This is a genomic window from Amycolatopsis sp. NPDC005003 (assembly GCF_053600695.1).
Map to the genome: position 1 here is coordinate 1 of NZ_JBSGAI010000041.1, position 54,738 is coordinate 54,738.

Annotated in this window: 60 protein-coding genes and 1 riboswitch (1 of these 61 only partly in view); of the genes, 38 read left to right on the forward strand and 22 right to left on the reverse strand. The window is 72.1% G+C overall.

Going from position 1 to position 54,738, the window contains the following annotated elements; genetic code table 11:
• Window positions 1–78 precede the first annotated feature (78 nt).
• Genes ACWED2_RS36290 through ACWED2_RS36305 form a run of 4 tightly spaced genes read right to left on the reverse strand, consistent with a single transcriptional unit; the run spans window position 79 to window position 3,201 of the window.
• The gene (locus ACWED2_RS36290) at window positions 79–351 is read right to left on the reverse strand and encodes a DUF6295 family protein (protein WP_091311270.1); all 273 of its coding nucleotides are present in this window, start codon (window positions 349–351) and stop codon (window positions 79–81) included.
• 11 nt (window positions 352–362) lie between these two features.
• On the reverse strand, window positions 363–1,103 hold the full coding sequence (locus tag ACWED2_RS36295; protein WP_449695044.1) for a dienelactone hydrolase family protein: 741 nt from the start codon (window positions 1,101–1,103) through the stop codon (window positions 363–365).
• Window positions 1,100–2,770 carry an MFS transporter gene (locus tag ACWED2_RS36300; RefSeq protein WP_449695045.1) on the reverse strand — a complete coding sequence of 557 codons (1,671 nt, stop codon included), beginning with the start codon at window positions 2,768–2,770 and terminating at the stop codon, window positions 1,100–1,102. The genes ACWED2_RS36295 and ACWED2_RS36300 overlap by 4 nt, the downstream gene beginning before the upstream one ends.
• Window positions 2,767–3,201: a MarR family winged helix-turn-helix transcriptional regulator gene (locus ACWED2_RS36305; RefSeq protein ID WP_449695046.1), complete on the reverse strand. Its 435-nt coding sequence runs from the start codon at window positions 3,199–3,201 to the stop codon at window positions 2,767–2,769. Before ACWED2_RS36305 ends, ACWED2_RS36300 begins: the two co-directional genes overlap by 4 nt.
• 142 nt (window positions 3,202–3,343) lie before the next feature.
• On the opposite strand from ACWED2_RS36305, the gene ACWED2_RS36310 reads away from it, so the two are divergent.
• A complete protein-coding gene (locus ACWED2_RS36310; RefSeq protein ID WP_449695047.1) occupies window positions 3,344–3,640 on the forward strand; it encodes a hypothetical protein in 297 nt (98 codons plus the stop codon).
• 39 nt (window positions 3,641–3,679) lie between these two features.
• Here ACWED2_RS36310 and ACWED2_RS36315 read toward each other — a convergent pair whose 3' ends face one another.
• The 4 genes from ACWED2_RS36315 to mrf are packed head-to-tail and all read right to left on the reverse strand — an operon-like array spanning window position 3,680 to window position 6,385.
• Window positions 3,680–4,741: a GTP-binding protein gene (locus ACWED2_RS36315; RefSeq protein ID WP_449695048.1), complete on the reverse strand. Its 1,062-nt coding sequence runs from the start codon at window positions 4,739–4,741 to the stop codon at window positions 3,680–3,682.
• Entirely contained in the window at window positions 4,738–4,890 is a 153-nt protein-coding gene (gene rpmF, locus ACWED2_RS36320; protein ID WP_449695049.1) for a 50S ribosomal protein L32, read from the reverse strand. Before rpmF ends, ACWED2_RS36315 begins: the two co-directional genes overlap by 4 nt.
• Window positions 4,890–5,144: a type B 50S ribosomal protein L31 gene (locus tag ACWED2_RS36325; protein WP_436386055.1), complete on the reverse strand. Its 255-nt coding sequence runs from the start codon at window positions 5,142–5,144 to the stop codon at window positions 4,890–4,892. The genes rpmF and ACWED2_RS36325 overlap by 1 nt, the downstream gene beginning before the upstream one ends.
• Window positions 5,141–6,385 carry a ribosome hibernation factor-recruiting GTPase MRF gene (gene mrf, locus ACWED2_RS36330; RefSeq protein WP_449695050.1) on the reverse strand — a complete coding sequence of 415 codons (1,245 nt, stop codon included), beginning with the start codon at window positions 6,383–6,385 and terminating at the stop codon, window positions 5,141–5,143. Before mrf ends, ACWED2_RS36325 begins: the two co-directional genes overlap by 4 nt.
• 79 nt (window positions 6,386–6,464) lie before the next feature.
• On the opposite strand from mrf, the gene rpmB reads away from it, so the two are divergent.
• The 7 genes from rpmB (at window position 6,465) to cobA (ending at window position 11,711) form a co-directional block, all read left to right on the forward strand.
• Entirely contained in the window at window positions 6,465–6,701 is a 237-nt protein-coding gene (rpmB, locus tag ACWED2_RS36335; RefSeq protein WP_003091680.1) for a 50S ribosomal protein L28, read from the forward strand.
• Window positions 6,701–6,868, forward strand: coding sequence for a 50S ribosomal protein L33 (gene rpmG / locus ACWED2_RS36340; protein ID WP_003091682.1), 168 nt, complete (start codon window positions 6,701–6,703; stop codon window positions 6,866–6,868). Before rpmB ends, rpmG begins: the two co-directional genes overlap by 1 nt.
• Window positions 6,868–7,173, forward strand: a complete 306-nt coding sequence (rpsN, locus tag ACWED2_RS36345) for a 30S ribosomal protein S14 (RefSeq protein ID WP_449695051.1) — start codon at window positions 6,868–6,870, stop codon at window positions 7,171–7,173. Before rpmG ends, rpsN begins: the two co-directional genes overlap by 1 nt.
• Window positions 7,170–7,424 carry a 30S ribosomal protein S18 gene (gene rpsR / locus ACWED2_RS36350; RefSeq protein WP_449695052.1) on the forward strand — a complete coding sequence of 85 codons (255 nt, stop codon included), beginning with the start codon at window positions 7,170–7,172 and terminating at the stop codon, window positions 7,422–7,424. Before rpsN ends, rpsR begins: the two co-directional genes overlap by 4 nt.
• Window positions 7,425–7,513: 89 nt before the next feature.
• A complete protein-coding gene (locus ACWED2_RS36355) occupies window positions 7,514–8,575 on the forward strand; it encodes an AAA family ATPase (RefSeq protein ID WP_449695053.1) in 1,062 nt (353 codons plus the stop codon).
• The gene (locus ACWED2_RS36360; RefSeq protein ID WP_449695054.1) at window positions 8,572–10,443 is read left to right on the forward strand and encodes a vWA domain-containing protein; all 1,872 of its coding nucleotides are present in this window, start codon (window positions 8,572–8,574) and stop codon (window positions 10,441–10,443) included. Before ACWED2_RS36355 ends, ACWED2_RS36360 begins: the two co-directional genes overlap by 4 nt.
• Window positions 10,444–10,490: 47 nt before the next feature.
• Window positions 10,491–11,711, forward strand: coding sequence for a uroporphyrinogen-III C-methyltransferase (cobA, locus tag ACWED2_RS36365; protein WP_449695055.1), 1,221 nt, complete (start codon window positions 10,491–10,493; stop codon window positions 11,709–11,711).
• Between the two features lie 127 nt (window positions 11,712–11,838).
• Here cobA and ACWED2_RS36370 read toward each other — a convergent pair whose 3' ends face one another.
• Both ACWED2_RS36370 and ACWED2_RS36375 read right to left on the reverse strand, forming a co-directional pair.
• Window positions 11,839–12,348 (reverse strand): hypothetical protein, encoded by a 510-nt coding sequence (locus tag ACWED2_RS36370; RefSeq protein ID WP_449695056.1) that lies wholly within the window; start codon window positions 12,346–12,348, stop codon window positions 11,839–11,841.
• 1 nt (window position 12,349) lies between these two features.
• Window positions 12,350–13,225, reverse strand: coding sequence for an alpha/beta fold hydrolase (locus ACWED2_RS36375; RefSeq protein WP_449695057.1), 876 nt, complete (start codon window positions 13,223–13,225; stop codon window positions 12,350–12,352).
• A 137-nt stretch (window positions 13,226–13,362) separates the two neighbouring features.
• On the opposite strand from ACWED2_RS36375, the gene ACWED2_RS36380 reads away from it, so the two are divergent.
• Both ACWED2_RS36380 and ACWED2_RS36385 read left to right on the forward strand, forming a co-directional pair.
• A complete protein-coding gene (locus ACWED2_RS36380; RefSeq protein ID WP_449695058.1) occupies window positions 13,363–14,205 on the forward strand; it encodes a crotonase/enoyl-CoA hydratase family protein in 843 nt (280 codons plus the stop codon).
• A gap of 8 nt (window positions 14,206–14,213) precedes the next feature.
• Window positions 14,214–15,908, forward strand: coding sequence for an AMP-binding protein (locus ACWED2_RS36385; protein WP_449695059.1), 1,695 nt, complete (start codon window positions 14,214–14,216; stop codon window positions 15,906–15,908).
• A 9-nt stretch (window positions 15,909–15,917) separates the two neighbouring features.
• Here ACWED2_RS36385 and ACWED2_RS36390 read toward each other — a convergent pair whose 3' ends face one another.
• Together ACWED2_RS36390 and ACWED2_RS36395 are read right to left on the reverse strand one after the other, a co-directional pair.
• On the reverse strand, window positions 15,918–16,310 hold the full coding sequence (locus ACWED2_RS36390; RefSeq protein ID WP_449695060.1) for a hypothetical protein: 393 nt from the start codon (window positions 16,308–16,310) through the stop codon (window positions 15,918–15,920).
• Window positions 16,311–16,343: 33 nt separating this feature from the next.
• Window positions 16,344–16,847: a hypothetical protein gene (locus ACWED2_RS36395; RefSeq protein ID WP_449695061.1), complete on the reverse strand. Its 504-nt coding sequence runs from the start codon at window positions 16,845–16,847 to the stop codon at window positions 16,344–16,346.
• Between the two features lie 285 nt (window positions 16,848–17,132).
• Between ACWED2_RS36395 and ACWED2_RS36400 the strand changes: the two genes are divergently transcribed.
• The 8 genes from ACWED2_RS36400 to trxA all read left to right on the forward strand — a co-directional run bounded on the left by ACWED2_RS36400 (window position 17,133) and on the right by trxA (window position 21,800).
• Window positions 17,133–17,342: a hypothetical protein gene (locus ACWED2_RS36400; RefSeq protein WP_360266696.1), complete on the forward strand. Its 210-nt coding sequence runs from the start codon at window positions 17,133–17,135 to the stop codon at window positions 17,340–17,342.
• Between the two features lie 563 nt (window positions 17,343–17,905).
• Window positions 17,906–18,529, forward strand: coding sequence for a CDP-alcohol phosphatidyltransferase family protein (locus ACWED2_RS36405; protein ID WP_449695062.1), 624 nt, complete (start codon window positions 17,906–17,908; stop codon window positions 18,527–18,529).
• Window positions 18,530–18,618: 89 nt separating this feature from the next.
• Window positions 18,619–19,005, forward strand: a complete 387-nt coding sequence (gcvH, locus tag ACWED2_RS36410; protein ID WP_013226819.1) for a glycine cleavage system protein GcvH — start codon at window positions 18,619–18,621, stop codon at window positions 19,003–19,005.
• A 114-nt stretch (window positions 19,006–19,119) separates the two neighbouring features.
• Entirely contained in the window at window positions 19,120–19,584 is a 465-nt protein-coding gene (gene garA / locus ACWED2_RS36415) for a glycogen accumulation regulator GarA (protein WP_004559567.1), read from the forward strand.
• Window positions 19,581–20,327: a transcriptional regulator FtsR gene (gene ftsR / locus ACWED2_RS36420; RefSeq protein WP_449695063.1), complete on the forward strand. Its 747-nt coding sequence runs from the start codon at window positions 19,581–19,583 to the stop codon at window positions 20,325–20,327. The genes garA and ftsR overlap by 4 nt, the downstream gene beginning before the upstream one ends.
• Before the next feature lie 216 nt (window positions 20,328–20,543).
• Entirely contained in the window at window positions 20,544–21,017 is a 474-nt protein-coding gene (locus ACWED2_RS36425) for a bifunctional nuclease family protein (protein ID WP_004559569.1), read from the forward strand.
• A 41-nt stretch (window positions 21,018–21,058) separates the two neighbouring features.
• Window positions 21,059–21,454, forward strand: a complete 396-nt coding sequence (locus ACWED2_RS36430) for a MerR family transcriptional regulator (RefSeq protein ID WP_449695064.1) — start codon at window positions 21,059–21,061, stop codon at window positions 21,452–21,454.
• Between the two features lie 10 nt (window positions 21,455–21,464).
• The gene (gene trxA, locus ACWED2_RS36435) at window positions 21,465–21,800 is read left to right on the forward strand and encodes a thioredoxin (protein WP_449695065.1); all 336 of its coding nucleotides are present in this window, start codon (window positions 21,465–21,467) and stop codon (window positions 21,798–21,800) included.
• Here the strand turns inward: trxA and ACWED2_RS36440 are convergent.
• Window positions 21,781–22,413 (reverse strand): TetR/AcrR family transcriptional regulator, encoded by a 633-nt coding sequence (locus ACWED2_RS36440; protein ID WP_449695066.1) that lies wholly within the window; start codon window positions 22,411–22,413, stop codon window positions 21,781–21,783. The two genes, trxA and ACWED2_RS36440, sit on opposite strands and share 20 nt — an antisense overlap.
• 279 nt (window positions 22,414–22,692) lie before the next feature.
• Here ACWED2_RS36440 and ACWED2_RS36445 point away from each other — a divergent pair, with 279 nt between their 5' ends.
• From ACWED2_RS36445 to ACWED2_RS36460, 4 genes are all read left to right on the forward strand, one after another.
• Window positions 22,693–23,271, forward strand: coding sequence for a MerR family transcriptional regulator (locus ACWED2_RS36445; RefSeq protein WP_033260631.1), 579 nt, complete (start codon window positions 22,693–22,695; stop codon window positions 23,269–23,271).
• A gap of 42 nt (window positions 23,272–23,313) precedes the next feature.
• Window positions 23,314–23,412: riboswitch (glycine riboswitch) on the forward strand.
• Window positions 23,413–23,709: 297 nt separating this feature from the next.
• Window positions 23,710–26,586, forward strand: coding sequence for an aminomethyl-transferring glycine dehydrogenase (gcvP, locus tag ACWED2_RS36450; protein WP_449695067.1), 2,877 nt, complete (start codon window positions 23,710–23,712; stop codon window positions 26,584–26,586).
• A 60-nt stretch (window positions 26,587–26,646) separates the two neighbouring features.
• Window positions 26,647–27,582 carry an NAD-dependent epimerase/dehydratase family protein gene (locus tag ACWED2_RS36455; RefSeq protein ID WP_449695068.1) on the forward strand — a complete coding sequence of 312 codons (936 nt, stop codon included), beginning with the start codon at window positions 26,647–26,649 and terminating at the stop codon, window positions 27,580–27,582.
• Complete coding sequence (locus tag ACWED2_RS36460; protein WP_449695069.1) at window positions 27,579–29,753, forward strand: glycosyltransferase family 2 protein; 2,175 nt, start codon at window positions 27,579–27,581, stop codon at window positions 29,751–29,753. The genes ACWED2_RS36455 and ACWED2_RS36460 overlap by 4 nt, the downstream gene beginning before the upstream one ends.
• On the opposite strand, the gene ACWED2_RS36465 is transcribed toward ACWED2_RS36460, so the two are convergent.
• Complete coding sequence (locus ACWED2_RS36465; RefSeq protein WP_449695070.1) at window positions 29,683–30,180, reverse strand: GtrA family protein; 498 nt, start codon at window positions 30,178–30,180, stop codon at window positions 29,683–29,685. The genes ACWED2_RS36460 and ACWED2_RS36465 overlap by 71 nt on opposite strands.
• Before the next feature lie 139 nt (window positions 30,181–30,319).
• Here ACWED2_RS36465 and ACWED2_RS36470 point away from each other — a divergent pair, with 139 nt between their 5' ends.
• Complete coding sequence (locus ACWED2_RS36470) at window positions 30,320–31,474, forward strand: NAD-dependent epimerase/dehydratase family protein (RefSeq protein WP_449695071.1); 1,155 nt, start codon at window positions 30,320–30,322, stop codon at window positions 31,472–31,474.
• 37 nt (window positions 31,475–31,511) lie between these two features.
• Here ACWED2_RS36470 and ACWED2_RS36475 read toward each other — a convergent pair whose 3' ends face one another.
• The gene (locus tag ACWED2_RS36475) at window positions 31,512–31,871 is read right to left on the reverse strand and encodes a nuclear transport factor 2 family protein (protein ID WP_449695072.1); all 360 of its coding nucleotides are present in this window, start codon (window positions 31,869–31,871) and stop codon (window positions 31,512–31,514) included.
• Window positions 31,872–32,039: 168 nt separating this feature from the next.
• Between ACWED2_RS36475 and ACWED2_RS36480 the strand changes: the two genes are divergently transcribed.
• Entirely contained in the window at window positions 32,040–32,828 is a 789-nt protein-coding gene (locus ACWED2_RS36480) for a helix-turn-helix domain-containing protein (RefSeq protein WP_449695132.1), read from the forward strand.
• 40 nt (window positions 32,829–32,868) lie between these two features.
• On the forward strand, window positions 32,869–33,648 hold the full coding sequence (locus ACWED2_RS36485) for an aldo/keto reductase (protein WP_449695073.1): 780 nt from the start codon (window positions 32,869–32,871) through the stop codon (window positions 33,646–33,648).
• Here the strand turns inward: ACWED2_RS36485 and ACWED2_RS36490 are convergent.
• The 5 genes from ACWED2_RS36490 to ACWED2_RS36510 all read right to left on the reverse strand — a co-directional run bounded on the left by ACWED2_RS36490 (window position 33,645) and on the right by ACWED2_RS36510 (window position 39,786).
• Window positions 33,645–35,627, reverse strand: a complete 1,983-nt coding sequence (locus ACWED2_RS36490; RefSeq protein ID WP_449695074.1) for a hypothetical protein — start codon at window positions 35,625–35,627, stop codon at window positions 33,645–33,647. The genes ACWED2_RS36485 and ACWED2_RS36490 overlap by 4 nt on opposite strands.
• Window positions 35,628–35,743: 116 nt before the next feature.
• Window positions 35,744–36,619, reverse strand: coding sequence for a 3-methyladenine DNA glycosylase (locus ACWED2_RS36495; RefSeq protein ID WP_449695075.1), 876 nt, complete (start codon window positions 36,617–36,619; stop codon window positions 35,744–35,746).
• Window positions 36,616–37,659 (reverse strand): hemolysin family protein, encoded by a 1,044-nt coding sequence (locus ACWED2_RS36500; protein ID WP_449695076.1) that lies wholly within the window; start codon window positions 37,657–37,659, stop codon window positions 36,616–36,618. Before ACWED2_RS36500 ends, ACWED2_RS36495 begins: the two co-directional genes overlap by 4 nt.
• Window positions 37,656–39,005 carry a hemolysin family protein gene (locus tag ACWED2_RS36505; RefSeq protein WP_449695077.1) on the reverse strand — a complete coding sequence of 450 codons (1,350 nt, stop codon included), beginning with the start codon at window positions 39,003–39,005 and terminating at the stop codon, window positions 37,656–37,658. Before ACWED2_RS36505 ends, ACWED2_RS36500 begins: the two co-directional genes overlap by 4 nt.
• 199 nt (window positions 39,006–39,204) lie before the next feature.
• Window positions 39,205–39,786 (reverse strand): TetR/AcrR family transcriptional regulator, encoded by a 582-nt coding sequence (locus tag ACWED2_RS36510; protein ID WP_086848108.1) that lies wholly within the window; start codon window positions 39,784–39,786, stop codon window positions 39,205–39,207.
• A gap of 184 nt (window positions 39,787–39,970) precedes the next feature.
• Between ACWED2_RS36510 and ACWED2_RS36515 the strand changes: the two genes are divergently transcribed.
• From ACWED2_RS36515 to pip, 5 genes are all read left to right on the forward strand, one after another.
• On the forward strand, window positions 39,971–40,372 hold the full coding sequence (locus tag ACWED2_RS36515) for a hypothetical protein (protein ID WP_449695078.1): 402 nt from the start codon (window positions 39,971–39,973) through the stop codon (window positions 40,370–40,372).
• A 32-nt stretch (window positions 40,373–40,404) separates the two neighbouring features.
• Window positions 40,405–40,998 carry a DUF3558 domain-containing protein gene (locus ACWED2_RS36520; RefSeq protein ID WP_449695133.1) on the forward strand — a complete coding sequence of 198 codons (594 nt, stop codon included), beginning with the start codon at window positions 40,405–40,407 and terminating at the stop codon, window positions 40,996–40,998.
• Between the two features lie 3 nt (window positions 40,999–41,001).
• Entirely contained in the window at window positions 41,002–42,351 is a 1,350-nt protein-coding gene (locus ACWED2_RS36525) for a hypothetical protein (protein ID WP_449695079.1), read from the forward strand.
• A gap of 25 nt (window positions 42,352–42,376) precedes the next feature.
• Window positions 42,377–43,105 (forward strand): ESX secretion-associated protein EspG, encoded by a 729-nt coding sequence (locus tag ACWED2_RS36530; RefSeq protein ID WP_449695134.1) that lies wholly within the window; start codon window positions 42,377–42,379, stop codon window positions 43,103–43,105.
• Window positions 43,106–43,182: 77 nt separating this feature from the next.
• Entirely contained in the window at window positions 43,183–44,130 is a 948-nt protein-coding gene (gene pip / locus ACWED2_RS36535; RefSeq protein WP_449695080.1) for a prolyl aminopeptidase, read from the forward strand.
• On the opposite strand, the gene ACWED2_RS36540 is transcribed toward pip, so the two are convergent.
• Complete coding sequence (locus ACWED2_RS36540) at window positions 44,120–45,313, reverse strand: Glu/Leu/Phe/Val dehydrogenase dimerization domain-containing protein (protein WP_449695081.1); 1,194 nt, start codon at window positions 45,311–45,313, stop codon at window positions 44,120–44,122. The genes pip and ACWED2_RS36540 overlap by 11 nt on opposite strands.
• A gap of 119 nt (window positions 45,314–45,432) precedes the next feature.
• Between ACWED2_RS36540 and ACWED2_RS36545 the strand changes: the two genes are divergently transcribed.
• The 8 genes from ACWED2_RS36545 (at window position 45,433) to ACWED2_RS36580 (ending at window position 53,997) form a co-directional block, all read left to right on the forward strand.
• Window positions 45,433–46,359 carry a LysR substrate-binding domain-containing protein gene (locus ACWED2_RS36545; protein WP_449695082.1) on the forward strand — a complete coding sequence of 309 codons (927 nt, stop codon included), beginning with the start codon at window positions 45,433–45,435 and terminating at the stop codon, window positions 46,357–46,359.
• 122 nt (window positions 46,360–46,481) lie between these two features.
• Window positions 46,482–47,744 (forward strand): glutamate-cysteine ligase family protein, encoded by a 1,263-nt coding sequence (locus tag ACWED2_RS36550; RefSeq protein WP_449695083.1) that lies wholly within the window; start codon window positions 46,482–46,484, stop codon window positions 47,742–47,744.
• The gene (gene egtB, locus ACWED2_RS36555) at window positions 47,741–49,078 is read left to right on the forward strand and encodes an ergothioneine biosynthesis protein EgtB (RefSeq protein ID WP_449695084.1); all 1,338 of its coding nucleotides are present in this window, start codon (window positions 47,741–47,743) and stop codon (window positions 49,076–49,078) included. The genes ACWED2_RS36550 and egtB overlap by 4 nt, the downstream gene beginning before the upstream one ends.
• Window positions 49,079–49,082: 4 nt before the next feature.
• Window positions 49,083–49,901 (forward strand): ergothioneine biosynthesis protein EgtC, encoded by an 819-nt coding sequence (gene egtC, locus ACWED2_RS36560; RefSeq protein WP_449695085.1) that lies wholly within the window; start codon window positions 49,083–49,085, stop codon window positions 49,899–49,901.
• Window positions 49,898–50,875, forward strand: coding sequence for an L-histidine N(alpha)-methyltransferase (gene egtD / locus ACWED2_RS36565; protein ID WP_449695086.1), 978 nt, complete (start codon window positions 49,898–49,900; stop codon window positions 50,873–50,875). Before egtC ends, egtD begins: the two co-directional genes overlap by 4 nt.
• A 46-nt stretch (window positions 50,876–50,921) precedes the next feature.
• Window positions 50,922–51,344 carry a nitroreductase family deazaflavin-dependent oxidoreductase gene (locus ACWED2_RS36570; protein ID WP_449695135.1) on the forward strand — a complete coding sequence of 141 codons (423 nt, stop codon included), beginning with the start codon at window positions 50,922–50,924 and terminating at the stop codon, window positions 51,342–51,344.
• Between the two features lie 142 nt (window positions 51,345–51,486).
• A complete protein-coding gene (locus tag ACWED2_RS36575; protein WP_449695136.1) occupies window positions 51,487–53,082 on the forward strand; it encodes an alpha/beta hydrolase in 1,596 nt (531 codons plus the stop codon).
• A gap of 210 nt (window positions 53,083–53,292) precedes the next feature.
• Complete coding sequence (locus ACWED2_RS36580; RefSeq protein WP_449695087.1) at window positions 53,293–53,997, forward strand: MgtC/SapB family protein; 705 nt, start codon at window positions 53,293–53,295, stop codon at window positions 53,995–53,997.
• A 55-nt stretch (window positions 53,998–54,052) separates the two neighbouring features.
• Here ACWED2_RS36580 and acnA read toward each other — a convergent pair whose 3' ends face one another.
• Window positions 54,053–54,738, reverse strand: the end of a protein-coding gene (gene acnA / locus ACWED2_RS36585) for an aconitate hydratase AcnA (RefSeq protein WP_449695088.1). 2,125 nt of this gene lie beyond the right edge of the window; only the last 686 of its 2,811 coding nucleotides appear in the window; the start codon falls outside the window, past its right edge; it ends in the stop codon at window positions 54,053–54,055.

Consider the following 54,738-nt stretch of genomic DNA (forward strand, 5'->3'; position numbering starts at 1 on the left):
TGGTGTTTTGGGGGCGGCCCTCCACCCCCTGGGTGTGTTTACTAGGTGTCTCTAACCCGAATTACCACTCACGACCGCTTACTGGTTTCGCGAAGCCAGCCCGGCGGGCGCGGACTTGACGGCGGCGTGGATCGCGTCCGCCAGGGCGAGCGCGTCCTCCTCGGTCAGTTCGAGCGCGACGCGCGCGGACGCGCCCAGTGCCGGGTTCCGGAAGTCGATGTTCACCGTGTGCGCGTACGGCGCGTGCACCGGGTGGTCGACGTACACGGTGCCTTCGGTGAGCCGGAACCAGCCGCGGGCGCCCTTGCCGCTGCCTTCGAGCGCGAACTTCTCCGTCAGGTAAGTGCACATGGCGAGTCCTCTCAGGCGGTGAGCGTGCGGGCGTAGAAGTCGAGGATGCGTTCCCAGCCGTCCTTGGCGGCTTCGGGGCGGTAGCTCGGGCGGTCGACGGCGAAGAACGCGTGGCCGGCGTCGGCGTAGGTGTGGAACTCGTGTTCCTTGCCGTGCTTCTCCAGCTCCGCCGCCAGCACGGCCACCTCGTCCGGCCCGGGGAACTGGTCGTCGGCGCCGAAGATGCCGAGCAGCGGGCAGGACAGCTGCGGGGCCAGGCCGAGCAGCGGCTTCATCTGCTTCATGGTTTCCGGCGGATCGTTGACGACGAACGCGCCGTAGCAGTCCACCGCCGCGTCGAGGTCCAGGGAACAGGCCGACAGGAACGCGTGCCGCCCGCCCGAGCAGTGCCCGATGACGCCGACGCGGCCGTTCGCGTTCTCCAGCGCGCGCAGGTAGTCCGCCGCGCCCGAGACGTCACCCACCAGGCGGTCGTCGGGGACGCCGCCCGCCGCGCGGACCGTCGCCGCCGCGTCGTCCGGGTCCGCGCCCGGTGCTTCGCGCGTGTACAGGTTGGGGCAGAGCGCGTTGTAGCCCTCGACGGCGAAGCGGCGGACCATTTCCTTGGTCGCCGCGTCGTAGCCGGGCAGGTGGTGGATCACCACGACGCCGCCGCGCGGGGTCGCGTCGGTGGGTTTGGCCAGGTAGGCCTCGAGCTCGTCCCCGCCGTGGCCGGAGATGGTGACCGTCCCGGCGACGATCTCGTCCTTCATCGGTTCTCCTTCACTTCTTCGGGGGTGTGGAGGTAGCGCGCGCCGCGCGAAGCGGACGCGATCGCGGCGACGACGGCCATCGCCGCGGCCGCGGTGAACACGACCACCAGGCCGTGGTGGAACGGTGCGGACACCAGCTGCGGGAAGAACGAACCGCCGGTGAGCGTGGCCCGGTCGGCCGGCGCCAGCCCGGCCAGCACGTCCGGGCCGAGCAGGTGCCCGACCGGGTTGCTGCCGAGGAACGCGGCGAACAGCGTGCTGACCGGCGGGAGCTGCGCGACGCCGTCGGCCACCGGTGCCGGGACGCCGTGGGCCTGCAGGCCGCCGGTCAAGGCCTGCGGCAGCGACGTGGCCAGCCCGGCGATCATCAGCGAGAAGAACACGCCGATCGACAGCGACGTCCCGGAGTTCTGGAAGGTCGCCCGCATGCCGGAGGCGACGCCGCGCTGCTCGGTCGGCACGCTGCTCATGATCGCCGAGGTGTTGGGCGCGGCGAACATGCCCTGGCCGATGCCGCTCAGCACGAGCAGGGCGGCGAACGCCGGGTACGGGAAGTCCACCGGCAGCGTCAGCAGCCCGAGGAACGCGGCCGCGACCAGGAGCAGGCCGCCGGTGGCCAGCGGCCGGGCCCCGAACCGGTCGGACAGGTACCCGGACACCGGCCCGGCGATGAGGAACCCGACGGTCAGCGGCAGCAGGTGGATGCCCGCCCACAAGGGCGTCTGCTCGTAGTCGTAGCCGTGCAGGGGCAGCCAGATGCCCTGCAGCCAGATGATGAGCATGAACTGCATGCCACCACGCGCGACCGAAGTCAGCAACGCGGCGATGTTGCCGGCGGCGAACGCCCGGATCCTGAACAGGCCGAGCTGGAACATCGGCGTGGCGACCCGGGTCTCGATCACGCCGAACAGCACGAGCAGCAGCACGCCGGCGCCGATCCCGCCGAGCACCCAGGGGTTGCCCCAGCCGGTGGCCGCGCCGCCGTACGGCTGGATGCCGTAGGTGATCGCGGCGAGGACCAGCGCGGTCCCGGCGGCGAAGGTGACGTTGCCGCCCCAGTCGACCTTCGCGCGCCGCGGCGTGCCGACCTCGCGGAGGCTGCGGATCGACCAGATCGTGCCGAGCAGGCCGAACGGGACGCTCACCCAGAACACCGCGCGCCAGTCGATCTCGGCCAGCAGCCCGCCGACGACCAGGCCGAGGAACTGCCCGGCCAGCGCGGTGATCTGGTTGACGCCCAGCGCCATCCCGCGCTGCCGCGCCGGGAAGGCGTCGGTGAGGATGGCCGCGGAGTTCGCCGTCAGCATCGACCCGCCGACGGCCTGGACGACCCGCCAGCCGATCAGCCAGAGCGCGCCGCCGGCGGCGTGGAACGGGTCGAACGAGAGGGCGACCGACGCGGCGCTGAACACGACGAAGCCGAGGTTGTACATCTTGACCCGGCCGAACATGTCGCCGAGCCGCCCGAGCGTCACCACCAGCACGGCCTGCACCAGCAGGTAGCCGAGGATCATCCAGAGCAGGTAACCGATGTTGCCGGGGGCGAGCGGGTCGAGCCCGATGCCGCGGAAGATGGCCGGCAGCGAGATGATGACGATCGAGCCGTCGAGCGCGGACATCAGCACGCCGAGCGTGGTGTTCGACAGCGCGACCCACTTGTAGCTCACAGCTCGTCCGCCAGCCGCTCGATCAGCGGGATGGCCGCGATCAGCTCGCGCCGCTCGGCTTCGGTGAACTTCCCGGCCAGCGCATCGGCCATCAGCTGCGTCGTCTGCGAGCGCCGGTCGGTGAGCAGCTCGACCCCGGCTTCGGTGACCGACATCAGCACCTTGCGGCCGTCGGAGTCGTCCTTGCGCCGCTCGACGAGCCCGCGCTCGACCAGCCCGGCCAGCGTCACGCCCATGGCCTGCGGTTTGACGCGCTCGAGGGCGGCCAGGCAGCCCGGGGTGGCCGGGCCGTCGCGGTCGAGCCGGGACAGCACCGAGCGTTCGGGCAGGGTCGGTTCCCCGGCGACGTAGCCCTGGCGCAGCCGCCGGACCAGCCGGCCGAGCGCGACGCGCAGGTCGGCGCTCGCCTGGAGGAGCTCCTCGTCCGTCACGATCGTCAACCTAGACTGATAAACCTGGATTGATCAACTCGGACGGGGGTGCCGCTATCGGGTGAGCCGGGAGCTTTCGCCCGTACCGGTGCGGGGTCCCGGTGTTAGCGTCCGAAGTGGACACGCCGGGAAGGGGCAGCCGATGACCATGCCGCACGTCGTGCACGCCGGCCACGACCACGTCCACCGCGAGGGCTGCGGCCATGCGGCGGTCCCGCACGGCGACCACGTCGACTACGTGCACGAGGGGCACCTGCACCGCGCCCACGACGGCCACTTCGACGAGTGCGAGATCGCCGGTCACGTGCCGCACACGGGCCACGACCACACCCACGGCGACGGTTGCGGCCACGTGGCGGTGCCGCACGGCGAGCACGTCGACTACCTGCACGACGGCCACCGCCACGCCGTCCACGAGGACCACTACGACGACCACTGACCGGCCGTGGGCGGGAGCACCCGCCGCACGACCGGTCGCCTACGCGAGATGCACGTGAACCTGCTCCCACTCCGGGAAGGGGTCCGGCCCGGTCGCGTCGCCGAGGCAGCCCCGCAGCGCTTCGAGGAGTGCCTCCCCGGCGAGGTCGACACCGATGAACACCAGCTCCTGCCGGGGCGACTCCGCCACGCCCTGAGGCTCGAAGCGGGCCACCGTGCCCGCCTGCGACCACAGCCCGGTCACCCCGGGCCGGGACGCCAGCGCGAAGAAGCCCTTGGAGCGCAGCACCGTCCCGAATTCGCCGGAATCCAGCCGCCGGGCGACGAAATCCCACAGCCGGGCCGGGTCGAACGGCCGCGAAGCGCGGAACACGACACTGGAGATGCCGTACTCCTCGGTCTCCGGGACGTGGTCGCCGTTCAGCTCGGCCACCCAGCCCGGCGCCTCCTGAGCCCGCGCAGCGTCGTACCGGCCGGTCCCGAAGACCCGTTCCAGCGGCACCTTCCCGAAGCTACCCGTGACGACGTCGGCGGCCGGGTTGAGCCGCCGCAGCGTCGCCACGAGCCGCTCGACCTCGGCGGGAGGGGCCAGGTCCGTCTTGTTCAGCAGCAGGACGTCGGCGAACTCGATCTGGTCCACCAGCAGGTCGCTGACCGTCCGCTCGTCGTCTTCGTACTGGTCGAGCCGGCGCTCCACCAGTGAGTCGCCGGCCGCCAGCTCGCGGGCGAAGTTCGCCGCGTCCACCACGGTCACCATCGTGTCGAGGTGGGCGACGGCGTCCAGGAACGTGAACGTCGCCGCCACCGGCATCGGCTCGGAGATGCCGCTCGACTCGATGAGCACGTGGTCGAAGCGGTCCTCCGCGCACAGCGCCGCGACTTCCTCCAGGAGGTCCTCCCGCAGGGTGCAGCAGATGCACCCGTTGGTCAGCTCTACCAGGCGCTCCTGCGAGCGGACCAGCGCGGCGTCGATGTTGACCTCGCTCATGTCGTTGACGACCACCGCGACCCGCAGGCCCGCCCGGTTGGCGAGGATGTGGTTGAGCAGCGTCGTCTTGCCCGCGCCGAGGAAGCCGGACAGCACCGTGACGGGAACGCTCACTGCGCGTGGAAGTGCTTGATCAGCCGCCGGGGGACCAGCTGGACCTTGCCGTCCACCTTGATCGGCACCAGGTCGGGCACGGCCGCCTTCCACCGCGACCGCCGGGAGCGGGTGTTGCTGCGGGACATCCGGCGCTTGGGGACGGCCATCAGCGGGTGCCTCGCTTCCCGTAGCGGCGGTGGAACTTCTCGACCTGGCCGGCGCTGTCCATGATCCGCTGGGTGCCGGTCCAGAACGGGTGCGACCACGAGCTGATGTCGACCATGACCAGCGGGTAGGTCCGGCCGTCGGACCACTCGATCGTCTTGTCGGAGGTGATGGTGGAACGGGTGAGGAAGGCGTCGCCGGTGGACGAGTCCTTGAACACCACGGGGTGGTAGTCGGGGTGGATTCCGGTCTTCATCGGTCTTCCTTTCGGTTTGCCGCGGAGTGCCGCGCCGGGTCGGGTTCGGTGTCCTCGCACGGCTCCTCGTGCCAGTCGCCGAACGGGTCGGGGTAGTGCGCCCACGCTTCGGTTCCGGCCGCGAGTTCCTCGTCGGTCAGTAGAGCGCCGCGCAGGGCCGCGTCGATCTCGTCGGGCGTTGTCTGGTCCGTCACGATGACGAGTTCCTGCGCGCGGTCGCCGTGCACCGGGTCCCAGCGCAGGGACGCCAGCGTGCGGCGCTCAGGGGAGACGTCCGTCCACTCCGGACCGTCCGGCGACGCGAGCCACGGCCCGGCGTGACCCAGGCCCAGCCCGCCGCCCGCCGACTCGATCCAGAACGCGACGTCGGGCTGGCTGGCCACCCACGCGCGCCCGCGGGTGCGGACGACGCCGTCGAGCAGCACGTCGAGCGCGTCGTGCAGGCGCGCGGGGTGGAATGGCCGCCGCGCGGTGAAGGTGAGCAGGGCGATGCCGCAGTCGTCGTGCAACGGCGGCTCGCCGCGCAGTAACGCGCCGTGCATGTCGGTGACCTCGCCGCGCCGGGCATCCTTCGGCACCGCGTCGAGCACGCTGTGACCGTCGGTCCGGGCCAGCTCCACCCGCGGGATCGACGGCGCCACCCGGTCGAGCACCGCGGACGCCTTCGCGGCGCTCCAGGCGTCGGTGGCCGCGCCGGCCAGCACCAGGACGTCGGCGAACTCCACCTGGGAGAGCGCGACCTGGGCCACCGTCCGCTCGTCCTCGGGGCTGCCCTGCAGGTTGCGGTCGGCCAGCTCGTCGTCGCCGGTCGCGTCGGCGAGCCAGGTCGCGCAGTCGACGACGGTGAACACGGCCCGCACGTCGACGTCGTCGCTCACCGGGTGCTCGCCGACCAGGACGTTCCGGACCGCCCAGCTCACCGGCTCGGGCTCCATGGCCTCGTCGAGCCGGACGACGATCCGGGTCACGTCCGGGCGCCGGGCCAGCCGCCGCAGCAGCGGCAGGAGGTCCTCCCGCAGGGTGCAGGACACGCAGCCGTGCGCCAGCTCGAGCACGGTGAGGTCGTCGCGCTCGCCGAGCTTCAGCCGGCGGCGGACGACGCCGGAGTGGATCTCGCGCAGGTCGTGGTGGACGACGGCGGTGCCGGGCTCGGCCACGCGCAGCAGCTCGGCGAGCGTGGCGTTCGGCCCGGCGGCCAGACCGCTCACCAGGACGAGCGGGACGCGGGGGTGGTGGGTCACAGGGGCTCCAGGAATGCGGACGGGGTGCGGTGCGCTACAGTAACTGAAAACGAAAACCACTATCAACTCGGGAGGGCCCTTGTCCGCCGTGTGCCAGGTCACCGGCCGCAAGCCGGGCTACGGCAAGCAGGTCTCGCACTCCCACCGCCGCACCTCGCGGCGCTGGGAACCGAACCTGCAGAACCGTCGCTACTTCGTGCCCAGTGAGGGCCGCTGGGTGCGGCTGCGCGTGTCCGCCAAGGGCATGAAGACGATCGACAAGCGCGGCATCGAGGCCGTCGTCGCCGAGCTGAAGGCGAAGGGGGTGAAGCTGTAATGGCGAAGAGCACCGACGTCCGGCCGATCATCAAGCTGCGGTCCACCGCGGGCACCGGCTACACGTACGTCACCAAGAAGAACCGCCGCAACGACCCGGACCGGATGGTCCTGCGCAAGTACGACCCGGTCGCGCGCAAGCACGTCGAGTTCAAGGAAGAGCGCTGATGGCCAAGAAGTCGAAGATCGCGAAGAACGAGCAGCGGAAGGTGATCGCCGCCCGGTTCGTCGAACGCCGTCGCGCGCTCAAGGCCGTCATCGCCTCGCCGGCGTCGTCCTCGGCGGAGAAGGCGGACGCGGTCGTCGCGCTGCAGAAGCTGCCGCGCGACGCGAGCCCGACGCGGATCCGCAACCGGGACGTCGCGGACGGCCGTCCCCGCGGCTACCTGCGCAAGTTCGGGTTGTCGCGGGTGAAGATGCGGCAGGCGGCGCACAACGGTGAGCTGCCCGGCGTCGCGAAGTCGAGCTGGTGAGCCGGATGCCGAAACCGAACCGCAACCGTCCCGCCAAGCGCAAGGTGAACCTGTTGCACGCCAACAAGATCACCCACGTCGACTGGAAGGACGCCGACCTGCTGCGGAAGTTCATCTCCGACCGCGGCAAGATCCGGGCCCGCCGGGTCACCGGATTGACACCGCAGCAACAGAAACAGGTCGCCACGGCGATCAAGAACGCGCGCGAGATGGCGTTGTTGCCCTACCCCTCCGCGGGCCGCGCGCAGTAATTCGGGTGCGCGAAGCCGGGCGGCGCGCGACCATGGGCGGACGAAAGGGGGCGTCGCACGGGATGTCCTGACACACAGGAGGTCCACGCTTGCACGCCCAGCTCACGGTCACGCCCGCCCGGCTGCCCGAGCTCCTGCTCACCACCGCCGTCGTGCGGCCGGTGTTCCTCTGGGGCGCGCCCGGGATCGGGAAGTCCTCGCTGGTGCGCGACTTCGCGGCGTCGCTGGGTCTCGACTGCGTTTCGCTGCTGGGCACCCAGCTCGCGCCCGAAGACCTGATCGGCGTCCCGCAGATCACGGACGGCCGCAGCCGGTTCTGCCCGCCCGAGCAGATCGCCCGCGACGAGCCGTACTGCCTGTTCCTCGACGAGCTGAACGCCGCCGCGCCCGACGTCCAGAAGGCGTTCTACTCGCTCATCCTCGACCGCCGCATCGGCTCCTACGAGCTGCCGCCCGGCTCGGTCGTGATCGGCGCCGGCAACCGCGCCACCGACCAGGCCCTGGCCCGGCCGATGGCCTCGGCCCTGGTCAACCGCCTGGTGCACGTCCACCTGCGGGCCGCGCCGGGCGACTGGCTCGCCTGGGCCGCCGGGAACGGCATCCACCCGTGGGTGATCGAGTACCTGACCCAGCGCCCGGACCACCTGTGGAGCCCGCCGCCGAAGACCGAGGAGCCGTTCTCGACGCCGCGGTCCTGGCACATGCTCTCGGATCTCCTGCACTCCGCGGGCGACCCGGCCGACGACGAGACGGTCGCGCTGCTGGCGTACGCGACCCTCACCCCGGCGCACGCGGGCGCCTTCCGCGCATACCTCAAGGTCGCCCGGCACGCCTTCGACCTCGAGGCGATCCTCAAGGGCGACGCGCGCTGGCCCGCCGAACCGGCCGACCGCGACCTACTGTACTTCCTCGCCGAGACGTTCCGCGCGCGGCTGGTCAAGGACCTGCCCGCGGACAAGCGGCACGCGTCGGCGGCCGTGCGCCAGTTCGCCTTCCGCGCCAAGAGCCTGCTCGTCGAGCTGGCCGAAATCTCGCTGGAGATGGCGCAGCTGGTCATCGCCGACGACGAAGCCGGGAACCCGCGGCTGCCGTCGTGGTTCCTGGTCGAAGCCGCCCGCGACCTGCCGCGGCTGGTGGCCGCGCGCGCATGAGCAACGCCCGCGCGGAAGCCAAGCGCCGCGAGCGCCGGAACAAGGCGATCGAAGACGGCTGGGCCGCGGTGCGCGCCAACACCGTCCTGGACCACCTCGCTCGCGGTGCGAGCCTCAGCACGGAGAGCGCCGGCAGTGGCTGGGCCGTGGTCACCGACCGCGGGGTGATCAGGCCGAACCGGGCCCGGGACGCCGGGGCGGGCGAGTGGGCCTGGGTGTTCGCGCACCTGCTGCTGCACCTCGGCCTCGGCCACCTCGACGAGGACCGGCTCACCGAGGCCGAGGCGGTCACGCCGGGCCGGGCCGTCGACCCGGTCTACGCCGCCGCGTGCTGCGTCGCCGTGCACCGGTTCGCCGAGGCCGTCCACGTCGGAACGCCGGTGCTGGACCTGCCCGAACTCCCCGGCACCGACGAGTTCGCCCTGACCCGCGCCTGGCGGGAGACGGGCGTTCCGGCGCCCTTCGCCGACCTGGGCACCGGCCGCCCGTGCCTGGCGCTCGGCGAGCCGATGTCCCGCTGGCAGCTGCAGTACCACGGGAAGCCGACGCCCTGGACCGAACGGTTCGCCCGCGGGCTGATCGCTTCGGCCACCGAAGCGATGGAACGCGCCGCCGACGCGCGTGGCCGGACCCGCCATCGGCGGGCACTGGGGGAGTGGGACCGGGCCCTGTCGTGGTTCGTGTCGTCGTTCCCGCTGCTCGGCGCGGTGGCCGCCGGGTTCACCCTGGTCGTCGACGCCGAGGTGGTCCGCGCCTGGGACATCGCCCTGGCGGCGGTCGATGCCGAGCACGGCGAGATCTACGTCAACCCGAGCGCGGCGCTGACCGCCGAGGAGTGGCGGTTCGTGCTGGCCCACGAGATGCTGCACGCGGCGCTGCGGCACGACCGCCGCGCCCTGGGCCGCGACCCGTACCTGTGGAACGTGGCCTGCGACTACGTGATCAACGGCTGGCTCGTCTCGATGGGCGTCGGCGAGCTGCCCCACGGCAGCCTCCACGACCAGCAGCTCACCGGGATGTCGGCCGAGTCGGTGTACGACACGCTGACGACGGACATCCGCCGCGCCCGCAAGCTGGTGACCCTGGGCTCGCGCGAGGCCGGGGACGTGCTGGGCGACTGGCTGTCCGAACCGGAGGCGGTGCGGCGGCGTTCGTCCCGGCGGGCCGCGCGGCCGGCGCCGTGGGACGACCGCACCCGGGGTGTCGACCTCGACGAGTTCTACCGCCGGGCGCTCACCCAGGGGCTCGAGTACCACCACGCCCAGGGCCGCGGGTTGCTGCCGGCCGGGCTGGAACAGGAGATCCGGGCCCTGGACCACCCGCCGCTGCCCTGGGACGCGCAACTGGCCCGCTGGTTCGACGAGCACGTCCGGGTGGAGCTGCCGGTGCGCAGCTACGCGCGGGCGTCGCGCCGCCAGTCGTCGACCCCGGACATCCCGCGCCCGGGCCGCGTCCGCCCGGAACGCCTCGATCGGCGCGTCACCTTCGGCGTGGTGCTGGACACCTCCGGGTCGATGAACGCGGAGCTGCTCGGCAAGGCGCTGGGCGCGATCGCGTCGTACGCGCTGGCCCGGGACGTCCCGGCGGCGCGCGTGGTGTTCTGCGACGCCGTCGCCTACGACGCCGGCTACCTCGCGGTGGAGGACATCGCGGGCCGGGTCAAGGTGCGGGGGCGCGGCGGGACGACCCTGCAGCCCGGCGTCGACCTGCTGCAGCGGGCGGCCGACTTCCCGGCCGACGGGCCGATCCTGATCATCACCGACGCCTGGTGCGACCACGTGCGCCCGCGCCGCGAGCACGCGTACCTGGTGCCGCGGGGCGCGCGGCTGCCGTTCGTGGCGCGCGGGCCGGTGTTCCGGGTGGCGTGACCCACGCTGGGCTGGCGCCGGGGTGAACCGCCAATAAACTCCCGCCCATGGACGACCCGCACTACCTCTCCGGCCTCCAGCTGACCGGCCGCCGCGTCGTGATGATCGGCGGCGGCACGGTCGCGCAACGCAGGCTGCCCCGGCTGATCAGCGCGGGGGCCCGCGTCGAACTGGTGTCGCCGCACACGACACCGTCCGTGCAGGGGATGGTGGACGCGGGCGAGCTCGTCTGGCACGAACGCCGCTACGAGCCCGGTGACCTGCGCGCTGCCTGGTACGCGCTGGCCTGCACGAACGACCCTGCGGTGAACGCCGCCGTCTGCGAGGAGGCCGAGCGGGAGCGGGTGTTCTGCGTCCGCGCCGACGAGGGCGAGTCGGGTTCGGCGGTGACGCCGGCGTCGGGGCGGCACGGCGGCCTGCTGTTCGGCGTGCTCTCCGGCGGCGAGCCGCTGCGTTCGGCGGCGGTCCGCGACTCGATGCTCGACGGCCTGCACAACGGCACGATCGAGGACGGCCGGCGCCCGCACCCCGAGGGCACGCTGCCCGGGGTGGCGCTGGTCGGCGGCGGCCCGGGCGACCCGGAGCTGATCACGGTCCGCGGCCGTCGCCTGCTCGCGCGCGCGGACGTCGTCGTGGCGGACCGGCTGGCGCCCCGGGAGCTGCTCGACGAGCTCGCGCCCGAGGTGGAGGTCGTCGACGCGGCGAAGATCCCGTACGGCCGCGCGGCCAGCCAGGACGTCATCAACAGCACGCTGATCGAGCGCGCCAAGGAGGGCAAGTTCGTCGTCCGCCTCAAGGGCGGCGACCCGTACCTGTTCGGCCGCGGCTTCGAGGAGGTGCTGGCCTGCGCCGAGGCGGGCGTCCCGGTCACGATGGTCCCGGGCATCACGAGCGCGTTCGCGGTGCCGGCGGTGGCGGACGTCCCGGTCACCCATCGCGGCGTGGCGCACGAGGTGGTGGTGGTCTCCGGCCACGTCGCCCCCGGCGACGACCGCTCCCTGGTCGACTGGGAGCTCCTGGCCAGGATGCGCGGCACGATCGTGCTGATGATGGGCGTCGAGCGGCTCCCGCAGTTCGCGAAGGCGTTGTTGGACGGCGGCCGCCCGGCCGACACCCCGGTGGCGATCATCGAGGACGGCACCATGCGCACCCAGCGCTCCCTGAGGTCCACTTTGGACACGGTGGTCACCGACGCGGCCGCCTCCGGAGTCCGCCCACCGGCAGTGATCGTGATCGGCCCGGTCGCCGGCCTCGCTCCCGTGTCCTAAGGGGAATCTCGCGTGATCCGGCGGGCATCACACGTGATCAGCGGGGCATCATCGTGATGCCCCTCCAGTCACGCGAGATGCCCGCTCAGTCACGCGTGATACCCCTTGAAGCACGTGTGATGCCCGCTCAAGCACGGCGGGCGGCGGCGAGGATGGCGTCGGCGACCTCGGGCAACGGGCGGGTGGCGTCGATGATCGTGGCGCCGGGGTGGCGGTAGGCGTTGTCGGCGAGGGCCGCGGCCAGCTCCTCCGGGTGCTTGCCGAACGAGTTGGTGGTGCGGGTCAGGAGCCGGTGGCGGAGGGTGTCTTCGTCGATCACCAGGCTGATCACCAGGTCGAAGAGATCCGCCACGTCGGCGGAGTTCTCGGGGCAGCCGCAGAAGAACGCGATCCGGCCCGACGCCCGGGCCGCCAGGGCCTCGACCTTCGCCCGGTCGATCCGCCACCCGAAGCGGTCGAGCCAGCCCGGCGGCACCGGATCCGGGGGATCGGTGACCACCTGGCCGGTCGTCCGGTCGGCCCAGTGGTGGTAACCCTCGTTGTCCGCGTCGACCGCGAGTTCGCCCCGGTCCTTCAGGACCGCGCAGACCGCCGACTTGCCGGACCCCGCGTTGCCCGTCACCCACACCAGGGGCATGTCAGTTCTCGTAGCAGCTCGCGGCGAAATCCCGGATCGCGTCCGACAGCCTCGTCGGGTCGAACCGGAGCTCGACCGGGCTGCGGGCCTGGACGAACTCCGCGTCCGGCATGTCGACCGCCAGGGTGTCCGCGTCGCCGAACGGGTGGATCGGGTCACCCTGGTGGCCGATCACCAGCGCGCGCGTCGTGATCTTGCGGCGCACCGACTTCGGCGGCGCGATCCGGCCGAACAGCACCCCGTGCAGCAGGGCCGCCATCGGGGCCGGGCGCTGGGACAGCGTGTCCGTGACGACGTCGACCCACTGGTTGCCGTGCGGGACCACCGACGCCGCCAGCGCCACGGCCTGCACCGTGAACGGCAGGAACCGGGCCGCCATCAGCAGTGGCGCGAAGGTGACGAGCCCGGCGACGATCGCGTTGTCCAGCACCGGCATCTCGACGATCAGCCCCCGCGCCCGCGAAGGCGCCTGCACCGCCACTTCGAGCGAGACGTTCGCGCCCAGTGACGTCCCGCCGATCACGGCGGAGTCCACCTCGAGGTGGTCCAGCAGGGCCAGCGTCTGCCCGGCGAACGAGGGCATCGAGTACAGCCACGACTCGGTCGGCCGGTCGGAGTCGCCGTGGCCGAGCAGGTCGAGGGTGATCACGCGGAAGCCCGCGCGGGCCAGCCGCCGCGCGAGCGGCGCGTGCATCCGGCGGGTCAGCATGATGCCGTGGGTGAGGACGACGACCTTGTCGCCGCTGCCGAACTCGGTGTACCAGAGCCGGTGCCCCTCGTGGTCGAACGAGCCGGTCAGCTCGATCGGGCGGGAGGCCCGCCGGACCGGGGCGGGCGGGGGACCGGACTCGATCGCGGTCGCGCTGGCCGGGCTCATGTCCCACCGTCCTCCCCGGGTCGTGGTGTGAGTCTCTTTCAGGAAAGCATCCTCCGACCAGGTTGGCACAGTGACAGAGGGGGCAATTGACAAGGTGCCAATGGCGGGTCGCCGCGGGCATGGGTCAAGATGACCCCATGACCGCTACTGCTGACAGTCTGCCCGACCTGGTGTCCCTCAAGGTCGACGTCGACGGCCCTGTGGCCGAAGTGACGCTCCTCGGCCCGTCGAAGGGCAACGCGATGGGCCCGGACTTCTGGCGCGAGCTGCCCCTGGTGTTCCGCGCGCTGGACACCGACCCTCGGGTCAGGGCCGTGGTGCTGACCGGCAGCGGCAAGCACTTCTCCTACGGCCTCGACCTGCCCGCGATGATGGGCGACTGGGCGCCGATGCTGGGCGGCGACAGCCTGGCGGGCCCGCGCACGGCGTTCCTCGACCAGGTCCGGTCGCTGCAGGCGGCGGTCAGCTCGATCGCGGAATGCCGCAAACCGGTCGTCGCGGCCGTCTCCGGCTGGTGCATCGGCGGCGGGGTCGACGTCGTCGCGGCCGCGGACGTCCGCCTGGCCAGCGCGGACGCCAAGTTCAGCGTCCGCGAGGTGCGCGTCGCGATCGTCGCCGACCTCGGCAGCCTGCAGCGGCTCGCCTCGATCATCGGCGAAGGGCACCTGCGGGAGCTCGCCCTGACCGGCAAGGACGTCGACGCCGCCCGCGCGGAGAAGATCGGCCTGGTCAACGACGTCTACCCGGACCAGGACACCCTGCTGAAAGCCGCCCGCGAACTCGCCGGGGAGATCGCTGCGAACCCGCCGCTGGTGGTGCAGGGTACGAAGCAGGTACTGGCGGCGAACACCGAGCGCCAGGTCGCCGACGGTCTCCGGTACGTCGCGGCGTGGAACTCGGCGTTCCTGCCCAGCAAGGACCTCGGCGAGGCGGTCCAGGCGTTCATGGAGCGCCGCCCGCCCGAGTTCAAGGGCGAATAGGAGGCACCGTGAACGTCCACCACGCGTTCCGCGTCGCGCGGGACTACCTGCAGACCCACCGCGAGGACTACGACACGGCGTACCGCGACTTCGCCTGGCCGGAGTTCGACGAGTTCAACTGGGCGATCGACTGGTTCGACGTCGTGGCGCACGACCCGGACAACGCCGGGCGGTACGCGCTGTGGATCGTCGAGGAAGACGGCAGTGAGAACCGCTGGACCTACCCTGAGATGTCCGGCCGGTCCAACCAGGTCGCGAACTGGCTGCGCGCGCTCGGCGTCCGCCGCGGCGACCGGCTGATCCTCATGCTGGGCAACCAGGGTGAGCTGTGGGAGACGATCCTCGCCGCGATCAAGCTCGGCGCGGTGATCATCCCGGCCTCGACGCTGCTCGGCCCGGCCGACCTGACCGACCGCGTGGAGCGCGGCGCGGCCAAGCACGTCGTCGTCCGCTCGGCCGACGCGCCGAAGTTCGACGGCATCGAGGGCGGCTACACCCGGATCGCCGTGGGCGAGCCGGTCGAGGGCTGGCACCCGTACTCGGCCGCGTTCGCCGAGTCGCCGGAGTTCACCCCGGACGGCCCGACGAAGGCCGCCGACCCGCTGCTGCTCTACTTCACCTCCGGCACGACAGCGAAGCCGAAGCTGGTGCAGCACACGCACGTCTCGTACCCGGTGGGGCACCTGTCCACGATGTACTGGATCGGGCTGCAGCCCGGCGACGTCCACCTGAACATCTCCTCGCCGGGCTGGGCGAAGCACGCCTGGAGCAACTTCTTCGCCCCGTGGAACGCCGAGGCGACGGTGTTCCTCTACAACTACAGCCGGTTCGACGCGGGCGCGCTGATGGCGCAGATGGACCGGTGCGGGGTGACCAGCTTCTGCGCCCCGCCGACGGTGTGGCGGATGCTCATCCAGGCCGACCTGACGGCCCTGCGCACCCCGCCGCGCAAGGTGGTGGGGGCAGGCGAGCCGCTCAACCCCGAGGTGATCGACCAGGTCGAGAAGGCGTGGGGCGTCACCATCCGCGACGGCTTCGGCCAGACCGAAAGCAGCGTCCAGATCGCCAACACGCCCGGGCAGGACGTCGTGCCCGGCTCGATGGGCCGCCCGCTGCCCGGCTTCGTGGTGGCGCTGGTCGACCCGGTCAGCGGCGAGCGTGCGTCGGAGGGCGAGATCTGCCTGGACCTCGCGCACCGCCCGGTGGGCCTGATGACCGGCTACGCGGACGACGACGAGCGCACGTCGGCGGCCTTCGCCGGCGGCTTCTACCACACCGGTGACGTCGGTTCGATCGACGAGCGCGGCTACATCACCTACGTCGGGCGCACCGACGACGTGTTCAAGGCGTCGGACTACCGGATCTCGCCGTTCGAGCTGGAGAGCGTCCTCATCGAGCACGAAGCCGTGGCGGAAGCGGCGGTCGTCCCGGCCCCCGACCCGATCCGGCTCGCGGTGCCCAAGGCGTACGTCGTGCTGACGGCGGGCTTCTCGCCGGACGCGGAGACCGCGCGGTCGATCCTCGCCTACTGCCGCGAGCACCTGGCGCCGTACAAGCGGATCCGGCGGCTGGAGTTCGCGGAGCTGCCCAAGACGATCTCGGGCAAGATCCGCCGCGTCGAGTTGCGGGGCCGCGAGAGCGACCCGGCTCGGGGAGCGGGGACCGAGTACCGCGAGGAGGACTTCCCGGACCTCAAGTCCTGACGGACGCGGTCAGCGGCGGGTGCCCTCGACCTGGCGGCCGTCCTCGGTCGAGCACGCCGTCACGGGGTCGTTCGGGCCGCTGCCGCACGTCCACTCGTCGAGGACCACCGGGCCGGGGCCGTCCGCGGAGGCGGCGTCCGCCGGGGTCAGCTTCGCGAAGTAGTCCTTCAGCAGCTTCGTCGCCGCTGCGCAGTCCACCTTGCCGTGGGCCACGACGGCCGTCTTCGCGCCGCCGGTGCCCGCGACTTCGCCGCAGGGCACGCCCGGGGCCGTCGACTCCGCCGCCGCCACCGCGGCCGGGACGGTGGTGGACGGCGCCGCGGGCGCCGGAGTACCGCCGCCACAGCCGGCCAGTGCGGCGGACGCGGCGACGAGCAGCAAGGGGGAGGCGAGTGTCTTCATGGGCCCTTCAGGAGCGCGCGGGATCGGAACGGTCTACTCGGACGGCACGACGGCGGCGAAGACTGTCTGCTCGCCCTTGGTGCAGGTGGTGCCGCCCTGGGCGGCGGGCGGCCCGGACGTGCACAGCCAGCCGTCGACGGTCTCGTTCACCGCGTCGTTCGAGCCGGCGCCCTGGCGCCCGGCGATCTTGCGGTGGAAGTCGCCGACCAGCTTCGTCGCCGAGACGCAGCTGACCCCGGTGGAGCCGCTGTCGAAGACGTAGAGCGTCAGCCCGCTGGCGGCGGTGACGGTGCCGCACGACCCGGGCACCGACGGCGGCGGCCCGGACGGCTTGGTCACCGGCGCCGGCGCAGGCTCGCTGCCGCCGGGGGTCGGAGGCGGCGGCGGGGTGCCGGTCGGCGTCGTCGCCGAGGCCGGGGCGGTCGAAGACGGCGGGGCCGGGGGAGCCTGCGCGGCGGGGTCGCCGGAGCAGGCGGCCAGCGCGGACAGGGCGAGGCAGGCCACGAGCCACGTCCTCGTGGTGGTCGGGTGGGGCACCGCGATCCTTCCTCGCCGGGTCGTCCTGGTCCTGCGGGCGACGTGCCCACGGGTGTGCCGGAGATTACAACAGCGGGCCGCCGGCCCGGTCCGGTGGCTGCCGAAATGGTGTCCACAATGGACGATTAACATTCCGTTCACGCTCCGAAACCTCCCGCTGTCATCAAGAATCGATCGGTCTAATTCGCGCCGCGACGGTTAACAAACCGGCCGCGCGCGCCGAAGATCTTGGTGGAGGCCGACGAGCTTCCCGTCCCCGACACCCGCACCGAATCCGTGAGAGCGATGAACGCCGACGCTGTGACCAGTACCGAAGACCCGTCCAGTCCGCCGACCGTCCCGAGCACCGTGGTCTGGTGCGGCGGGCGCCCGTACGTCCTCGAGGGACGGGCGGGCCGCGCCCGCTGGATGGGCACCGACTACCGCGGCCGCCCCGAGTCGCTGAGCAGCGCCGAGCTGCAGCGACGCGGGTGGAGCCACCGCCGCGCGAGCTGACGTGCGCGACGAGCCGGGCCGTGAGGGCGGCCCGGCCTTCGCCGCCGGCCTGCGGGGGAGTGCCTCGAGGCACCCGGGCAGGCCGGCCGGCGCGAGGTTGCCTTGCGGCGGGGTGTGGCCAGGATCCGTGATCCGGCGGCCGGGGCAGCCTCGCGCCACCCGGGCGCAGGTGGCCGCTCCGGCAGCCGGCGCGACCCGGAGGCGCGTGACCCCTGACCTGCGCAATCCGACTCTCGCGAGCGCGACTTACGCCATCCCGGCTCGCGCACTCCGACCCGGCCAGCCGGTTCGTCGGCGGGGGTCTTCTCGCGGCTGGGCATGGCCGTGATCTGCGGTCCGGAGCCCGAGCCGGCGCCGCGCCACCCGGACGCAGCGGCCCCGGCAGGCGCCGGCCGCGACCCCGCCGCCCCGACCCGCGCCACCTCAGCCCTGGCCGAGCCCGCCCGCGGCCGCGAGGTCGTCTCGCGGCGAGCCGTGGCCACGATCCACGCTCCGGCCGCCACCACCTCGGCCCGCGCCGCACCACCGGGCGGGCCGGCGCCGCTCCGCTGTTTAATGGCCCCGTGAGCACAGCCGCCCCCGAACCCGCCGCTCAGGCGGGTCCCGCCGCCGAGCCGTCGCTGCTGCGGCAGGCCCTGAACGTCCCCAACATCCTGTCGCTGCTGCGGCTGGCCGGCGTGCCCGTCTTCCTCTGGCTGCTGCTCGGCCCCGAAGAGGACGGCTGGGCGCTCGCCCTGCTCGTCTTCAGCGCACTGACCGACTGGCTCGACGGCAAGCTCGCCCGCTGGCTCAACCAGATGTCCCGGCTCGGGCAGCTGCTCGACCCCGCCGCCGACCGGCTCTACATCCTCGCCACCCTCGTCGCCTTCCTCGTCCGCGGCATCATCCCGTGGTGGGTCGTCGTCCCGCTCGTGCTGCGGGAGGCCGTGCTCGGCGTCTGCGTGGTCACCCTCCGGCGGCGCGGCTTCGCGCCGCCCGAGGTCACCTACCTCGGGAAGGGGGCCACCTTCGTCCTGATGTACGCCTTCCCGTTCCTGCTGCTCGCGCAGGGCGGCTCGGACGTCGCCGCGGTCGCTCGGCCGATCGGGTACGCCTTCACCATCTGGGGCGCCGTCCTCTACGTCTGGTCCGGTGTCCTCTACGTCGTCCAGGCCCGCAACGCGCTGCGAGGCGATACCACTCAGTGAGCTTTCGCCGGGTCGTGGCGGGCGGCTGCGCCGTGTGGGTGTAAGACTTCGCCCAACACTTCCAGTGAGGGCATGAAAGGGGACCGGCGGTGTCCGCTCCTGAAGAGCTTCGCTACACCGAGGAACACGAGTGGGTCGCCACCCGCGGCGAGGACACCCTCGTGCGCGTCGGCATCACCGAGTACGCGCAGGACCAGCTCGGCGACGTCGTCTTCGTCGACCTGCCCGACGTCGGCAGGCAGGTGAGCGCGGGCGACGTCTTCGGCGAGGTCGAGTCGACCAAGAGCGTCTCCGAGCTGTTCGCGCCGGTCGACGGGGAGGTCGTGGCCGTCAACGACGCCGTCGCCGACTCGCCGGAACTCATCAACAGCGACCCCTACGGCGAGGGCTGGCTGATCGAGATCCGGCTCGACGACCCGGCGGGCCTGGAAGCCCTGCTCGAAGCCGAGGCGTACGACGCGCTGACCAAGGGCTGAAGCCCGCTCCGCCGGTTCGGGGAGCCGGGGCTCGGAGAATCGATCAGGCACGGTACGTTGGCAGCTACACGTTCTTGAGTACTGGCAACACAGCATGTGTGGAGGAGAGCTCAGGTGAGCACGAACGACGGGCCCGGCGGCGTTCCCCCGGAGCAGTCTCCGGAGCGGACCTCTGTCTTCCGGGCCGACTTCCTGGCCGAAGCCGAAGGTCGCGAGCCCGCCCCGGAAGCCCCGGTCCAGGGTGTCGACGCGCTGCCCCCGGGTTCGGCGCTGCTGGTCGTGAAGCGCGGGCCGAACGCGGGTTCGCGGTTCCTGCTCGACCGCGACACCACCAGCGCCGGGCGGCACCCGGACAGCGACATCTTCCTCGACGACGTCACGGTCTCCCGCCGGCACGCCGAGTTCCGGCGTGAGGGTGGCGAGTTCGTCGTCATCGACGTCGGCAGCCTCAACGGTACCTACGTCAACCGCGAGCCGGTCGACCAGGCCGTGCTCGCCGGCGGCGACGAGGTGCAGATCGGGAAGTTCCGCCTGGTCTTCCTGACCGGCCCGGGGCACGGGGGCCAGGGGGCGCAGTGACGGCGGCCGGACGGCCACAGAACCACGGACTGAGCATCGGGGCGGTACTCGCGCAGCTGCGCGGGGACTTCCCCGATGTCACCATCTCCAAGATCCGGTTCCTGGAAGCGGAAGGCCTGGTGCAGCCGGGCCGCACGCCTTCGGGCTACCGGCAGTTCGCCGCGGCGGACGTGGAGCGACTGAGGTTCGTCCTGGCCGCCCAGCGGGATCACTACCTCCCGTTGAAGGTCATCAAGGAGCAGCTGGACGCGGCGGACTCGGGTGCCGGGCCCGCCGCGGCCCTGCCCCGCCCGCCGCGCCGGCTGGTGCCGATCGACGCACCGGCGGAGAACGTCGGCCTGCCCGTGGCGGACGACTTCAGCCCGGGCAAGGAACTGCGCCTGACCCAGGAGGAGCTCCTGGAGCAGGCCGGCATCGACGCGCCGGCCCTGGCCGAGCTGCAGCAGTACGGCCTGGTCCGGCCCGGTCCCGCCGGGTTCTTCGACCCGGACGCGGTGCTGGTCGCGCGCACGGTGAAGGCGATGACCGAATTCGGGATCGAACCGAGACACCTGCGTGCTTTCCGCGCCGCGGCCGACCGCGAGGTCGGCCTGCTGGAGCAGATCGTGACGCCGGTGTACCGGCACCGCGACCCGGAGGCCAAGTCCCGGGCCGACGAGGTGGTGCGGGAGCTCGCGGCACTGTCCGTGACCCTGCACACGCTCCTCGTCAAGGCCGGAATCCGCGGCGTCGCCGGGTGTTGATCGATAACGGGGCAGTGAGATCCTCTTTGCGGTCCCATGTCAATGACTGAATGTTCGGCACCGCATGCCGTACCGTGAAGGCACGGGTTTGCGGCAGGCGAACCGAGAGAGTCCGGACAGCGAGCACAGCGCACGGATGACGGGTAGCGTCGGGAGTATGGGCGTGAAGCCGGTTCAGCGCTGCAGCCCGTGCGCACGAGAGGGAGGCGAAGCCCGATGAGCGAAATGCGCGTCGTCGGTGTGCGGGTCGAGCTGCCCGCGAATCAGCCGATCTTGTTGCTGCGGGAGACCGAGGGCGAACGGTACCTGCCGATCTGGATCGGCTCGGTCGAAGCCACCGCCATCGCCTTGGAGCAGCAGGGGGTCCGCCCCGCCCGCCCGCTCACGCATGACCTGCTGAAAGAGGTCATCGGAGCGCTCGGCCGGGAGCTCGAACAGGTCGTCATCACCGACCTGAAGGAGGGCACGTTCTTCGCGGAGCTCGTGTTCGACGGCGACATCCGGGTGTCCGCCCGGCCGAGCGACTCGGTCGCGCTGGCCCTGCGGATCGGGGTCCCCATCCACGCCGTGGATTCGGTGCTGGAGGAGGCGGGCCTCATCATCCCGGACGAGCAGGAAGACGAGGTCGAGAAGTTCCGCGAGTTCCTCGACTCCGTGTCGCCCGAAGACTTCCGCGGTGCCGATACGTGAGACCTTGCGTTGACGTGGACGTCAACGTCTAGCGTCGAGGCATGCGGATCGGAGAACTGGCGCAGCGCACGGGTACCACCACCCGTGCGCTGCGGTTTTACGAGGACCAGGGCCTTCTTCGGGCCCGCCGCTCGGCCAACGGCTACCGCGAATACGGCGAGGACGACCTCCAGCTGGTCAAGGAGATCCAGACCCTCCAGACGGTCGGCCTGACCCTCGAGGAGACGCGCCCGTTCGTCGAGTGCCTGCGCAGCGGCCACGAGACCGGTGACTCCTGCGCGAGTTCGATCGAGGTCTACCGGCGCAAGCTCGAAGAAGCCGACGCCCTTCTGGCGCGGCTCGGCGGGATCCGCGGCGAGCTGGCCGCGAAACTCGCCGCCGCGCTGGCCCGGCAGGCGCCCGATCCGTGCGTCGTGCCCGAATCCCCGCGCCTCTGAAGGAGTCCCCTTGTCCGAAGTTGCTGAAGTCACCGACGCGACCTTCACCGAAGTCCTCGGCAGCGACGTCCCCGTGCTCGTCGAGTTCTGGGCCACCTGGTGCGGCCCGTGCCGGATGGTCGGCCCGGTGCTCGCGCAGCTGGCCGCCGAGCGGGACGGCGAACTCGCCGTCCGCAAGATCAACGCCGACGAAAACCCCGGGACCACCCGCGCCTACCAGGTCATGTCGCTGCCGACGATGATCCTCTTCCGCGGCGGCGAGCCGGTCGAGACGATCGTCGGCGCGTTCCCGAAGGCCCGCATCGAAGAGCGGCTCGACCGGGTGCTCACGGCGCCGTCGCTTTGACGAAGGTGTCGGCGACCTCGCGTCCGTACCGCTCCAGGTCCAGCGACGGGTCGGCCGCGTAGGCCGCGGCGACCCCGTCGATGGCCTGGGCGATCGACATCGCCATCACCTCGGGCGTGAACTCGCCGAACACCCCCTCGGACTGGCCCTGCCTGAGCTGCCGGGCCAGTCCGTGCACGCGCAGGTCGTCGACCAGCACCTTCGTCATCACCCAGCCGTCGGCGTCGTCCGCGTTGGAGGCCAGCTCCGACAGCGCCCGGACGCACTCGGGGTACGCGCGCAGGAACGCGATGGACGTCTCGATGTGCGCCCGCAGGTAGCCGGGCCGGTCGGCCGGGTCGAGGCCGCCGCCGGTGCGTTCGGTGAGGAACTCGCCCTTCGTCTCGACGACCGTGCTGAGCACGGCCTGCATCAGGCCGGCCTTGTTCGTGAAGTGGTACGAGATCAGCCGGGTGCTGCTGAGCCCGGCGCGCTCCTTGATCCTGGCGAAGGTGGTGCGGCGGTAGCCGACGTCGGCCAGGACGCCGATGGTCGCGCCGATGATCTGCGCCCGGCGGGCGGCCTCGGTGACGCTGAGGCCGAGCTCGGCCATGAGGTCGGTGTTTACTTGCATGAGTAAAAAGTTACTCGGCTGAGTAAAACCGGTCAAAGGGTTTGGGCTCACGCCGTAGGGGGTACGGCGAACGGCTCAAAGGCTCAGCCGACCGTCGAGGCTTGCCGCGCGTCGCGTTGACCGGCACTGTCCGGGCGCTTACCGTCGAAGAAGAGAAATTGCCACGGTGTGATTAACGGTCTGGGGCCGGACCGTGGCGATTGATCTCCGGTGGGTCCCGCTCCTGGGACCGTCCGGCTGTCATTCGCCGGCCGCCAGGTCGGGCGAGGGGAGGCTTGCGTGGTCGAGGCTGGTTCCGAGAAGCAGCCTGTCGAGGTCGCGACCGGGGAGCAGGGGGAACTGTTCCCCGACAACTCGCTGCCCGACGAGCTGGTGGGCTACCGGGGTCCGGCGGCGTGCCAGATCGCCGGCATCACCTACCGCCAGCTCGACTACTGGGCCCGGACCAAGCTGGTCGCGCCCAGCATCCGCACCGCGCACGGCTCCGGCTCGCAGCGGCTGTACTCCTTCAAGGACATCCTGGTCCTGAAGGTCGTCAAGCGGCTCCTGGACACCGGCGTCTCGCTCCAGAACATCCGGGTCGCCGTCGACCACCTGCGCGTCCGCGGCGTCCGCGACCTTGCCCGGGTGACGCTGTTTTCCGACGGCACCACGGTCTACGAATGCACCTCGCCGGAGGAGATCGTCGATCTGCTCCAGGGCGGCCAGGGCGTCTTCGGCATCGCGGTCAGCGGCGCGATGCAGGAAATCAGCGGCACCATCCACGAGTTCCCGGCCGAACGCGCCGACGGCGGCATCGTCGAGACGCACGAACCGGACGAACTCACCCAGCGCCGCAACGCCCGCAAGACCGGTTGATCATCGCTCCGCGTGAGCGGGTAAGGTACTGCCTGCGGTCGACGAATCCGCGCGGGAGAGTCCGAGCCACACCTTGAGCTCGGCGCCGAAGGAGCAAGTCCTCCCCGGAACCTCTCAGGCACCCTGGACCGCGCGGACGAGACGCCTCTGGAAAGCGGGTCGTCAGGACACACCCTGATGGCCCCGCCGACGGTGCAAGCCCGGCTCAACCTGCGGGCGAAACTCTCAGGCGCCCCTCGGGGTCAGACAGAGCGGGGAGGTTCCTTCGGGTTTCGGCGAATTCCGCTCGCGGAGAGCGCTCGCCGGAACCCTCCGGAGTGTCTTGTGGGGGTGCAACCCCCACACCCCGCCCGGTGGGCTCCGCCCCCGGACCCCCGTCGTGGTCACCTTCCGCTCTAAGGTCGGGTTAGTACGCGCCGCCGGTCGGAGGAGGCCATCGTGGAAACTACGCTTGCCTCGCTGGAACAGGGCATTCCCTTCGCCGACCGGCACATCGGGCCCGGGCCGGACGACCTCCGCCACATCCTCGATGTCATCGGCGTCGCCTCACTCGACGAACTCGCCGAACGGGCCGTGCCCGGCTCACTGCGGGACTCCGCCGAACCGCTCGAACTGCCGCCCGCCGCCTCCGAAGCTCAAGCCCTCGCCGAACTTCGCGAGCTGGCCGGGCGGAACCGGCCGATGGCGCAGATGATCGGGCTCGGCTACCACGACACCGTCACCCCGCCCGTCATCCGGCGGGGCGTCCTCGAAAACCCGGCCTGGTACACCGCCTACACGCCCTACCAGCCCGAGATCTCCCAAGGGCGGCTCGAAGCGCTGCTCAACTTCCAGACCATGGTCGCGGACCTGACCGGGCTCCCGGTCGCCAACGCGTCCCTCCTCGACGAGGCCACCGCGGCCGCCGAGGCGATGACGCTCGTCCGCCGGGCCGGGCGGGCGACCTCCCATCGGTTCGTCGTCGACGAAGACACCCTGCCGCAGACCCTCGCCGTGCTCCGCACCCGAGCCGAACCGCTCGGGATCGAACTCGTCGTCGAGGACCTCTCCCAAGGGCTGACCGGGCTCGGGCTCGGCGGCGACTTCTTCGGCGTGCTCCTGTCCTACCCCGGCGCGTCCGGTGCGGTCCGCGAGCCCGACCTCACCATCGCCGAAGCCAAGAAGCACGGTGCGGCCGTCATCGTCGCCGCCGACCCGCTCGCCCTCACCCTCCTGCGGCCCCCAGGCGAACTCGGCGCCGACGTCGCCATCGGGTCGACGCAGCGGTTCGGCGTCCCGCTCGGCTTCGGCGGCCCGCACGCCGCCTACCTGGCGGTCCGGACGGGCCTCGAGCGGCAGCTGCCCGGCCGGCTGGTCGGCGTCTCGAAGGACGCCGATGGCACACCCGCGTACCGGCTCGCCCTCCAGACGCGCGAACAGCACATCCGCCGCGAGAAGGCGACGTCGAACATCTGCACCGCGCAGGTGCTCCTGGCCGTGATGGCGTCGATGTACGCGGTCTACCACGGGCCCGAAGGGCTGCGGTCGATCGCGCTGCGCACCCACCGGATGGCGACGGTGCTCGCGGCAGGGCTCTGCGAAGGAGGCGTCGAGGTCGTCCACGGCGAGTTCTTCGACACCGTCGTCGCGGCCGTGCCGGGCCGGGCGGACGCGGTCGTCGCGGCGGCCCGCGACCTCGGCGTGAACCTGCGCCGGATCGACGAAGACCACGTCGGCATCGCCTGCGACGAGACCACCACCCGCGAGCGGCTTTCCTGCGTGTGGAAGGCCTTCGGCGTCTCCGTGTCCGATGTGGACGGCCTTGACGCGGACACCGCGGACGCCCTCCCGGCCCCGCTGCGGCGGACGAGCGCGTACCTCACGCACCCGGTGTTCCACGCGCACCGCTCGGAAACGGCGATGCTGCGGTACCTCCGGCGGCTGGCGGACAAGGACGTGGCGCTCGACCGCAGCATGATCCCGCTCGGCTCGTGCACCATGAAGCTCAACGCCACCGCCGAAATGGAGCCGGTCACCTGGCCGGAATTCGCCGGCCTGCACCCGTTCGCGCCGGCCGAAGACGCCGCCGGGCTCCTGGAAGTGGCCGCCGACCTGAGCGCCTGGCTCGCCCGGATCACCGGCTACGACACGGTTTCCCTGCAACCCAACGCCGGCAGCCAGGGCGAGTTCGCCGGCCTGCTCGCCATCCGCGCCTACCACCGCTCCCGCGGCGAGCACGCGCGCGACGTCTGCCTGATCCCGGCCAGCGCGCACGGCACGAACGCGGCCAGCGCGGTGATGGCGGGCATGCGCGTGGTCGTCGTCCGCTGCGACGACACCGGCAACATCGACCTCCCGCACCTGCGGTCCACAGTGGACGAGCACCGGGCCGACCTCGCCGCGATCATGCTCACCTACCCGTCGACGCACGGCGTCTACGAAGACACCGTCGGCGAGGTGTGCGCGGCGGTGCACGACGCGGGCGGCCAGGTGTACGTCGACGGTGCCAACCTCAACGCGCTGATCGGGGTCGCCCAGTACGGCCGCTTCGGCGCCGACGTCTCGCACCTCAACCTGCACAAGACGTTCTGCATCCCGCACGGCGGCGGCGGGCCCGGCGTCGGCCCGATCGGAGTCCGCGCGCACCTCGCGCCGTTCCTCCCGAACCACCCGCTGCAGCCGGCGGCCGGCCCGGCCACCGGCGTCGGCCCGGTCAGCGCGGCACCGTGGGGCAGCGCGTCGATCCTGCCGATTTCGTGGGCGTACACCCGGATGATGGGCGCCGAGGGCCTCCGCCGGGCGACGCTCATCGCGGTGGCAAACGCCAACTACGTCGCCCGCCGCCTCGCCGCCCACTACCCGGTGCTGTACGCCGGCCGCGAGGGCCTGGTGGCGCACGAATGCATCCTCGACCTGCGGCCGCTGACGAAGGCCACCGGCGTCACGGTCGACGACGTCGCGAAACGGCTGGCGGACTACGGCCTGCACGCGCCCACGATGTCGTTCCCGGTCGCGGGCACGCTGATGGTGGAGCCGACGGAAAGCGAAGACCTCGCCGAACTCGACCGCTTCTGCGCGGCGATGATCGCGATCCGCGGCGAGATCGACCGCGTCGCGGCGGGGGAGTGGCCCCTCGAAGGCTCACCGCTGCGGCAGGCACCGCACACCGCCCGATGCGTCACCGGAGAGTGGAACCGGCCGTACAGCCGCGAGACCGCGGTGTTCCCGGCCGGGACGTCCGCACCGAAGATCTGGCCCCCGGTCCGGCGGATCGACGGCGCGGCGGGCGACCGGAACCTGGTCTGTTCCTGCCCGCCACCGGAGGCCTTCGCCTGAGCCCGGTCGCCGGGAGAGCCGTCGCGCGGGCTCACAGGAACGCGGGGTAGGTTGACGCGCATGGTGAGCAGGCTCGGTCCGGATCGGACGTCCGTGGTCGTGACCGGCGGCAGCGGCTTCATCGGCCGGGCCGTCGTGCGCGCCTTCCGCGACCGGGGTGTCCCCGTCACGGTCGTGGACCGGGTGGCCTTTCCCGAAGAGCTCGACGGCGTGCGCGTGGTGACCGGCGACCTCCGCGAGGCGGCCGTGCGCGAGCAGGCCGTCACCGGCGAGACCGCGGCGATCGTGCACCTGGCCGCGCTGACGTCGGTGCTGAGGTCGGTCGAGCTGCCCGAGGACACCTTCGCCGACAACGTCCTGGTCACCCAGGAACTCCTCGAGCTCGCGCGGCGCCACGAGGTGCCGGCGTTCCTCCTCGCCTCGACCAACGCGGTGATCGGCAACGTCGGCTCCGCGACCATCACCCCGGACCTGCCGCTGCGCCCGCTCACGCCGTACGGCGCCACCAAGGCGGCGTGCGAAATGCTGCTGTCGGGCTACGCCGGGGCGTACGGCATGACGACGTGTGCGTTGCGGTTCACCAACGTCTACGGACCCGGAATGTCCCACAAGGACAGTTTCGTGCCGCGGATGATGCGGGCCGCGCTGACCGGCGGCGGCGTCAAGATCTACGGCGACGGCCGCCAGCGCCGGGATCTCGTCCACGTCGACGACGTCGTGCGGGCAGTCCTGCTGGCCCTCGACAGCGGCTACTCCGGCCGCGCGATCGTCGGCGCCGGGCGCTCGGTGTCCGTGCTGGAGATGGTCGACGCCGTGCGCGAGGTGACCGGCGCCGAGCTGCCGGTCGAGCACGTCGGCGCCCCGGCCGGGGAGATGCCCGCGGTCGTCGTCGACGTCTCGGCGAGCGCGGACACCATCGGCTACCGGCCGGAGGTCTCGCTCACCGACGGCTTGGCCACGGCCTGGAAGTACTTCTCCGGCCTCGCGAACCGGTGAGGGCTTTTCTCAAGCGGCACTGGCTGCTCCTCCTGCTCCTCGTCCCGGCGATCACGCTCCGGGTGCTGACCTGGCTGGCCTACCGGCCCGCGCTGCTGTTCATCGATTCCTTCCGGTACATCGACAACCTGCATGCCCTGCGCGCCGACCAGCTCGACCCGATCGGCTACGACCTGGTGCTGCGGCCGCTGCTGGCCGTCGGCGGCCTCGCCTGGGTCGCCGCGGTGCAGCACGTCGGCGGTGTGCTGATCGCGATCGGCGTCTACGCGTTGGTCCTGCGCCTCGGCGGCCGCCCTTGGGTGGGCGCGTTCGCCGCCGCCCCGGTGCTGCTCGATGCCTACCAGCTGCAGATCGAGCAGAACATCATGTCCGAGGTGACGTTCGAGGCGGTGCTCCTCGGGCTTCTCTGGCTGCTGCTGGGGTGGGGCACTCCCGGCTGGAAGCGGGCCGGCGCCGCGGGCCTGCTGCTGGGCTTCGGCGTGCTGACCCGGCTGATCGGGATCTCGCTGGCGTTGCCGCTGCTGGTCTTCCTCGTCACCGCCGGGGGAGCGTGGCGGCGGTGGGCGGGCTGGCGCCGGGTCGGCGTCGGCCTCCTGGGCCTGCTCGCCGTGCTCGTGCCGTATGCGGCGCGGGTGCACTCGGAGACCGGCAAGTGGGGCCTGACCGGGCCGTCCGGGAACATGCTCTACGGCCGCACGGCCGCCGTCGCCGACTGCCCGGACCTCCACCTCGCTCCGGAGCTGCAGGTGTTCTGCCCGGCCGAGCCCCGCGAGAAACGGCTGGTCGACAACTACACCCACGCCGACCTCGACCCGAACTGGCCGGGTCCGCTGCCGCCCGGCGCGGACAAGGCCGCCCTGGCCCACCAGTTCGCGATCGACGTCCTGAAGGAGCAGCCCGGCGACGTCGCCGAAGCGATCCTCGACGACTTCGCCAAGAGCTTCGCCTGGGCGCGCGAGCAGGACCCGACCGACGTCCCCCTGGACCGGTGGCAGTTCCAGCTGAGCTACCCGCAGTGGGCCGACCAGTCCCTGATCGACCTGGTCACGCTGCAGAACGACGGTGTCGTCGCGAGCGTCGACCAGCCCCTGGCGAAGATCCTCCGCGACTACCAGCTCGACGGCGGCTACGTCTCGGGCGGAGTGCTCGGCATCGGCGCGCTCCTGGGCCTGTTGACGGTCTTCCGGCGCAAGAAGCCCCTCGATCGGGCCCAGGCGGGGGCGCTGTTCGCGGCGTCGAGCGGGCTCGTCCTGCTGTTCGCCTCGGCGGTGTTCCAGTTCTCCTGGCGCTATCAGCTCCCGGCGTTGGTGCTGCTGCCGGTCGCCGGGGCCCTCGGCTTCACCACGCTGACGTCGGCGAGCCGGAAGCGGCTCGCCGCGTTCCCCGACGACGTCGACTCCGGCGCCCTCGACGACTTCCGCGGCCGCCACCCGGACCTGGAACTGGCGCCGCTGACCGTCGTCATCGCCGCCTACAACGAAGCCGGCGGCATCGGCGAAGTGCTGGAGAAGATGCCGGACGAGTGCCTCGGCATGCCCGTCGACGTCCTCGTCGTCGTCGACGGCGGGACCGACGACACGGCCGCGATCGCCGAGGCACACGGCGCGTACGTGTGCGTCGCGCCCCGCAACCGCGGCCAGGGCGCGGCGCTGCGGCTGGGCTACCACCTCGCGGCGGAATCCGGCGCCGAGTACGTCGTGACGACCGATGCCGACGGCCAGTACGACAACAGCGAGCTCGAGGCGCTGGTCCGCCCGGTCGTCGACGGCACCGCGGATTTCGTCACCGGGTCGCGGCGGCTCGGGCACGAGGAGGCCGACAGCCGCGTCCGGTGGCTGGGCGTGCGGGTGTTCGCGGTGCTGGCGTCGGTGCTCACGGCGCGGCGGATCACCGACACCTCGTTCGGCTTCCGGGCGATGCGGGCGGAGCTGGCCTGCGCGGTTCCGCTGCGCGAACCGCAGTACCAGTCCTCGGAGCTGCTGCTCGGCGTCACCGCCCGTGGTGCCCGGGTGGCCGAGCTGCCGATGAGCATGCGGCTGCGCAAGGCGGGCAAGAGCAAGAAGGGCGGCAGCCTCGTCTACGGCGCCAACTACGCCCGGGTCATGACCGGGACGTGGTGGCGGGGGTACGTGCTGCGCCGCGGCCGAACACGAACCGGTCGAGCAGCGTGAACTTGACGGCGAACACCAGCGCGTAACTGGCCACGTACGCGCCGTCGACGAGCACGACCCACCAGAAGTGCGGCAGGTCGAGGGGCATCAGCAGCGAGCCCGCGAGGGTCGTCAGGCCGATCGAAGCGAGCCCGCCGAGCCCGATGACGACCAGGTAGGGCAGCAGTTCCCGGCGGACGCGCGGGCGCCCGGTGCGGCCCCAGACCCAGCGCCGCGTGACCAGGAAGTTCAGCACCGCGCCGGCCGCCCAGGCCAGCGTGCTCGCCAGTGCCGCGGCGCCGCCGGTGGCGAGCGCGGCGAGCAGCACGACCTGGCTGAGGACCGTGGCCGCGACCGACGTCGTCGCGGCGCGCGCCAGGCGGGCCCAGCCGCGGCGGCGGGTCTTCTCCGCCGTGCGGGGCCGCACGGCGTTGGTTACGGTCGTCATGCCCCCATCCTCCCCGCGGGCCGGCCGCGCCGCCGTCCGACCCCCTCACGCATAGGAGATTCACAGGTCATTGACAGGTCCTCATCAGCACGTGATCTATAGCGTTCGTGTGGCGTAAACGAGCAGGAAAGGCGGCACAATGCGGGTGCTGGTTCTCGGCGGTGACGGATATCTGGGCTGGCCGACCGCGCTGCACTTATCGGACAAAGGCCACGAGGTGGCCGTTCTCGACAATTTCGCGCGACGCGGGTACGACGCCGAACTCGGTGTCGATAGCCTGGTCCCGATCGAATCCCTCGCCGACCGCATCGCGACCTGGCGCGAGGTCTCCGGTCGCACGATCACCAGCTACGAAGGCGATCTGCTCGACGCCGAGTTCCTGTTCGAAGCGGTGCGCGGCTTCGCGCCGGACGCCGTCGTGCACTACGCCGAGCAACGGTCGGCGCCGTATTCCATGATCGACCGCGAACACGCGGTGTACACGCAGCACAACAATGTGATCGGGAACCTGAACCTGCTCTACGCGATCGCGGAGATCGATCCGGCGATCCACCTGGTCAAACTGGGCACGATGGGCGAATACGGCACGCCGAACATCGACATCGAAGAAGGCTGGCTGGAACTCGAGCACAACGGCCGCTCCGACCGGGTGCTGTTCCCGAAACGGCCGGGTTCGTTCTACCACCTGACGAAGGTCCACGATTCCCACAACATCGAATTCACCTGCCGCGCGTGGGGCCTGCGCGCGACGGACCTCAACCAGGGCGTGGTGTACGGCCAGCAGACCCCGCAGACGGCGCTGGACCCGCGGCTGGCGACCCGCTTCGACTACGACGCCGTGTTCGGCACGGTGCTCAACCGGTTCGTCATCCAGGCGGTGCTGGGCCAGCCGCTGACGGTGTACGGCAAGGGCGCGCAGACCCGCGGCCTGATCGACATCCGCGACACCGTGGAGTGCATCCGCCTGGCCGTCGAGCACCCCGCCGAGCCGGGCGAGTTCCGGGTGTTCAACCAGATGACGGAGAGCATGTCGGTGGCGGACATCGCCGAGCTGGTGGCCGACCGGTTCCCCGGCCCCGTGCAGATCGAGCAGCTGGAGAACCCCCGCACCGAGGCGCCGGAGCACTACTACAACGTCAAGCACACCGGGCTGGTCGGGCTGGGCCTGAAGCCGCACCTGCTGTCGGACACGCTGATCGAGTCGATGTTCGACATCGTGGGCGCCAACAAGCACCGGGTGAACCCGGAGAAGCTGCGCCCGACCGTCCGCTGGCGGGGCGCACTCAAGGCCTAGCGGCCGTGGGGGCTCCCGGGTGGGAGCCCCCACGGGGTCAGCCGGGCAGCTTGTCGAGGAAGCCGTGCACCTCGGCGATCTTGCCGTCCGCGAGTTCGACGACGTCGAAGCCGATGGCGACCGGCTCGGCACCCGGCGTGCCGAGGTGCCACTGGAAGCGGGCCAGGTCGTGGTGGGCATCGGGGTCGGCGGGCAGGCTGAAGGTGAGCCCGCCGAACTGCTGCTGCGCCCCGGCGACGAACCCGTCGATCCCGTCGTGCCCGCGGACGGCGCCGAGGGGGTCGGTGTAGCCGGCGTTCTCGGTGAAGACGTCGGCGATGAGTGCGCGGCGCTTGTCGCCGTCGATCTCGTTCCAGACGGCGATGTACTGCTCGACAAGCGTGCGGACGTCGGTCACGGGTGGATCCTTTCGTTGGGGGACAACGGTTTTCGCTGTCCTGCGCTGGGACCCACTCTGGCGGCGCGGCGGCGGCTCGTCGATTACCCGGCAGGTAATGCCGGGGCATTACCTCCGAAGTAATGGCAGCGGCTCGCCGCTGCCCGTAGCGTCGCTCGGGTGACGACCATGGTGCGGGCGCGGCCCGTCGGGGAACTGTTGCGGGAATGGCGGGACCGGCGCCGGATCAGCCAGCTCGACCTGGCGATCTCGGCGGACATCTCCACCCGCCACCTGAGCTTCGTGGAAACCGGGCGCGCCAAGCCCAGCCGGGACATGGTGCTGCGCCTCGGCGAGCACCTCGACGTCCCGCTCCGCGAACGCAACCGGCTGCTGCTCGCCGCCGGGTACGCACCCGCCTACACCGAGAACGCGCTGGGTGACCCCGGGATGGACGCCGTCCGGCAAGCCGTGCGGCAGCTGCTCGCCGGGCACGAGCCGTACCCGGCGGCCGTCGTGGACCGGAACTGGGACCTCGTCGAGGCCAACGCCGCCACCGGCCTCTTCGTCGCCGGGATCCCGGCCGAGCTGACCACGAACGTCCTGCGCGCCACCCTGCACCCCGACGGCATGGCCCCGCACATCCTGAACCTGGGGGAGTGGCGCGCCCACCTGCTCGGCCGGCTGCGGCGCCAGGTGACCCAGACCGCGGACGCGGGCCTCGCCGAGCTCCTGGACGAGCTGCGCGGGTATCCCTGCGACCAGCCCGTGCCCGAGGTGGAGGTCCCCGGACCGGGTGACATCTTCGTGCCGCTCAAGTTCCGCCACGACGGTACCGACCTCACGTTCTTCAGCACGGTGGCCACGTTCGGCACCCCGCTGGACATCACGGTGGCGGAACTGGTGATCGAGTCGTTCTTCCCGGCCGACGGCGCGACGGCGGCGTATCTGCGCGAGCGGGCCGCCCGGGTGGGATGATGGGGGTCCGCGCAGCATCCGAAGTGAGGATCACCGGTTGATGGCCGTCCCGCCTTCGCTCGCCCTGTCCGTCGGAGTCCGCATCCCCCAGCTGCTGTTCGGTGTCGCCGGCCTGTCCCCGGCCGAAACCGGCCGCGCCGTCCGCATCGCCCTCGACACCGGCTACCGCGGTATCGACGCCACGCCGGGCAGCGAGACCGCGGTCGGCGCGGTGCTCGCGGCGGCCGAGGTACCGCGCGAGGACCTCTTCGTCACCGTGCACGTGCCCGCGCAGGGCTACGACACCGCCCGCCGGGCCGCCGACCAGGCGCTGGCCGCCTTGCAGCTCGAGCGGGCCGACCTGTGCCTGCTGGACGGCACCCATGGCGCGTTCACCGACACCTGGCGCGTGCTGAGCCGGCTGCGCGCCGACGGCCGGGTCCGCGCCATCGGCGTCGCCGGGTTCGGCGTCTCCGAGCTGCGCCGGCTCGTCGACGCGACCGGTTCGGTGCCGTCGGTCAACCAGGTCGAGCTGCACCCGTGGCTGCAGCAGGTGCCGCTGCGCGAGTTCCACGCCGGGCGCGGCATCGTGACGGCCGCCGCCAGCCCGGCCGCGAACGCGGCGCTGCTGTCCGACGAGACGGTCACCGCGCTCGCCGCCAAGTACGGCAAGAACCCGGCGCAGATCGTGCTCCGGTGGCACTTGCAGAACGGCACGGTCGCGGTGGCGGCGTCGGCCACCACCACCCGGATCCGGGAGCACTTCGGGATCTTCGACTTCGAGCTGGCCGACGACGACCTCGCCGTGGTGGCCGAGCTCGACAACGGCACGCGCGTCTAGGTCGACTTGATGCCCGCCGCGGCGAAGTCGGCCTGCTGGGCGGGCTGCTCCAGGTACTCGCGGAACGTCTGGGCGGCGCGCAGCGCGGTGTCGTCGACGCCTGGGCCGGCGAGCCCGATGAACGGGTAGTCCGCCGAGCGCGCGTTCGCCACCGACTGCGCGGGCGAGCCGATCATCTCCGGCTTCTTGGTGGTGAGCTCGCTGACCCAGTACGACGATTCGGGCAGCCACGCGGCCGGCAGCCCGCCGATGGTGTCCAGCTTGGCCCGGCCGACGAGCGCGTCGAGCACCTGCGCCGACGGCCTGGCTTCGATCACGATGTGCACGCACTGCCCGTGGACGACGGTGGCGGCCTGGTTCCACCGCTGGGCCGCGGCGGTGAGCGGCTTCTGCACGCTCGGGGTGACGACGACCCGCATGTTCGAGGTGCCGCCGTCGCAGCTGGCGGCCTGCGCCTCGGCGCGGCTGTTGAGCTCGTTGTCGGCCCAGTTCCAGCCGACGACGCCGAGCCCGATGAGCAGGGCCAGGACGGCGCAGGCGATCGGCCAGCCGGCGATCCGGCGGCGCGGCGCCTTCTTCCCGACGATGCGGTGCGACCCGGTGGCGTCGCTCTTGCCGACGACGCGGTGGGAGCCGGTGCCTTCGCTGCGGGCGGTCCGGTTCGGCCCGGTGCTGTCACCGCGGCCGGCGCGCTGCGGCCCGGTGGTGTCGGTGCGCTCGCCGCGGTCCGCGGTGGGGGCGGCGGTGTCCTCGGTCCGGTCGAGGGTGCGGGACGTGTCGCTCCGGGTGGTGACGTCGTCCGGCCGGGTGATGACTTCGGTCCGCTCGGCGGCGGTTTCGCCGGGGGCCCGGCCGCCCTTGCGACGCGAACGGGGGGCGGGGGATTCGGCGGGGGCGGCGACCGGGTGAGCACCGGTGGCTCCGGCCCGGCGGGCGGCGCGGGTGGGTCTGCCGGACGACGGCGCTTCGATGCGGTCCGGGGCCGGGCTGGTGCGGTCCTTGCGGCGCGAGCGGGTGGTGGTGCCGGTTTCCGCGCGGTCGGCGACGGGGTGCGAGCCGGCGGCGTCGCCGGGTCGCGTGGAGAGGATCGTGGTGGCTTCGGTGCTCGCCACCGGGTACGCCCCCGACGCTTCGCCGCGGCGGCCGGCGGCGGGGCGCTCGGCGACGGGATAGGCCCCCGAAGCCTCGCCGCGGCGGGTGGCCGCCGGGCGCTCGGCGACGGGGTAGGCGCCGGATGCTTCGCCGCTCCGGGTGCTCGTGGGGCGGTCAGCGACGGGGTAGGCGCCCGAAGCTTCGCCGCGGCGGGCGCCCGCGGGGCGGTCTGCGACCGGGTGCGCCCCGGATGCTTCGCCCCGGGTGCCGGGGGAGCGTTCTGTGGCGGGGTAGGCCCCCGAAGCTTCGCCGCGGCGCGTGCCCTCGGCGACCGGGTAGGAGCCTGAAGCTTCGCCGCGGCGCGTGCTCGCGGGGCGGTCTGCGGCGGGGTAGGAGCCGGATGCTTCGCCTCGGTGGGTGCTCGCGGCGCGCTCCGCCACGGGATAGGAGCCTGAAGCTTCGCCGTGGCGCGTGCCCGCGGAGCGCTCCGCGACCTGGTACGCCCCCGAAGCTTCGCCCCGCCGGGTGCCGGTGGAGCGCTCGGCGACGGGGTAGGCACCGGAAGCCTCGCCGCGGAGTGCGCTCGGAGCCCGGCCCGCGACCGGGTACGAGCCTGAAGCCTCGCCCCGCCGGGTGGCCGGGGCGTCGGCGCCGGGCACGGGTGGGAAGCCGGGCGCCTCCGCGCCCTCCGTGAAGAAAACCGATCCGGATGATTCGCCGGGGGTGCGGGCGGCGGCGCGGCCCGCGATGCCGAAGGCGTCCGAGATGGAGCTGCGTCCCGGGGTGCGGAAGGCGCCGGAAGCCTCGCTGCGACCCTCGGCGGGGACGCGCGGCGTGCGGTCCTGAGGGTGCGGCACCGGCTCCTCGTCCCGGTAGTGTCGCCCCATCCGTCATCCTTTCGGGGTGAGCGCATGCCAAGCACGCGCTGCTATGCAATCAAACCGTTATCACCCTAACAGGTGAGTATCGGTGAGAGAATAATCTGACTCACAGTGGGCCGTGCTCAGGGTGCTGCGCCGACCAGGCGATGGCAATGCGCAATCAGGCGATGACGCAGCGGCGCCGCCCGGCGGGCGAACTCCGCTTGGGCCCTGGCGTACTCGGCCCGGCCGGCCGGCGTCTCGATCCGCACCGGGGCATAGCCGAGTGAAGCCAGGTCGTACGGGCTCGCCCGCATGTCCAGGGTGCGGATCTCGGCCGCCAGCTCGAAGCAGTCCGCCACGAGCTCCGCGGGCACGAACGGGTCGAGCTTGTACGCCCATTTGAACAGATCCATGTTCGCGTGCAGGCACCCCGGCTGCTCGAGTGCGATCTGCGTCTCCCGCGACGGCGCCAGCCCGTTCAGGGGCCGCGCGGAGTCGGTGAAGAAGCGGAACGCGTCGAAGTGCCCGCAGCGGATGTCGAGGGACTCCACGACCGCGTCGGTGCCCGCCGAGCCCAGCCGCAGCGGCACCTGGTCGTGCCGCACCGAATCCGGCGGCTCGCGGTAGACCATCGCCCACTCGTGCAGGCCGAAGCAGCTCAGCCGGGGCGCGCGGGACGCCGTCGCGGTCAGCAGGGCGAGCACGAACTCGGCCGTCCGGACCTTGCCCTCGCCGAAGCCCGCCGGGTCGAGCAGGACGCCGTCGGCCGTGGAGACGTACCCCTTGCGGTCGAGGAAGCGCCGCGCCGCTGGCCCGGCGAGCGCGACGCCGGGCCCGGGCTGCCACCGCTGCAGGTGCGACGGCCGGTACGAGTAGTAGGTGAACAGGAAGTCCAGCACCGGGTGCTTCTCGCCGCGCGAGCGCCGCTCCTGGTGCGGGCCGGTCCACCGGCGCATCCGCGCCACGTGGGCCGCTTCCCTGGCCAGCCAGTCCGGCTCGGCGAGCACCTCGGTCATGCGCCCACGTGGGTGCCGTCGCGCACCGTGCCCACGTACTCCTCGACCAGGTCCTCCAACGCGACGACGCCGACGGCGTCACCGTTCGCGTCCAGTGCCCGCGCGAGGTGGCTGCGTTCCTTGCGCATGGCCGAAAGCGCGACGTCGAGCCGGGCGTCGGCCCGCAGCTCGGTCAGCGGGCGGGTCTTCGACGCCGGCACGGTCGTGCTCGGGTCCTGCCCGGCCAGGTCGAGGATGTCCTTGACGTGGATGTAGCCGGTCAGCCGCCCGTCGTCGGTGCACACCGGGAACCGCGAGAACCCGGTGGACGACACCGCCCGCTCGACCTCGCCGACGGTCGGCCCGCAGGGGAGCGTGGTCAGCTCGGCGGTGGGCACCAGCACGTCGGCGACCGTCTTCTGCACCGACGAGAGCGTCTGGGCGAGCCGCTGGTGCTCGGACTGGTCGAGCAGGCCCTCCCGGCGCGACTCGCTGAGCAGCTCGGCCAGCTCGTCGGACGTGTAGGCCGTCTCCAGCTCGTCCTTCGGCTCGACGCGGACGGCGCGCAGCAGCGAGTTGGCGATGAAGTTCAGCAGCCAGATGAACGGGTTGGCCACCTTCACCCAGGCGACGTGCACCGGCACCAGCCACAGCGCGAGCCGCTCGGGCTCGGCGATGGCGAGGTTCTTCGGCACCATCTCGCCGATCAGCACGTGCGCCACGGTGATGAACGCCAGCGCGATGGCGAACGAAATCGGGTGCAGCAGGGCCTCGGGCAGGCCGAGGGCGTCGAAGCCGGCCGCCAGCCGGTGCGCGATCGCGGGCTCGCCGAGGCGGCCCAGCAGCAGCGAGCAGATGGTGATGCCCAGCTGCGCGCCGGCGAGCATCAGCGACACGTGCCTGCTCGCGTTGATGACGATCTTCGCGCGGGTCTTTCCCTGCTCCAGCAGCGCTTCGAGCCTGTCGCGCCGCGAGGAGATCAGGGTGAACTCCGCGCCGACGAAGAAGGCGTTGGCCAGCAGGAGGACGACGACGAGGGCGATGTTCAGCCAGTCGGTCACGAGGCCACCTCCGCTTCCGGGGCCGCTTCCGGGGCCGTGCGGACCGGGGCCACCTCGACCTCGGCGATCCGGCGCTTGTCCATCGTGGTCACGGTGAGCAGCCAGCCGTCGACCTCGGTGGCGTCACCCTCGGCGGGGATCTTGCCCAGGCGTTCGAGGATCAGCCCGGCGATGGTTTCGTAGTCCCCGTCCGGCATCCGGAACCCGGTGACACTCGTGACCTCGTCGGCGCGCAGCTGCCCGGACACCAGCCAGCTGTCCGCGCCGACCTGCTGCGACGCCGGTGCCTCGCGCTCGTCGTGCTCGTCGCGGACGTCGCCGATGATCTCCTCGACCACGTCCTCCAGGGTCACCAGCCCGGCCGTGCCGCCGTACTCGTCGACGACGATGGCCAGCTGGAAGCGGGAGTCGCGCAGGCGCAGCAGCAGGTCGTCGCCGGGCAGGGACTCCGGCACGGTCGGCACCGGCCGCATGACCGAGCCGATCGGCACGGCGGCCCGGTCGGCCGCGGGCACCGCGAAGGCCTGCTTGACGTGCACCGCGCCGCGGACGTCGTCGAGGTCCTCGGCGTGCACCGGGAACCGCGAGAAGCCGGTGCGGCGGGAGATCTCGATGAGGTCCTGCACGGTGTCGTCGACGGCGAGGGATTCGAGCTGCACGCGGGGGGTCATCAGCTCTTCGGCGGTGCGCTCGCCGAACCGCAGGGAGCGGTCGAGGAGCTCGGCCGTGGAGGTGTCGAGCGTGCCGCTTTCGGCGCTGGACCGCACGATCGAGCCCAGCTCCTGCGGCGAGCGCGCGGACCGCAGCTCTTCCTGCGGTTCGACGCCGAACTTGCGCACCAGGAAGTTCGCGCTGTTGTTCATCAGCGTGATGAGCCAGCGGAACAGCGAGGAGAACCGCGAGTGGTAGCCGGCGACCGCGCGCGCGGTCGGCAGCGGCCGGGCGATCGCCAGGTTCTTCGGCACCATCTCGCCGAGGATCATCGACAGCGACGTCGCCAGGACCAGGGCGAGCACGATCGACGCGCCCCCGGCGAACCCGGCCGGCAGCCCGAGGCCGGTGAGCAGCGGCCGGACGAGCTCGCCGATCAGCGGCTCGGCCAGGTACCCGGTGATCAGCGTGGTCAGGGTGATCGCGACCTGGGCGCCGGAGAGCTGGAACGACAGCGTCCGGTGCGCCTTCTGGACTGTCAGCGCCCGGCGGTCGCCGACCTGGCGGACGTTGGCCTCGACGGTACTGCGCTCGAGCGCGGTCAGCGAGAACTCGGCCGCGACGGCGAGCCCGGTGCCGATCGTCAGCAGCACGAACAGGAGGACGCCCGCGACGGCGAGCAGGATCTGGATCATTCCGCACCCGCCCGGGTGGCGGGGGACGAACCTATCGGACAGCCGGGTCGGTCACCCGGCCCGGTACTGTCACCGGGTGACTGCGCTGCGCGCACGAAACGGTCACTCCTAGCAAGAAATCGGCGTGTACTGCGGATATGCGGACAATCCTAACGTGTCTTTCGCGCTCGCCGCTCGCGTACCGGGTGTGTCGGCGCGCTCATCCGCGGCTCGGGCGGTGCCGCCGCACGGTTTCTTCGACGAGGTCGAGCACCGGCCCCAGCCCGGCGGCGGGCAGGCCCATCGCCAGGTGCGAGACGAGTCCTTCGAGGACGAGTTCGAGAAAGGCGGTGAGGACGTCGACGTCGACGTCGTCCCGCAGGTTCCCGGCTTCCCGCTGGCGGAGCAGGCGCAGCCGGGTGGCGGTGGTGAGCTGCTCGGACCGTTCGGCCCACCGGGCCCGGAACTCGGGGTCGGTGCGCAGCCGCCGGGACACCTCCAGGCGCGTCCCGAGCCAGTCGGCCGGGTGGTCGCCGCCGGCCAGCAGGTCGCGCATGACCTGGACGAGGCCCTGTTCGGCGACGACGTCGGCCATCCGCAGGGCATCGTCCTCGGCGAGGGCGAGGAAGAGCGACTCCTTGTCGCGGAAGTGGTGGAAGATGGCCCCGCGCGAGAGCCCGGTGGCTTCCTCCAGGCGCCGGACTGTGGCACCTTCGTAGCCGTAGCGCGCGAAGCAGACGCGCGAGCCGTCGAGGATCTGGCGCCGGCGTGCGTCGAGGTGATCCTGGCTTACGCGTGGCATCCTGAAATCCTGGCATCGCGGACCGGGATCTCGCAATCCGTACGTACGTACTGTGACCCGGAGTGCCGGGAACCCGGTCGTGGCCCCCACCGTCCGAACGTTGCGCGTTTCGCTGACACGAAGAGAGACGGTTGGCTAAGGTTTGTCCCATCACGGTGGGTGAACCCGAGGGGAAGGTGCGGTCGTGATCATCGGTGAAGCCGGGCAGGCGGTCCAGGCGGTCTGGGGTGGCGCCATCCTGGGCGAGGGCGGCCGCGTCTACGGCGGCGGTGGCGGCGGCGGTGGCCGGTTCGAGATGGACCCGGAGGAGCTCGCCTCGGTGATCGGCCAGTGGGAAGCCGAACTGGACAAGATCGTCGAAGACAAGGATCGGATCGCCACCATCATCGCGTTGGTCGAATCCCCGGGTAAGGACGTGGTCAGCGGCGGGTACGTGTCGACGACGATGGACTCTCTCGCGGCGCTCCAAACCCAAAACGACTCGATGCTGAAGTACGTGCAGAGCTACGTGAAGAAGCTGAAGGAAGCCCAGAGCAAGACGGTCGCGACCGACCAGGGCATGGCCGACCCCTTCCGGACGGTGTGACCGTGCGTCTGCCGGCCCGCGTCACCGCTGCTGTGGCAGCTGTCCTCCTGCTGCTCGCGGGGTGCTCTCCCGAAACAACCGGAACCGCATCGCCCGCGCCGAGCAGCTCGGCGTCGTCCGGTGCCGCGCCCAATGCCGACGTGCCGAAGGTGCCGGCACCGCTCGACGTCGGGAAGTACACCTCGAAGCCGTGCGACATCGTGCCGGTTCCGGTGCTGTCCTCGCTCCGGTTCACGGATGCGGGGGACACCCAGCTGCGGGACGACGGGTTGGGTGCGCCGGGGCCGAGCTGCAGCTGGAAGATCTTGGGTGAGGGCGTGAGCATGCAGGTCATCATCGGCACCGGAAACCGTGACCGGGGTGTCGGTGGGCTGGCCGGGCTGTACGGGGCGCACGAACGCGGCCAGTTCCCGTTCCTCGAGCGTGCCCCTGACGTGGAGGGCTACCCGGCGATCTACGTGGACAAGCGCGACCGCCGGCCGATCGGCAACTGCAGCATCGGTGTCGGGGTCGCGGACGACCTCGTGGTCGGTGTGTATTCCGGCGGGTACGAAGGCGCGGAGGATTCCTGCGCCGCGGCCCAGAAGGTGGCGGCCGCGATCATCACCACACTCAAGGGGGCATGACGAGTGGACGGCAAGCAGATCTACGAGAACTTCAGACAGGGGGACACCACCGGCCTCCGGAACGCCGCGGACGAGGTGGCGAAGCTTTCGTCGGCCTACCTGGACCGTGCTCAGGGCATCAAGTCCCTGCAGGACCGGATGAAGCAGGCCTGGACCGGCGACGCCGCGGACGCCGCGAACGCCGGCGCCGGTCCGCTCGAGCAGGCCTTCGCCGAGACCGCCGCGCCGCTGGACGTGACCAAGGCTTCGGTCGACACGCAGGCCACCGTCTTCGACTCCTCGAGCAGCGCCGTCGTCGAAGTGCCGCCGAAGCCCGACAAGCCGAACCCCTGGACCACCGGCCTGAAGGCCGCCATCCCGATCGCCGGGCCGTTCATGGCCAAGGACGACATCGACTCCTACCAGGCGGGGATGGCCAAGTACAACGCGGCGAACGAGACCAACGTCCGCGTCATGGACCAGTACAGCAGTGTCACCAGCGGGACCAGGGCCGTGCTGCCCACCGACTACGGCGTGCTCGAGTCCGACGGTGCCGCGATCGCGGTCAACACGCCGAGCACGCCGGGGCGGATCGACCGCACGGACAAGACCGGCTGGGGCGAGCAGCCGCCGCCGGGGACCGGGGGCGACGACCGCACCTCCACCACCGGCTTCGATCCCGGCCACACCGGCGGCGGCGACAAGCCCGGCGGGACCGGGGGCACCGGCGGCACGGGAGGCACCGGGGGCACCGGCGGGACCGGGGGCACGGGAGGGACCGGCGGAACGGGTGGCACCGGCGGTACCGGTGGTACCGGCGGCGACGACACCCACACCACCGGCTCCGGCCGCCCGACGGTGCCCACCGTGCCGACCAGGCCGGGACAGACCACCGACCAGCCCGGCAAGACGCCGCCGAACACCGGGGGGATCGACTTCTACCCCACCAACACCGGTGGCGGGCCGAACTACGGTCCGAACAACCCGAACTTCAACGACCCCAACTCCAGCACCGGCGGCCGCGGTCCGAACAGCGGCAACGCCGGCAGCCGGCTCCTGGACCCGACCGGCCGGGGCGGCACCGGGACCGGTGCCGGCTCGGGCAGCGGGGCGGGCGGCGCAGGCGAGCGCGGGCTCGGCGGTGGCCGCGGCTCCGGCATGGGCAGCCTCGGCAACGCGGCCGCCGCGGAGGCCGCGGCGGCCCGGTCGGCCGCCGGGCGCGGCGGGCAGATGGGTCCGATGGGGCCCGGCGGCCGCCGCGGCGAGGGCGACGAAGACGAGGAGCACCAGCGGCCGGACTTCCTGATCGAAGCGGACCCGGACGCGATCTTCGGCACCGACCAGCGGACCAGCCCGCCGGTCATCGGCGAGTAGGCGGGTGGACGTGGCAACAGGCCGGGTGGACGTTCCGGTCGAGGCGCTGGCCGCGCTGGCCGACCGGGAACAGGTCGGCCAGCTGCACCTCACCCTGCGGCCGGAGCCGCTGTGGCTGTCGGACGAAGAACGGGCGGAAGCCGACAAGCGGGTCGACGCCGCGCTCGCCGAGGCCGGTCTGGTCGACGCTCGCGGCCGGGCCACCGTCGACTTCCTCGACTGGCTGCCGCTGCTGGTCAACCCGGCGCGGGAGTACTACGGCTGGGTCGGCAGCGAGGGGCAGACCTACGGCATCCTCGCCGCCGCGAAGGGGCTGCAGGCGGTCTTGGCCGTCTCCGACGGGACGCACGTCGGCGTGCGGGAAATCGACCGGAACCGGCTCGCCGAGTCGCTCGTCGAGCAGCTGCCGCCGGTCGGGGCCGGCGGCGGCCGCCCGCGCACCGTGCGGGTCGCGGACCTGACCGAGGCGGCCCGCCGCGGGCAGGCCGCCTACCCGCTCGACCCGGCCGTCGCCGACGTCGTCAGCCTCGTGCAGCGGCCGGTCTCGGGCAGCGGGGAGCTCTACGCCGGCCGTCGCGACGACGTCGGCCGGCACACCTGCCTGCAGCAGCCGCTGCACTACGCCGACACCGACTGGGGTCGCTACCTCAGCTACACCGCCGGCTCGGGCGACGACGCCGTCATCCACATCGGCCCGGCGGGTCCCCGGGAGCTGGCCGACACCCTCGCCGAGCTGGCCGGCGCCCTGGCCTGAGCGAAAAGCCGGTGCGCGGAGGCTGCGCTCCGGGCTAATGTGACAGCGCTGTCGTATCTCCGGTCGGAAGGACGCGCATGCTGTACCCCGCGATCGAACCCTACGAGCACGGCATGCTCGACGTCGGTGACGGTCACGAAATCTACTGGGAGACCTGCGGGAACCCGGACGGCAAGCCCGCGCTCGTCGTGCACGGCGGCCCCGGCTCCGGCTGCTCGGAAAACGTCCGCCGGTTCTTCGACCCCGCGCGCTACCGGATCGTCCTGGCCGACCAGCGCGGCTGCGGCCGCAGCACCCCGCACGCCGGCGCCCCGGTCGCCGACCTGTCCACCAACACCACCGACCACCTGGTGGCCGACTTCGAGCGCCTGCGCGGCCACCTCGGCATCGAGAAGTGGCTGCTGTTCGGCGGTTCCTGGGGCTCGGTGCTCAGCCTGACCTACGCGCTCCGGCACACCGAGCGGGTCGGCGAGATCGTGCTGATGGGCCTGGCGACCGACCGCTTCGCCGAGATCGAACTGCTCATCCGCGGCCTCGGCGCGTACTTCCCGGAGGGCTTCGCCAAGTTCCGCGCAGGCGTGCCGGAGAGCGAGCGCGACGGCGACCTTTCGGCGGCCTACCACCGGCTGCTGATGGACCCGGACCCCGCCGTCCACCACCAGGCCGCGCGGGACTGGTGTGCCTGGGAGGACGCGATGCTGCCGGGCGTGCCGCCGCACGACGTCTTCGAGGACCCGGCCTACCGGCTCTGCTTCGCCCGGCTCGTCACGCACTACTTCAGCAACCGCGTGTTCCTCCCGGACGGCGAAATCCTGCGCAACCTCGGCAAGCTCGCCGGCATCCCCGCCGTGCTGGCCCAGGGCGTGCTCGACACGAGCAACCTCGTCGGCACGCCCTGGCTCCTGCACCACGCCTGGCCGGGCAGCGAACTGGTGCTGCTGGACGACGTCGGGCACACCGTGTCGGCCGCGTCGATGCAGGACGTCCTGATCGGCGCGACCGACCGGTTCGCGCTCAGGGGATGAGCAGCCCCGGCTCGCCTTCCGGGGCGAGCGCGGCTTCGGCGCGCCGGGCCCGGTTGGCCTCGGCGAGCCGGAGCCCGGTGCGGCGCAGCGGCAGCCGGTCCATGTTCCAGTCCGCCAGCAGCAGCGCGATCTTCGCCCGCATTTCCGTGCGCAGCCGCAGGAACGAGTCCGCCGGGTCCGCGCCGACCTCGCCGAGCAGCAGCCACCACGCCCAGGCGGCGGCGCCCGCGTTGGCGACGAAGTCGGGCACCACCGCGACTCCGCGGGCCGACAGCGCGGCTTCCGCTTCCGGCGTGGTCGCCGCGTTGGCCGCTTCGACGACCACCTTGGCCTTGACCACGCTCTCGTTGTCCGGGCGCAGCGCGTAGGAGATCGCGGCCGGCACGAAGATGTCCGCGTCGATCCCGACGATCGTCTCCCGCGGCAGGGAACGGACCCCGGCGGGCAGCCGGGACCGGTCCACCTCGCCGAAGCGGTCGCGCAGTTCGAGCAGCGCCGGGACGTCGAGGCCCGCCGGGTCGTACAGGGTGCCCGCGGCGTCGGCCACGGCGACCACCTTCACCCCGGCTTCGTGCAGGTACCAGGCCGCGCCGCCGCCCATGGTGCCGATGCCCTGGATGGCCACCGTCGTTTCGCGGACGTCCCAGTCCCACGCCGCCGCGACACCCAGGCACGCCTGCGCCACGCCGTAGCCACCCACGACGTCGCCGAGCAGCAGCCCGCCGGGCACCGGCGCGTTGAGGCCCGCCTGCACCCGGCGCAGGGTGCGCGCCGGGTCGGCCGAACGGCGGATCGCCGCGTGGTACGACTGCTCCAGCCCGAGCTCGGCGAACACCGAGTCGATCAGGTGCTGCGGCACGCCGAGGTCCTCCGCGGTCACCCAGTGCGCGTCGAGCCACGGCCGCAGGAACGCGCAGAAGCGCTTCAGCACGTCGAACGCGCGCGGGTCCTTGGGGTCGAAGTCGATGCCGCCCTTGGCCCCGCCGACCGGCAGGTTGAAGGTGGCGGTCTTGTTGGCCATGCCCCGGGCGAGGTCCTCGACCTCGGTCATCGTGCAGCCGGCCCGCATCCGGGTGCCGCCGGTGGCGACGCCCGAGACCAGGCTGTGCACGACCAGGTAGCCGGGCGCGCCGGTGACGGGATCGGTCCACGTGAGCCGCATCAGCGGCGGGGCGGGGGTCATCAGGCCACTCACCTCCAGGGAAGTCCGGGGCGGCCTCGTGACCGCCACCACGAGCGTGCGCCCCGGGCGGCCCGCCCGTCCATTTAACGCTGCTGCACGATCTCGTTTAGGTTTTGTGTATGGAGCTTTCGTTGCACCGCTTGCGGATGCTGCGCGAGCTGCACCGCCGGGGCACCGTGACGGCGGCGGCCGCGGCACTGCACTACACCGCTTCGGCGGTGTCGCAGCAGCTCGCGCAGCTCGAACGGGACGTGGGCGCAAAGCTGTTCGAACGGCTGGGCCGGCGCGTCCAGCTGACCGAGCTCGGCACCCTGCTCACCGAGCACGCCGAAGAGATCCTCGGCTCGGTCGAACGCGCGACACTCGCCCTGGAGGAGGCCCAGGAAGCGCGCACGGTCCGGCTGACCGCCGGCGTGTGGGCGTCGGTGGCCTCCGGCCTGCTGCCCACGGCGCTGACCGCCTTGGCCGGGGCGCACCCCGGCATCGAGGTGCGCACCCGCGAGCTGGCCCCCGAGGACACCGCCGACGCGGTCCGCGACGGCCGTCTCGACCTGTCGTTCGTCATCGACTACTCCGACGCGCCGACGCCGTGGGACGCCGGCCTGGAACGCGCGGTCGTGGCCGTCGAGCGGCTGCACGCCGCGGTGCCGCGCGGCGCCGTGCCGTCGGGGGCGGCGTCGCTGCACGACCTGGCCGAACACCCGTGGATCCTGGCCAGCCCCAAGTCGCACTTCGGGCGCGCGATGCGCACCGCCTGCCAGCGGCACGGCTTCGCGCCGAAGATCAACCACGAGGTCGAAGAGCAGTCGACGGCGATGGCGATGGTGGGCGCCGGGCTCGGCATCACCCTCGTGTCCGACCTGGGCCTGCGCCTGCTGCGGCCGCCCGGGATCGACGTCGTCACGCTCACCACGCCGCTGCTGCGGACGGTGTCGATCGCCTACCGGCGCACCGCGTTCCGGCGGCCCGCGCTGCACCTCGTGATCGACGCCGTGCGGGCCTCCGCGGCCGAGCTCGGACTCGGCACCGAACCGGCTTTGCCCTGATCAGGGACTTCTTACAGGGTGGTGACCACCTCCCGGTGCGCAAGATCCGCCCTGAATTTGTCGTACCCCGCGTGTAGCGTCCGAAGGCGAGAAGTTCCCCCATCCACGGAACAGGAACGGACATGACAGCGGTGCACGATTTCCCCGAGAAGTCGGGTAGTGCGTCGAACCGCACCGCGCGGGTCCTGGCGGACCGCGCGGCCGGCGAGGCGTACGTCGCATCGGTGTGTTTCAAGCACGGCCCGCCCCGCCTGACCGGCGTGGAGCTGGAATTCACCGTGCACCATGCCGACGACCCGGCCAGACCCCTCGATCCCGACGTCCTCGCCTCGGCGCTGGGTCCGCACACCCCGCGGACGCTCCGCCCCGGCAGCCCCGCCTCGCCCCTCCCGGCCGGCTCGCCCGTGAGCCTCGAACCCGGGTGCCAGGTCGAGATCTCCGCTCTTCCCCAGGCCTCCCTGCGTGAGCTCGACGCAGTCGTCACGGCCGACCTCCACCACCTGCGCGACCGCCTCGGCGCCCACGGCCTCGTCCTGGGTGAAACGGGCATCGACGCGTACCGCGCGCCCCGCCGGCTCCTCCACACCCCGCGGTACGCGGCCATGGAGCGCCGCTTCGCGCCGATCGGTCCCGGCGGCCTCGCGATGATGTGCAGCACCGCGGGCCTGCAGGTCTGCGTCGACGCGGGGGAGCCCGAGCACTACGCCGCGCGGTGGGCGGCCGCGCACGCGATGGGCCCGCCGCTGCTCGCGCTCTTCGCCAACTCCCGCGTCCACGCCGGGCGCGACACCGGCCACGCCTCCGCCCGCTGGCTGGCGGTGCACGACACGGAAGCGGTGCGCACGCGCACGGCCACCGTGGCGGGCGAAGACCCGGCCGGGGAGTGGGCCGCGCGCCTGATGGACGTCCCCCTGATGGTGCTGCCCCGCGGCGACCGGCCGTGGGACGCGCCCGAGGGACTGACGTTCGCCGACTGGATCGACGGCCGGGGCGCGGCCGCGCTGCTGCCACGGCCCACCGTCGAAGATCTCGACTACCACCTCACGACGATGTTCACGCCGGTCCGCCCGCAGGGGTACCTGGAGATCCGGTACCTCGACGCGCAACCGCCGGACGAGTGGCTGGCGCCGGTGGCGCTGGTGTCCGCGCTGCTCGCCCGCCCGGCCACCGTCGACAAGGTGCGCGAGATCTGCGCGCCGGTCGCGGACCGGTGGACCACCGCGGCGCGGCGCGGCCTGGCCGACCCGGAGCTGGCGGCCGCGGCGGCGGCACTGGCCGACCTGGGCTGCGCCGAGCTGGGCGCGACCGGGCTGGCGGCGGAGTCGATCACCGGGATCAGCGAGAGCGTGCTGGGGCGCGCGTACCGATCGAGGAGCGAAGCATGAGCACGGAAGCACTGCACGACCTGAGCGCGCAGGACCTGCGCGCCCGCGCGGCGGAGGCACTGACGCGAGCCCGGGCGCGCAGCGTCGCGCTGACCGACGCCGTGGACGACGAGGACCTGGTCCGCCAGCATTCGAAGCTGATGTCGCCGCTGGTCTGGGACCTGGCGCACATTGGCGTCCAGGAAGAACTGTGGCTGGTCCGCGATGTCGGCGGCCGGGAGCCGCTGCGCCCGGACATCGACGACATCTACGACGCCTTCCAGCACGCCCGCGCCGACCGGCCGGAGCTGCCGCTGCTCGGCCCGGCCGAGGCGCGCGCGTACGTCAAGCAGGTCCGCGAGAAGGCGTTCGACGTGCTGGAGCACGCGCCGCTGGAAGGCAGGCGGCTGACCGAGCAGGCGTTCGCCTTCGGCATGATCACGCAGCACGAGCAGCAGCACGACGAGACGATGCTGGCCACCCACCAGCTCCGCAAGGGCGACCCGGTGCTGCACGCGCCCGAGCCGCCGCCCGCGCGGTCCGGCGCGCTGCCGCGCGAGGTGCTGGTGCCCGGCGGTGCCTTCACCATGGGCACGTCGGCCGAGCCGTGGGCCCTGGACAACGAGCGCCCGGCGCACGAGATCGCCGTCGACGCGTTCTGGATGGACACCGTGCCGGTGACGTGCGATGCGTACGTCGAGTTCCTCGACGGCGGCGGCTACGACGACGAGCAGTGGTGGAGCCCGGCCGGCTGGGCGTACCGGCAGGACAACGGCATCACCGCGCCGCGGTTCTGGAAGCGCGAGCAGGACGGCTGGTGGCGGACCCGCTTCGGCGTGTACGAGCGGATCCCGGCCGGCGAGCCGGTCGTGCACGTTTCCTACTACGAAGCCGAGGCGTACGCGGCCTGGGCCGGGCGGCGGCTGCCGGCCGAGGCGGAGTGGGAGAAGGCGGCCCGGTTCGACCCGGCCACCGGCCGGTCGCGCCGGTTCCCCTGGGGCGACGACGAACCGTCGGCCGAGCACGCCAACCTCGGCCAGCGGCACCTGCGCCCGGCGCCGGCGGGGGCGTACCCGGCGGGCGCGTCGCCGACCGGCGTGCACCAGCTGATCGGCGACGTCTGGGAGTGGACTTCGACCGATTTCCACGGCTACCCGGGCTTCTCCGCCTTCCCGTACCGGGAGTACTCGGAGGTGTTCTTCGGGCCGGAGTACAAGGTGCTGCGCGGCGGGTCGTTCGGCACGGACGCGGCGGCGATCCGCGGTACGTTCCGCAACTGGGACTACCCGATCCGGCGGCAGATCTTCGCCGGCTTCCGCACCGCCCGCGACGCCGCCCCCGGCGAGGTGGGGTAGGCGCATGTGCCGCCACATCGGCTACCTCGGCGAGCCGGTCCCGCCCGCCGAGGCGCTCTTCCGCGCGCCGCATTCCCTGCTGGTGCAGTCCTACGCGCCGGCGGACATGCGCGGCGGCGGCTCGGTGAACGCCGACGGGTTCGGGCTGGGCTGGTACCCCGGCCCGGGCTCGGCCCCGCTGCGCCACCGGCGTTCGACTCCACTGTGGACGGACGAGACGCTGCCGCCGCTGGCCGCGGCGGTCACCTCGGGCGCGTTCGTCGCCGCGGTCCGCAACGGCACCACCGGCCTGCCGGTGACCGAGGCGGCCGCGGCCCCGTTCACCGACGGGAAGTGGCTGTTCAGCCACAACGGCGTCGTCCGCGGCTACCCGGACTCGCTGGCCGAACTGGCCAAGACCCTGCCGGTCACCGAGCTGCTGACGCTGGAAGCGCCGACGGACTCGGTGGTGCTGTGGGCCCTCCTGCGGGCCCGGCTGGCCACGGGGGAGGACCCGCTGAAGGCGGTGGCGGCGCTGACCGCCGCCGTCGAGGCGGCCGCCCCCGGCTCCCGGCTCAACTTCCTGCTCACCGACGGTGCCACGCTGATCGGCACCACCTGGACGCACGCGCTGTCCGTGCTGGAGACCCCGGCCGCCAGTGTTGTGCCGGGGCTTCGCCCCGGGCCGGGGGCTCCGCCACCCGGAACCCCCGGAAGCAACGTGTGGCTGGCGTCCGAACCCCTCGACGGCGACCCGCGCTGGCGGCCCGTCCCCGAGCACCACGCCGTGCGCGCCACCGCGGCCGGCGTCGACCTGCTTCCCCTCACCCAGGAGCTCTCATGACCGAAGTCGATCTCGACCACCACCGCTCCGGCGACGCCGTCACCGCGGAACTGCGCGCCGACGTCGTCGCCGGGCTCACCGCGGCCCAGAAGTGGCTGCCGCCCAAGTGGTTCTACGACGCCGACGGCAGCGAGCTGTTCGAGAAGATCACCCAGCTGCCGGAGTACTACCCGACCCGCAGCGAGCGCGAGGTGCTGGCCGCGCACGCCGGCGACGTCGCGAAGCTGACCGGCGCGCACACGCTCGTCGAGCTCGGCTCGGGGTCCAGCGAGAAGACCCGGCTGCTGCTCGACGCGCTCACCGGACACGGCACCCTGGAGGCGTTCGTCCCCCTGGACGTGTCCGAATCCGCGCTGGCCGAAGCGGCCGAAGCGATCTCGAAGGACTATCCGGGCCTCGCCGTCCGCGGGGTCGTCGGCGACTTCACCCAGCACCTGGACCTGCTGCCGGACGGCCAGCCGCGGGTCGTGGCCTTCCTCGGCGGCACGATCGGCAACTTCCTGCCCGCCGAACGCGCGGTGTTCCTGCGTTCGGTCCGGGAGGTCCTGGACGAGGGGGAGTGGCTGCTGCTCGGCACCGACCTCGTCAAGGACGCGGGCATCCTCGAGCGGGCGTACGACGACGCCGCCGGAGTCACCGCCGAGTTCAACAAGAACGTGCTGCGGGTGCTCAACGCCCGCCTCGGCGCGAACTTCGACCCCGACGAGTTCGAGCACGTCTCGTACTGGGACGCGGCGAACGAGTGGATCGAAATGCGCCTGCGGGCCCGCCGGGACCTCACCGTGGAGATCCCCGGTGCGGACCTCACGGTGGCCTTCGCCGCGGGCGAGCACGTCCGGACGGAGATCTCGGCCAAGTTCCGCCCGAGCGGCATCGAGGCCGAGCTGGCCGCGGCCGGGTTCGCCCTCGAACACTGGTGGACCGACTCCCAGCAGCGGTTCGGGGTGAGCCTGGCAAAATCCGTGCGTGGCTAATCCTCTCCGGGCCCTCGCCCGGGTCGCCGGCACGAAACCGTGGCTGATGCGCACGGCCCGGTTCGTCGTCTGGGCGGACCGGAAACTGCACGCGGCGTTCGGCGGCCGGGTGAGCCTCGTGGCGCTCGCCGGGCTGCCGTCGCTGCGGCTCACCACGACCGGCCGCAAGAGCGGGCTGCCCCGCAGCACCAACCTGCTCTACTACCCGCGCGGCGACGGCTTCGTGCTGACGGCCTCCAACTGGGGCCGTCCGCACGACCCGGCGTGGGCGCTCAACCTGCGGTCGAACCCGAAGTGCGAGGTGGCGCTGGCCGGGAAGCCGGTCGAGGTCGTCGCGCGGGAGCTGCACGGCGAGGAGTACGACCGGATGTGGCGCGAGCTCCTGGAATTCTGGCCGGGCTACGCGATGGAGCAGCGCGAGGCGGCCCGGCCGTTGCCGGTTTTCGTGCTCACGCGGGTGGCCCGATAGCTTCTGACCATCCGTTCGGCCGGTGCCGGGATTCACCGCTTTGTGCCAGTCTCTCCCGGGTAACGCGCCGTGACGACGTGTTCTCACGGCGAGGTGCGTGACCTAGGGAGGGAACGTCTTGCCGAGATCCACACAGAGCCGGGTGCGGTCGTTCGCACTGGTGGGGGCGCTCGTGGCCGGCGTGGGGCTGGCCGGGCCGGCCGGCACCGCCGCGGCGGCCGAAGACGCGTCGGTCAAGCCCGCCGTCGTCGGTGCGACCGCCGCACCGAACTGGGGTACCTGCCCGGCCGGCACGCTCGCCGGCGTACCCGCCGACCAGGTGCAGTTCTACAGCTGCGCCCGCTACCGGGTGCCCATCGACCACGACAACGCTTCGCTGGGCACCATCGACATCGCCCTGCTGAAGCGTGCCGCGCGCACGCCCGACAAGCGCGTCGGCTCGCTGTTCCTCAACCCCGGCGGGCCCGGCGGTTCGGGTCTGCGGATGCCGATCAGCGGCCAGGTCATCTTCCAGCCGCAGGTGCTCGACCGCTTCGACCTGATCGGGTTCGACCCGCGCGGCGTCGGGCAGAGCAACCCGCTGCGCTGCTTCACCACCCAGGAAGACGCCGACGAGGTCTTCGCCGCCCAGATCGCGGTGCCGCTGAGCCGCACCGAAATCTCCGGGACGCTGGCCGGCTACCGGGACTACGGGCAGTTCTGCAAGAACAACGCGGGCTCGCTGCTCAACCACATGTCCACCAAGGACGTCGTGCGCGACCTCGACAAGCTGCGCGCGGCGGTCGGCGACCAGAAGCTGAGCTACGTCGGCTTCTCGTATGGGACGCTGATCGGCTCGACCTACGCGTCGATGTTCCCGAAGCAGTCGCGGGCGATCGTGATCGACGGCAACGTCGACCCGGCGCTGCGCACCAGCGACGGCGTCCAGTACGACCGGGAACGCGCGCAGGGCTTCGAAATCGCGCTCGACGCGTTCCTCAAGCGCTGCGACCAGGTGGGCGCGAAGTGCGCGTTCAGCGACGGCAACCCGCGGGCGAAGTTCGACGAGCTGCGGGAGTACCTCCGCAAGCAGCCGATCACGTTCCCGGGCGGCGACCCGCTCGACATCAACCAGTTCACCGGTGGCGTGTCGAGCGTCCTGTACTCGCCGTCGGCGTTCGCCGGCCTGGCGGAAGACCTGCAGACGCTCTACAACGTCATCCACCCGGCGGGGGCGCAGGCCCAGGCCCTGGTGGCCAAGCCGCTGAAGGCGCTCACCCCCGGCAAGCAGGGCCTGGCCGACCTGAACCCGGACAGCCCCTACACCGGCGACGACTCGTACTTCGCCGTCAACTGCTCCGACAAGCCGTTCAAGATCCGGCAGGAGCAGGTGCCGGACATCGCCGCCAAGTGGGAACGCGAATCGCGGACCTTCGGCCGCTACCAGGCGTTCGCCGACACGGCGGCCTGCCCGGTGTGGCCGGCGAAGAAGCCGGACGCCTACCGCGGCCCGTGGCGCGCGAAGACCGACGTCCCGGTGGTCGTGGTCGGCAACTACTACGACCCGGCGACGCAGTACAAGTTCGCGCAGCGGATGGCGGCCGAGCTCGGCAACACCCGGCTGCTGTCGGTCGACGCGTTCGGGCACTGCATCCTGGGTGACGCCCTCGGCGTCGACCAGGCCGTGGCCGACTACCTGACCGACCTGAAGGTGCCGTCGAACGGGCAGGTGTTCCAGCCGAACGTCCAGCCGTTCTGAGTGTGAGCCCGGTCCCGCGGCCCTTCCCCGGGCCGCGGGACCGGCTACCCTGGCGGAGTTGATCATCGACGAACACGGGAAGCGAGGTGAGCGGCACATGCCGGCGGACAGTCGACGGACGGCCGGGCGCGCGCTCACCGGAGGTTTCCGGCGGGGCTGAGTCCGGCCGCCCCCTGTCCGGCAGTGCGCGCACGCCGGAAAAGAGCCGAAATGACCATCTTCGAAATGCTGCTGCGCGTGGGCACCGGCGTCGGCCTGGGTGCCGTCATCGGGATCGAGCGCCAGTTCCGCGCCCGGATGGCCGGGCTGCGCACCAACGCACTGGTCGCGGTCGGCGCGACGCTGTTCGTGCTGCTGTCGGCCCACGGCTTCGGCGGGCTGTCCTCCAGCGGCGACGCCGACCCGACCCGGGTGGCGGCCCAGATCGTCTCGGGCATCGGGTTCCTCGGCGCCGGGGTGATCCTCCGCGACGGCTTGAACGTGCGCGGCCTCAACACGGCGGCGACGCTGTGGTGCTCGGCCGCGGTCGGCGCCCTGGCCGGCGCGGGCCTGTACGCCGTCGCGGTGGCCGGGACCGCTGTCGTGGTCGGGGTGAACGTCGTGCTGCGGCCGCTGGGCCGCGTCGTCGACCGCCGCCCGGAGGCGGGCGACGAGACACCGGCACGGTACGAGTTCCAGGCGGTGACCCGCGACGAGGCCGAAGCCCACGTGCGGGCCCTGCTGGTCCAGGCCCTGACCCGCACGGACTTCCGGCTGCTGTCGGTCCTGAGCACGGACCTGGCGAACCGCACCGTCGAGGTCCGCGCCGAGCTGGTCGGCGACCAGCGCGACGACGCCCAGATGGAGGCCGCGGTGTCACGGCTGTCGCTGGAGCCGTCGGTGTCGAGCGTGCGCTGGGTGGCCGTTCCCGCATGAGGAAGGGCCTCCCCGCTCGACCGAGCGGGGAGGCCCTCTTCGAACACGGAAACCCTTACGCCTGCGTCATCTTCCGCAGCACGTACTGCAGGATGCCGCCGTTGCGGTAGTAGTCCGCCTCACCCGGGGTGTCGATGCGGACGTCCGCGTCGAACTCCACCTTGGTGCCGTCGTTCTTGGTGGCCGTGACGTGCACCGTGCGCGGGGTCTCGCCGTCGTTCAGCTTCGTGATGCCCGAGATGTCGAACGTCTCGGTGCCGTCGAGGCCGAGCGAAGAGGCCGACTCGCCCTGCGGGAACTGCAGCGGGATGACGCCCATGCCGATCAGGTTCGAGCGGTGGATGCGCTCGAACGACTCGGTGATCACCGCGCGGACGCCCAGCAGCGAGGTGCCCTTGGCCGCCCAGTCACGCGACGAACCCGAGCCGTACTCCTTGCCGCCCAGGACGACCAGCGGGGTGCCCTGCTTGGCGTAGTTCTGCGCCGCGTCGTAGATGAACGCCTGCGGAGCGCCCTCCTGCGTGAAGTCGCGGGTGTAGCCGCCCTGCACGTCGTCGAGGAGCTGGTTGCGCAGCCGGATGTTCGCGAACGTGCCGCGGATCATCACCTCGTGGTTGCCGCGCCGCGAGCCGTAGGAGTTGAAGTCCTTCTTCTCCACGCCGTGCTCGGTGAGGTACTGCGCGGCCGGGGTGCCCGGCTTGATCGCGCCGGCCGGGGAGATGTGGTCGGTGGTGACCGAGT

Excerpts from the sequence above, each read along its gene's own strand:
- ACWED2_RS36490 (WP_449695074.1), bottom strand. The coding sequence starts at position 35,627 with ATGGGGCGACACTACCGGGACGAGGAGCCGGTGCCGCACCCTCAGGAC.
- ACWED2_RS36455 (WP_449695068.1), top strand. The coding sequence starts at position 26,647 with ATGGTGAGCAGGCTCGGTCCGGATCGGACGTCCGTGGTCGTGACCGGC.
- ACWED2_RS36465 (WP_449695070.1), bottom strand. The coding sequence starts at position 30,180 with ATGACGACCGTAACCAACGCCGTGCGGCCCCGCACGGCGGAGAAGACC.
- ACWED2_RS36295 (WP_449695044.1), bottom strand. The coding sequence starts at position 1,103 with ATGAAGGACGAGATCGTCGCCGGGACGGTCACCATCTCCGGCCACGGC.
- rpmF (WP_449695049.1), bottom strand. The coding sequence starts at position 4,890 with ATGGCCGTCCCCAAGCGCCGGATGTCCCGCAGCAACACCCGCTCCCGG.
- rpmG (WP_003091682.1), top strand. The coding sequence starts at position 6,701 with ATGGCGAAGAGCACCGACGTCCGGCCGATCATCAAGCTGCGGTCCACC.
- ACWED2_RS36495 (WP_449695075.1), bottom strand. The coding sequence starts at position 36,619 with ATGACCGAGGTGCTCGCCGAGCCGGACTGGCTGGCCAGGGAAGCGGCC.
- ACWED2_RS36290 (WP_091311270.1), bottom strand. The coding sequence starts at position 351 with ATGTGCACTTACCTGACGGAGAAGTTCGCGCTCGAAGGCAGCGGCAAG.
- cobA (WP_449695055.1), top strand. The coding sequence starts at position 10,491 with ATGGACGACCCGCACTACCTCTCCGGCCTCCAGCTGACCGGCCGCCGC.
- ACWED2_RS36370 (WP_449695056.1), bottom strand. The coding sequence starts at position 12,348 with ATGCCCCTGGTGTGGGTGACGGGCAACGCGGGGTCCGGCAAGTCGGCG.
- ACWED2_RS36375 (WP_449695057.1), bottom strand. The coding sequence starts at position 13,225 with ATGAGCCCGGCCAGCGCGACCGCGATCGAGTCCGGTCCCCCGCCCGCC.
- ACWED2_RS36310 (WP_449695047.1), top strand. The coding sequence starts at position 3,344 with ATGACCATGCCGCACGTCGTGCACGCCGGCCACGACCACGTCCACCGC.
- egtD (WP_449695086.1), top strand. The coding sequence starts at position 49,898 with ATGACCGAAGTCGATCTCGACCACCACCGCTCCGGCGACGCCGTCACC.
- ACWED2_RS36545 (WP_449695082.1), top strand. The coding sequence starts at position 45,433 with ATGGAGCTTTCGTTGCACCGCTTGCGGATGCTGCGCGAGCTGCACCGC.
- ACWED2_RS36390 (WP_449695060.1), bottom strand. The coding sequence starts at position 16,310 with ATGAAGACACTCGCCTCCCCCTTGCTGCTCGTCGCCGCGTCCGCCGCA.
- ACWED2_RS36510 (WP_086848108.1), bottom strand. The coding sequence starts at position 39,786 with ATGCCACGCGTAAGCCAGGATCACCTCGACGCACGCCGGCGCCAGATC.
- ACWED2_RS36485 (WP_449695073.1), top strand. The coding sequence starts at position 32,869 with ATGGCCGTCCCGCCTTCGCTCGCCCTGTCCGTCGGAGTCCGCATCCCC.
- ACWED2_RS36580 (WP_449695087.1), top strand. The coding sequence starts at position 53,293 with ATGACCATCTTCGAAATGCTGCTGCGCGTGGGCACCGGCGTCGGCCTG.
- ACWED2_RS36505 (WP_449695077.1), bottom strand. The coding sequence starts at position 39,005 with ATGATCCAGATCCTGCTCGCCGTCGCGGGCGTCCTCCTGTTCGTGCTG.
- ACWED2_RS36360 (WP_449695054.1), top strand. The coding sequence starts at position 8,572 with ATGAGCAACGCCCGCGCGGAAGCCAAGCGCCGCGAGCGCCGGAACAAG.
- ACWED2_RS36400 (WP_360266696.1), top strand. The coding sequence starts at position 17,133 with ATGAACGCCGACGCTGTGACCAGTACCGAAGACCCGTCCAGTCCGCCG.
- ACWED2_RS36540 (WP_449695081.1), bottom strand. The coding sequence starts at position 45,313 with ATGACCCCCGCCCCGCCGCTGATGCGGCTCACGTGGACCGATCCCGTC.
- ACWED2_RS36570 (WP_449695135.1), top strand. The coding sequence starts at position 50,922 with ATGCGCACGGCCCGGTTCGTCGTCTGGGCGGACCGGAAACTGCACGCG.
- ACWED2_RS36550 (WP_449695083.1), top strand. The coding sequence starts at position 46,482 with ATGACAGCGGTGCACGATTTCCCCGAGAAGTCGGGTAGTGCGTCGAAC.
- ACWED2_RS36470 (WP_449695071.1), top strand. The coding sequence starts at position 30,320 with ATGCGGGTGCTGGTTCTCGGCGGTGACGGATATCTGGGCTGGCCGACC.
- pip (WP_449695080.1), top strand. The coding sequence starts at position 43,183 with ATGCTGTACCCCGCGATCGAACCCTACGAGCACGGCATGCTCGACGTC.
- ACWED2_RS36480 (WP_449695132.1), top strand. The coding sequence starts at position 32,040 with ATGGTGCGGGCGCGGCCCGTCGGGGAACTGTTGCGGGAATGGCGGGAC.
- ACWED2_RS36425 (WP_004559569.1), top strand. The coding sequence starts at position 20,544 with ATGAGCGAAATGCGCGTCGTCGGTGTGCGGGTCGAGCTGCCCGCGAAT.
- ACWED2_RS36440 (WP_449695066.1), bottom strand. The coding sequence starts at position 22,413 with ATGCAAGTAAACACCGACCTCATGGCCGAGCTCGGCCTCAGCGTCACC.
- egtC (WP_449695085.1), top strand. The coding sequence starts at position 49,083 with ATGTGCCGCCACATCGGCTACCTCGGCGAGCCGGTCCCGCCCGCCGAG.
- rpsN (WP_449695051.1), top strand. The coding sequence starts at position 6,868 with ATGGCCAAGAAGTCGAAGATCGCGAAGAACGAGCAGCGGAAGGTGATC.
- egtB (WP_449695084.1), top strand. The coding sequence starts at position 47,741 with ATGAGCACGGAAGCACTGCACGACCTGAGCGCGCAGGACCTGCGCGCC.
- ACWED2_RS36430 (WP_449695064.1), top strand. The coding sequence starts at position 21,059 with ATGCGGATCGGAGAACTGGCGCAGCGCACGGGTACCACCACCCGTGCG.
- ACWED2_RS36380 (WP_449695058.1), top strand. The coding sequence starts at position 13,363 with ATGACCGCTACTGCTGACAGTCTGCCCGACCTGGTGTCCCTCAAGGTC.
- ACWED2_RS36325 (WP_436386055.1), bottom strand. The coding sequence starts at position 5,144 with ATGAAGACCGGAATCCACCCCGACTACCACCCCGTGGTGTTCAAGGAC.